This is a genomic window from Mameliella sp. LZ-28 (assembly GCF_012274245.1).
GTDB lineage: Bacteria > Pseudomonadota > Alphaproteobacteria > Rhodobacterales > Rhodobacteraceae > Antarctobacter > Antarctobacter albus.
The window spans coordinates 56,359-114,029 of sequence record NZ_JAANYX010000002.1 but is presented as its reverse complement, the minus strand read 5'-3'; the positions used below and the strand labels follow the sequence as shown (position 1 = coordinate 114,029).

The 57,671-nt window shown below is 61.7% G+C and carries 50 protein-coding genes (1 of these 50 running past the window's edge); 24 read left to right on the top strand and 26 right to left on the bottom strand.

Annotated features, from left to right (window positions below; translation table 11 throughout):
* From G9Q80_RS01595 to G9Q80_RS01575, 5 genes are all read right to left on the bottom strand, one after another.
* Positions 1 to 617, bottom strand: the 5' end (the start) of a protein-coding gene (locus G9Q80_RS01595) for an aminotransferase family protein (protein ID WP_088716344.1). 721 nt of this gene lie to the left of the window's left edge; only the first 617 of its 1,338 coding nucleotides appear in the window; the start codon lies at positions 615 to 617; the stop codon falls past the left edge of the window.
* Between the two features lie 4 nt (positions 618 to 621).
* Positions 622 to 1,695, bottom strand: coding sequence for an ABC transporter ATP-binding protein (locus G9Q80_RS01590; protein WP_088716343.1), 1,074 nt, complete (start codon positions 1,693 to 1,695; stop codon positions 622 to 624).
* A 69-nt stretch (positions 1,696 to 1,764) separates the two neighbouring features.
* Positions 1,765 to 2,913 (bottom strand): ABC transporter substrate-binding protein, encoded by a 1,149-nt coding sequence (locus G9Q80_RS01585; protein WP_198550021.1) that lies wholly within the window; start codon positions 2,911 to 2,913, stop codon positions 1,765 to 1,767.
* A gap of 39 nt (positions 2,914 to 2,952) precedes the next feature.
* Positions 2,953 to 3,744 (bottom strand): ABC transporter permease, encoded by a 792-nt coding sequence (locus tag G9Q80_RS01580; protein ID WP_069208101.1) that lies wholly within the window; start codon positions 3,742 to 3,744, stop codon positions 2,953 to 2,955.
* Positions 3,744 to 4,610: an ABC transporter permease gene (locus G9Q80_RS01575; RefSeq protein ID WP_043144641.1), complete on the bottom strand. Its 867-nt coding sequence runs from the start codon at positions 4,608 to 4,610 to the stop codon at positions 3,744 to 3,746. The genes G9Q80_RS01580 and G9Q80_RS01575 overlap by 1 nt, the downstream gene beginning before the upstream one ends.
* Before the next feature lie 94 nt (positions 4,611 to 4,704).
* Here G9Q80_RS01575 and G9Q80_RS01570 point away from each other — a divergent pair, with 94 nt between their 5' ends.
* The gene (locus tag G9Q80_RS01570) at positions 4,705 to 5,685 is read left to right on the top strand and encodes a LysR family transcriptional regulator (RefSeq protein WP_088716342.1); all 981 of its coding nucleotides are present in this window, start codon (positions 4,705 to 4,707) and stop codon (positions 5,683 to 5,685) included.
* Between the two features lie 4 nt (positions 5,686 to 5,689).
* Here the strand turns inward: G9Q80_RS01570 and G9Q80_RS01565 are convergent, their stop codons facing one another.
* The 4 genes from G9Q80_RS01565 to G9Q80_RS01550 form a co-directional block, all read right to left on the bottom strand.
* Positions 5,690 to 6,922, bottom strand: a complete 1,233-nt coding sequence (locus G9Q80_RS01565) for a glycosyltransferase family protein (protein ID WP_088716341.1) — start codon at positions 6,920 to 6,922, stop codon at positions 5,690 to 5,692.
* Positions 6,923 to 6,926: 4 nt separating this feature from the next.
* A complete protein-coding gene (locus G9Q80_RS01560; RefSeq protein WP_088716340.1) occupies positions 6,927 to 7,697 on the bottom strand; it encodes an HAD-IIB family hydrolase in 771 nt (256 codons plus the stop codon).
* 136 nt (positions 7,698 to 7,833) lie between these two features.
* On the bottom strand, positions 7,834 to 8,463 hold the full coding sequence (locus G9Q80_RS01555; protein WP_088716339.1) for a nucleoside/nucleotide kinase family protein: 630 nt from the start codon (positions 8,461 to 8,463) through the stop codon (positions 7,834 to 7,836).
* Between the two features lie 423 nt (positions 8,464 to 8,886).
* Positions 8,887 to 9,177, bottom strand: a complete 291-nt coding sequence (locus G9Q80_RS01550; protein WP_088716338.1) for a hypothetical protein — start codon at positions 9,175 to 9,177, stop codon at positions 8,887 to 8,889.
* A 488-nt stretch (positions 9,178 to 9,665) separates the two neighbouring features.
* Here G9Q80_RS01550 and G9Q80_RS01545 point away from each other — a divergent pair, with 488 nt between their 5' ends.
* Positions 9,666 to 10,517 carry an alpha/beta fold hydrolase gene (locus G9Q80_RS01545; protein ID WP_168246320.1) on the top strand — a complete coding sequence of 284 codons (852 nt, stop codon included), beginning with the start codon at positions 9,666 to 9,668 and terminating at the stop codon, positions 10,515 to 10,517.
* Between the two features lie 23 nt (positions 10,518 to 10,540).
* Positions 10,541 to 11,779, top strand: a complete 1,239-nt coding sequence (locus tag G9Q80_RS01540) for a DUF2254 domain-containing protein (protein WP_157903871.1) — start codon at positions 10,541 to 10,543, stop codon at positions 11,777 to 11,779.
* 5 nt (positions 11,780 to 11,784) lie between these two features.
* Here G9Q80_RS01540 and G9Q80_RS01535 read toward each other — a convergent pair whose 3' ends face one another.
* The 6 genes from G9Q80_RS01535 to G9Q80_RS01510 form a co-directional block, all read right to left on the bottom strand.
* Positions 11,785 to 12,801, bottom strand: coding sequence for an AI-2E family transporter (locus tag G9Q80_RS01535; protein ID WP_043144649.1), 1,017 nt, complete (start codon positions 12,799 to 12,801; stop codon positions 11,785 to 11,787).
* Between the two features lie 17 nt (positions 12,802 to 12,818).
* Positions 12,819 to 13,199 (bottom strand): hypothetical protein, encoded by a 381-nt coding sequence (locus G9Q80_RS01530; RefSeq protein WP_088716336.1) that lies wholly within the window; start codon positions 13,197 to 13,199, stop codon positions 12,819 to 12,821.
* On the bottom strand, positions 13,192 to 13,587 hold the full coding sequence (locus G9Q80_RS01525; RefSeq protein ID WP_088716335.1) for a phage holin family protein: 396 nt from the start codon (positions 13,585 to 13,587) through the stop codon (positions 13,192 to 13,194). The genes G9Q80_RS01530 and G9Q80_RS01525 overlap by 8 nt, the downstream gene beginning before the upstream one ends.
* Positions 13,574 to 13,933 (bottom strand): hypothetical protein, encoded by a 360-nt coding sequence (locus G9Q80_RS01520; protein WP_088716334.1) that lies wholly within the window; start codon positions 13,931 to 13,933, stop codon positions 13,574 to 13,576. The genes G9Q80_RS01525 and G9Q80_RS01520 overlap by 14 nt, the downstream gene beginning before the upstream one ends.
* A 146-nt stretch (positions 13,934 to 14,079) precedes the next feature.
* Positions 14,080 to 14,340: a DUF883 family protein gene (locus G9Q80_RS01515; RefSeq protein ID WP_043144654.1), complete on the bottom strand. Its 261-nt coding sequence runs from the start codon at positions 14,338 to 14,340 to the stop codon at positions 14,080 to 14,082.
* Positions 14,341 to 14,407: 67 nt separating this feature from the next.
* On the bottom strand, positions 14,408 to 14,569 hold the full coding sequence (locus G9Q80_RS01510) for a DUF1328 domain-containing protein (protein WP_043144655.1): 162 nt from the start codon (positions 14,567 to 14,569) through the stop codon (positions 14,408 to 14,410).
* Positions 14,570 to 14,774: 205 nt separating this feature from the next.
* Here G9Q80_RS01510 and G9Q80_RS01505 point away from each other — a divergent pair, with 205 nt between their 5' ends.
* From G9Q80_RS01505 to G9Q80_RS01485, 5 genes are all read left to right on the top strand, one after another.
* A complete protein-coding gene (locus G9Q80_RS01505) occupies positions 14,775 to 15,929 on the top strand; it encodes a sensor histidine kinase (protein ID WP_088716333.1) in 1,155 nt (384 codons plus the stop codon).
* A gap of 227 nt (positions 15,930 to 16,156) precedes the next feature.
* Positions 16,157 to 17,872, top strand: coding sequence for a sensor histidine kinase (locus G9Q80_RS01500; protein ID WP_088716332.1), 1,716 nt, complete (start codon positions 16,157 to 16,159; stop codon positions 17,870 to 17,872).
* A 12-nt stretch (positions 17,873 to 17,884) separates the two neighbouring features.
* Entirely contained in the window at positions 17,885 to 19,360 is a 1,476-nt protein-coding gene (locus G9Q80_RS01495) for a phospholipase D family protein (protein ID WP_088716331.1), read from the top strand.
* A 142-nt stretch (positions 19,361 to 19,502) separates the two neighbouring features.
* Positions 19,503 to 19,970, top strand: coding sequence for a baeRF12 domain-containing protein (locus G9Q80_RS01490; RefSeq protein ID WP_083242154.1), 468 nt, complete (start codon positions 19,503 to 19,505; stop codon positions 19,968 to 19,970).
* An 83-nt stretch (positions 19,971 to 20,053) separates the two neighbouring features.
* Complete coding sequence (locus tag G9Q80_RS01485; RefSeq protein ID WP_043144659.1) at positions 20,054 to 20,251, top strand: CsbD family protein; 198 nt, start codon at positions 20,054 to 20,056, stop codon at positions 20,249 to 20,251.
* Between the two features lie 69 nt (positions 20,252 to 20,320).
* Here the strand turns inward: G9Q80_RS01485 and G9Q80_RS01480 are convergent, their stop codons facing one another.
* Positions 20,321 to 21,022: a gamma-glutamyl-gamma-aminobutyrate hydrolase family protein gene (locus G9Q80_RS01480; RefSeq protein WP_088716330.1), complete on the bottom strand. Its 702-nt coding sequence runs from the start codon at positions 21,020 to 21,022 to the stop codon at positions 20,321 to 20,323.
* Entirely contained in the window at positions 21,019 to 21,915 is an 897-nt protein-coding gene (locus tag G9Q80_RS01475; protein WP_157903870.1) for an amidoligase family protein, read from the bottom strand. Before G9Q80_RS01475 ends, G9Q80_RS01480 begins: the two co-directional genes overlap by 4 nt.
* 262 nt (positions 21,916 to 22,177) lie before the next feature.
* Between G9Q80_RS01475 and G9Q80_RS01470 the strand changes: the two genes are divergently transcribed.
* The 3 genes from G9Q80_RS01470 (at position 22,178) to G9Q80_RS01460 (ending at position 23,446) form a co-directional block, all read left to right on the top strand.
* Entirely contained in the window at positions 22,178 to 22,444 is a 267-nt protein-coding gene (locus tag G9Q80_RS01470; protein ID WP_088716328.1) for a DUF7218 family protein, read from the top strand.
* 36 nt (positions 22,445 to 22,480) lie between these two features.
* Positions 22,481 to 22,669 carry a PLDc N-terminal domain-containing protein gene (locus G9Q80_RS01465; protein WP_074623194.1) on the top strand — a complete coding sequence of 63 codons (189 nt, stop codon included), beginning with the start codon at positions 22,481 to 22,483 and terminating at the stop codon, positions 22,667 to 22,669.
* A 279-nt stretch (positions 22,670 to 22,948) separates the two neighbouring features.
* Positions 22,949 to 23,446, top strand: a complete 498-nt coding sequence (locus G9Q80_RS01460) for a Dps family protein (protein ID WP_074623181.1) — start codon at positions 22,949 to 22,951, stop codon at positions 23,444 to 23,446.
* Positions 23,447 to 23,519: 73 nt separating this feature from the next.
* Here G9Q80_RS01460 and G9Q80_RS01455 read toward each other — a convergent pair whose 3' ends face one another.
* A complete protein-coding gene (locus G9Q80_RS01455) occupies positions 23,520 to 24,332 on the bottom strand; it encodes a response regulator (protein ID WP_043144663.1) in 813 nt (270 codons plus the stop codon).
* A gap of 90 nt (positions 24,333 to 24,422) precedes the next feature.
* On the opposite strand from G9Q80_RS01455, the gene G9Q80_RS01450 reads away from it, so the two are divergent.
* Both G9Q80_RS01450 and G9Q80_RS01445 read left to right on the top strand, forming a co-directional pair.
* Positions 24,423 to 24,605: a NepR family anti-sigma factor gene (locus tag G9Q80_RS01450; protein ID WP_043144664.1), complete on the top strand. Its 183-nt coding sequence runs from the start codon at positions 24,423 to 24,425 to the stop codon at positions 24,603 to 24,605.
* Positions 24,598 to 25,143: an RNA polymerase sigma factor gene (locus G9Q80_RS01445; RefSeq protein WP_043144666.1), complete on the top strand. Its 546-nt coding sequence runs from the start codon at positions 24,598 to 24,600 to the stop codon at positions 25,141 to 25,143. Before G9Q80_RS01450 ends, G9Q80_RS01445 begins: the two co-directional genes overlap by 8 nt.
* Positions 25,144 to 25,200: 57 nt before the next feature.
* Here the strand turns inward: G9Q80_RS01445 and G9Q80_RS01440 are convergent, their stop codons facing one another.
* From G9Q80_RS01440 to G9Q80_RS01425, 4 genes are read right to left on the bottom strand one after another with little or no spacing between them, the layout of a single operon-like run.
* Positions 25,201 to 26,130 (bottom strand): metal ABC transporter permease, encoded by a 930-nt coding sequence (locus G9Q80_RS01440; protein WP_172429146.1) that lies wholly within the window; start codon positions 26,128 to 26,130, stop codon positions 25,201 to 25,203.
* Positions 26,127 to 27,344 (bottom strand): metal ABC transporter permease, encoded by a 1,218-nt coding sequence (locus G9Q80_RS01435; RefSeq protein ID WP_074623182.1) that lies wholly within the window; start codon positions 27,342 to 27,344, stop codon positions 26,127 to 26,129. Before G9Q80_RS01435 ends, G9Q80_RS01440 begins: the two co-directional genes overlap by 4 nt.
* A complete protein-coding gene (locus tag G9Q80_RS01430; protein ID WP_088716327.1) occupies positions 27,341 to 28,156 on the bottom strand; it encodes a metal ABC transporter ATP-binding protein in 816 nt (271 codons plus the stop codon). The genes G9Q80_RS01435 and G9Q80_RS01430 overlap by 4 nt, the downstream gene beginning before the upstream one ends.
* Positions 28,153 to 29,106: a metal ABC transporter solute-binding protein, Zn/Mn family gene (locus G9Q80_RS01425; RefSeq protein WP_088716383.1), complete on the bottom strand. Its 954-nt coding sequence runs from the start codon at positions 29,104 to 29,106 to the stop codon at positions 28,153 to 28,155. Before G9Q80_RS01425 ends, G9Q80_RS01430 begins: the two co-directional genes overlap by 4 nt.
* Positions 29,107 to 29,370: 264 nt before the next feature.
* Between G9Q80_RS01425 and G9Q80_RS01420 the strand changes: the two genes are divergently transcribed.
* The 4 genes from G9Q80_RS01420 to G9Q80_RS01405 all read left to right on the top strand — a co-directional run bounded on the left by G9Q80_RS01420 (position 29,371) and on the right by G9Q80_RS01405 (position 33,969).
* Positions 29,371 to 30,255, top strand: a complete 885-nt coding sequence (locus G9Q80_RS01420) for a sulfotransferase (RefSeq protein WP_088716326.1) — start codon at positions 29,371 to 29,373, stop codon at positions 30,253 to 30,255.
* Between the two features lie 131 nt (positions 30,256 to 30,386).
* Positions 30,387 to 30,656: a hypothetical protein gene (locus G9Q80_RS01415; RefSeq protein ID WP_074623184.1), complete on the top strand. Its 270-nt coding sequence runs from the start codon at positions 30,387 to 30,389 to the stop codon at positions 30,654 to 30,656.
* 137 nt (positions 30,657 to 30,793) lie between these two features.
* Entirely contained in the window at positions 30,794 to 33,085 is a 2,292-nt protein-coding gene (locus G9Q80_RS01410) for an adenosylcobalamin-dependent ribonucleoside-diphosphate reductase (RefSeq protein WP_069208083.1), read from the top strand.
* Positions 33,086 to 33,432: 347 nt separating this feature from the next.
* On the top strand, positions 33,433 to 33,969 hold the full coding sequence (locus tag G9Q80_RS01405; protein ID WP_088716325.1) for a hypothetical protein: 537 nt from the start codon (positions 33,433 to 33,435) through the stop codon (positions 33,967 to 33,969).
* Between the two features lie 131 nt (positions 33,970 to 34,100).
* Here the strand turns inward: G9Q80_RS01405 and G9Q80_RS01400 are convergent, their stop codons facing one another.
* The 4 genes from G9Q80_RS01400 to G9Q80_RS01385 all read right to left on the bottom strand — a co-directional run bounded on the left by G9Q80_RS01400 (position 34,101) and on the right by G9Q80_RS01385 (position 46,721).
* Entirely contained in the window at positions 34,101 to 36,041 is a 1,941-nt protein-coding gene (locus tag G9Q80_RS01400; RefSeq protein ID WP_088716324.1) for a tetratricopeptide repeat protein, read from the bottom strand.
* A gap of 127 nt (positions 36,042 to 36,168) precedes the next feature.
* Positions 36,169 to 40,707 carry an NACHT domain-containing protein gene (locus G9Q80_RS01395; protein WP_133066446.1) on the bottom strand — a complete coding sequence of 1,513 codons (4,539 nt, stop codon included), beginning with the start codon at positions 40,705 to 40,707 and terminating at the stop codon, positions 36,169 to 36,171.
* Between the two features lie 87 nt (positions 40,708 to 40,794).
* Positions 40,795 to 45,789: a hypothetical protein gene (locus G9Q80_RS01390; protein WP_133066445.1), complete on the bottom strand. Its 4,995-nt coding sequence runs from the start codon at positions 45,787 to 45,789 to the stop codon at positions 40,795 to 40,797.
* A gap of 377 nt (positions 45,790 to 46,166) precedes the next feature.
* Complete coding sequence (locus G9Q80_RS01385; RefSeq protein WP_088716382.1) at positions 46,167 to 46,721, bottom strand: metallophosphoesterase; 555 nt, start codon at positions 46,719 to 46,721, stop codon at positions 46,167 to 46,169.
* A gap of 321 nt (positions 46,722 to 47,042) precedes the next feature.
* Here G9Q80_RS01385 and G9Q80_RS28650 point away from each other — a divergent pair, with 321 nt between their 5' ends.
* The 7 genes from G9Q80_RS28650 (at position 47,043) to G9Q80_RS01350 (ending at position 57,115) form a co-directional block, all read left to right on the top strand.
* Positions 47,043 to 47,279: a helix-turn-helix domain-containing protein gene (locus G9Q80_RS28650; RefSeq protein ID WP_088716321.1), complete on the top strand. Its 237-nt coding sequence runs from the start codon at positions 47,043 to 47,045 to the stop codon at positions 47,277 to 47,279.
* A gap of 225 nt (positions 47,280 to 47,504) precedes the next feature.
* Complete coding sequence (locus tag G9Q80_RS01375; protein ID WP_088716320.1) at positions 47,505 to 48,182, top strand: hypothetical protein; 678 nt, start codon at positions 47,505 to 47,507, stop codon at positions 48,180 to 48,182.
* A complete protein-coding gene (locus G9Q80_RS01370) occupies positions 48,179 to 50,332 on the top strand; it encodes a TnsB C-terminal domain-containing protein (protein WP_088716319.1) in 2,154 nt (717 codons plus the stop codon). Before G9Q80_RS01375 ends, G9Q80_RS01370 begins: the two co-directional genes overlap by 4 nt.
* Positions 50,329 to 51,306 carry a TniB family NTP-binding protein gene (locus tag G9Q80_RS01365; RefSeq protein WP_088716318.1) on the top strand — a complete coding sequence of 326 codons (978 nt, stop codon included), beginning with the start codon at positions 50,329 to 50,331 and terminating at the stop codon, positions 51,304 to 51,306. Before G9Q80_RS01370 ends, G9Q80_RS01365 begins: the two co-directional genes overlap by 4 nt.
* On the top strand, positions 51,303 to 53,183 hold the full coding sequence (locus G9Q80_RS01360; protein WP_088716317.1) for a TniQ family protein: 1,881 nt from the start codon (positions 51,303 to 51,305) through the stop codon (positions 53,181 to 53,183). The genes G9Q80_RS01365 and G9Q80_RS01360 overlap by 4 nt, the downstream gene beginning before the upstream one ends.
* A gap of 123 nt (positions 53,184 to 53,306) precedes the next feature.
* Positions 53,307 to 55,814 carry a DUF8426 domain-containing protein gene (locus tag G9Q80_RS01355; RefSeq protein ID WP_246870441.1) on the top strand — a complete coding sequence of 836 codons (2,508 nt, stop codon included), beginning with the start codon at positions 53,307 to 53,309 and terminating at the stop codon, positions 55,812 to 55,814.
* A complete protein-coding gene (locus G9Q80_RS01350; protein ID WP_088716316.1) occupies positions 55,811 to 57,115 on the top strand; it encodes an McrC family protein in 1,305 nt (434 codons plus the stop codon). Before G9Q80_RS01355 ends, G9Q80_RS01350 begins: the two co-directional genes overlap by 4 nt.
* The last annotated feature ends 556 nt before the right edge of the window (positions 57,116 to 57,671 follow it).

Here is a 57,671-nt window from a genome sequence, read left to right as displayed (position 1 = left end):
ATCGGCTCGACGATAAAGGCAAGCACGTTCTCCGGGCCTTCCTCCTCGATCCGCCGGGCCAGCATGTCGGCATAGTGCCGCCCTGTCACCGCATCGTCAGGGTCCAGCCCGTCGAGATAGGCGCGCGGCGCGGGCACCTTGGGCATGACCCGCATCATGGGTTCAAACGGCGCGGTCAGCGTCGTGTAGCCGGTGGTCGCCAGCGCCCCCAAAGTGCAACCGTGATAAGAGGGCGTGCGTGAAATGATCTTCCATCGCTCCCCCTGCCCCACGGCCAGCGCGTATTGCCGCGCCAGTTTCATGGCGCTTTCCACCGCCTCGGACCCGCCGGAGACAAAGAACACGCGGTCCAGCCCCTCGGGCATTTTCTCGGCCAGTTTCTCGGCCATGTTCTCCGAGGCCTCGGTTTCGAAATGCAGACGATAGCCGAAGGTCGATTTCTCCATCTGGCGCTGCATCGCGGCCAAGACATGCTCGTTGGAATGACCGATGTTGCAAACCATCGCGCCGGACGATCCATCAAGATAGCGGCGCCCGTTCTTGTCCCACATGTAGACGCCGCGTGCCTGGTCCAGCACCGGCTTGCGTCCGCGGCCCTGGTAGAAAAGCTTGCTCATCCCGTCACCCCGGCAATGCGGCGCAATCCACGGGACGGAACCCCGCCGTCACCGTGGTGCCCTCGGCAAAGGGGTGGCCGTCGATCATGTTGATCGCCTGGAACTGGCGGTCACCGGCGCGGATAAAATAGCGCACGGTCTGGCCCTGGTAGTCGACGGTTTCCACAACCGCCTCGGAGGTGACCATGCCGGTTGTGTCGGCCCCTTGCGGCATCAATTGCAGTTTCTCGGCCCGCAGCACCAGCTTGGCGGCGCCTTCGCTGACCTTCGGTGCCTTGTCGGCGGGTACAGGCACCTTGCCAAAGACGGGCACGTCCAGCGCCACCGTCTCGGCATCCTTGCCGCTGCACGTTCCCTCGATGATGTTGGAGGCGCCCAGGAAATTGGCGACGAACTCGCTGGCCGGGCGGTTATAGACCTCTTCCGGGGTGCCGACCTGTTCGACGCGGCCCGCGCTCATGACGACGATTTGGTCGGACATGGCCAGCGCCTCGGACTGGTCGTGGGTGACAAAGACGGTGGTGACGCCGATCTGGTCCTGGATGCGCTTCAACTCGACCCGCATGTCCTCGCGCAGGTTGGCATCCAGCGCCGAGAGCGGTTCGTCCAGCAGCAGCACGTCCGGTTCGATCACGATGGCGCGGGCCAGCGCGATGCGCTGTTGCTGCCCGCCGGACAGTGCCTTGGGATAGCGGTCGCCCACGTCGGGCAATTGCACCAGGTCCAGCGCCTGTTGCACGCGGCCCGGAATCTCAGAACTGGGCACGTTGCGGTATTTCAGGCCAAAGGCCACGTTGTCGGCGACGCTCTTGTGCGGAAACAGCGCGTAGTTCTGGAACACGATGCCCAGGTTGCGCTTGTGGATCGGCACGTTGTTCACGCTCTTGCCGCCGATGCGGATCTCGCCCTCGGTCGGGTCCAGCAGCCCGGCGATCATCCGCAGGTTGGTCGTCTTGCCACAACCGGACGGGCCGAGCAGCGTCAGGAAGGTGCCCTCGGGGATTTCCAGGTTGGTCGGATGCACGGCGGTGAACGTGCCGAACCGCTTGACGATATTGTCCAGGGTGACGGTACTCATGGGCAAGGTCCTGCGAGAGAGGGGCGCCCGCCCCGGCACGACGACCGGGACAGGCAGGGTGGATTGGGGTCAGTAGCCCTTCTGGACGCGACCGAAGGTTTTCGACCAGGCGGCCTCGTGACCGTTCCAGTAATCCGGGTCGGCGAAGGTCAGGCCCGACAGCGTGCCCGTGGGATCGAAGGCCGGCAAAGTCGGGATCTTCTCGCCCAGGTCGACCTTCTGTGGGTCCAGCGCGGGCGGATAGCTCTGCCCCTCGGCCACGGCGATCGAGGTCGCCGGGTCCAGCATGAAGTTCAGCAGCTCCTCGCAGGCCTCCAGCGGCGACCCCTTGATGACGAACATGCATTCCTGCCAGCCAAAACCGTTGGGCGGGTCCATGTAGCCGATGTCATGGCCCTGTTCCTGCAGCGCGTAGATGCGCCCGGACCAGCCCTCGGTGACGTGGATTTCCTCCTCGGCCAGAAGGCTCATCAGCTCGGCGCCCGAGCCCCAGTATTTCAGCGCCAGGTCGCGGTGGGCGCGCACGGCATCCCAGCAGGCCTCTTCGTCGGTGACACCGTTCGGATCCTGCCCGGTCTGCAGCGAGGCATACCACATCCGCGTGCGCCAGTCGGACCAGCCGCCGATCTTGCCCTTGTGGGCCTCGTCGATCAGGATCTTGGCGCCCTTTTCCTGCATCTCCTCGTCCGAGATGTACTTGCGGTTATAGGCCAACCCGGTGGTGCCGTAGTCATAGGGCACGCAACTGAGCGAGCCGTCGGTGATGTTGCGGAACACGTCCACCAGCTTGGGGATGACGTATTGCAGGTTGGGGATGCGCTCTTCGTTCAGCTTAGTGGTCAGGCCCAGCCCGTGATAGCGCGCGTAGTCGAAAACACCGGACAGGTGGGCGATGTTGTATTCGCCCGGCTGGCTGGCCTTGACCCGGCTGATGTATTCGTCGCCGCCGCCGAAGGTCCCATCGACAACCTCGATGCCGGTCTTGGCGGTGAAGGGATCGAAGGCATTGGCGCGCAGCGCCTCGGAGACCACGCCACCCCAGCCATCGAACCGGACCTGACTGACGCTTTGCGCAAATGCGCGATAGGGGGTCACCAGGCCATAGGCCGCGCCCGCCGCGCCGAGCAGGCCCAGAAAGCTGCGGCGATCCAAGTCGCCGTTCATGTAACGCTCGCGCAGGCGCTCGTAGCGTGTGGTGTCGTCGATCTTGCGTGTCATCTTCATCTCCTTGTCGGGTATGGGAATATGCAGGCGGTTCTAGGTGCCGCTCTTGCGGGCGAGTTGCCGTGCGATCGCCGCCCCGATCAGGGGCAGGCCGACCGTCATGACAATCATGACTGTGCCAAGGGCATTGATTTCCGGGCTGATGGAATTGCGCAGCATGGCAAAGATCTGGGTCGGCACGGTTTCCACCCCGCCGGGTTTCCAGAACAGCGTGCCGGTGATGTCGTCAAAGCTGATCGTGAAGGCAAAGAGCGCCCCGGCAAGCACCGCCGGCAGCATCAGCGGCAGGGTGATCTGGAAAAAGGTCTGGACCGGGCTGGCGCCAAGGCTCATCGCCGCCTCTTCGACGTCGCGCCGGATCGAGACCAGCCGGGCCTGCACCACAAGAATCACGAAGGGCAGCGTAAAGATCACATGGCCGAAGAGCAGCAGCGTGAAACTCTTGTGCAAACCGAGGAAGTTAAGGAACAGCAGCAACGCCACCGCCAGCACCACCTCGGGCACGAGGATCGGCGCGATCAACAGGGTCGAGATCGCGTTGGCGCCCGGCACCTTGTAGCGCACCAGCGCGAGACTGGCCAAAACGCCCAGCGTCGTCGAGATCACCGCCGTCAGCAGGCCCAGCACGATCGAGGTGCGAAAGGCGCGCATGATGGCGTCGTTGTTCCACAGTTCCACGAACCAGCGAAAGGAAAAGCCGGTCATCGGGAAGCTGCCGAACTGGCTGGCGTTGAAGCTCAGCAGCACGACCACGGCCACCGGCAGGAACATGAAGCCGTAGACAAGCAGGCTCCACAGGCGGATCAATTGCCATCCCCAGCGCATCAGCCCAGCCCCTTCATCAGTTGTGCCATGCCCAGATAGCGGTTGTAGATCATGACCAGCGCGCCCAGCACGACCAGCAGCATCAGGCTGAGCGCCGAGCCCAGCGGCCAGTTGAGTTGCGTGATGATCGCCTCAAAGACGAGGTTGGCGAACATGGCGTCACGCGGCCCGCCCAGCACCAGCGGCGTGATGTAGGTGCCCGCCCCCAGCACGAAGCACAGCAACCCGCCCGCCGCGAGACCGGGCAGCGACAGCGGCAGCGTGACCTGGATGAAGGACTGCCACTTGGTCGCGCCAAGCGAATTGGCGGCATCCTCAAGGTTGGTGTCGATGCCGTCGAGGCTGACAAAGACGTTCAGCACCATGAAAGGCAGCAAGAAATGCACCAGCCCGAGGATCACGGTTGTCTCGTTGTAGAGCATGTTCAGCGGCTCGCCGATGATGCCGACGCTCATCAGCAGTGTGTTCAGCGCGCCCGAGACGCCCAGGATATTGATCCAGCTCATCGTGCGGATAATGTAGCTGATCCAGAAGGGCAGCATCAGCAGCAGCAACAGGATGACCTTGTTGCCGCGTGAGCGGGCGATGAAATAGGCCGCCGGATAGCCCATCAGCGCACAGACGATGGTGGTGATGGCGGCGATGCGCAGGGTACTGAACAGGATGTCGCGGTAGAACCTGTCGGTCAGCGCCTCCTGCCAGTTGTCGAGGTAGAAGCCGACCTGGTCGGCGCCGGTGGCCGTGCGCAGCCAGAAGCTGTAGACCACGATGAAGATCAGCGGCACCAGCAGCAGCAGCGTGACCGCGCTGATGGCCGGGGCCAGCAGGATCCAGGGTTGGCGCGCCTCACGGGCTTCGACGGACATGCGTTTCCTCGTGTCTGGAGACTTGCGGAAACCATGCGAAGCGGACAATCATAGATCAAATAGATAAGCGGAATGATGACTATAGATAATGCCTATGACCCCCGGTGATCCCGCAAGAGACCCACGCTATGAACCAGAGCGTATCGCCCGCGAATTGGACTGGAACCTCTTGCGCGCGTTCGTGGTGCTGGCGGACAGCCATTCCATCACCGAAGCGGCACAGCGACTGCGGCTCAAGCAACCGTCAGTTTCCGCGGCACTTCAAAGGCTTGAGGACCGGATCGGGCGCAAGCTGGTGAACCGGTCCCCGGGGCATTTCCAGCTGACCGATGCGGGCCGCCTGCTGTATCGCGAGGCGGTGGAAATCAACGGCTCTGTCCTGCGCCTGTCGACGCTGGTGCGCGAGCTGACCGACGAGGTGCAGGGACATGTCAAGATCGAGGTGGCCAGCCATGTCGTCTGCCCGGTTTTTGATCAGACGCTGGCCGCGTTCCACCGATCCCACCCCCGCGCCAGCCTGTCGATCGAGGTCCGGTCCAGCGCCGAGGCTATCGCCGAGGTGCTGGCCAAGCGCGCGTCCTTCGCCATCTGCCTGGTGCGGGATCACAGCCCCAAGCTGGAATACCGGCGCCTCTACCGCGAGTATTTCGGCCTGTTCTGCGGGCCGGAACATGCGCTTTTCGGCCGTGACGACCTGTCCATCGGCGATCTTGCCGGGCTTGGGTCTGTCAGTTTCGAAACCGACCGGCTGCAGGACGTGCTGCGGCCCGTCACGCTGATGCGGGCCCAGGCCGACCTGGGCCAGCGGATCACCGGCGTCTCGACCAACCTCGAAGAGGTCCGGCGCATGATCATCGCCGGGCTGGGCATCGGCCCCCTGCCCGTCCATGTCGCGGCGCGGGACGTGCGGGACGGATTGCTATGGCAATTGCCCCCCTATACCGACCTGCCCGCCATCGACGTTCATGTCGTCTGGAACCCGAAGGCGGTCAAGAACCGGGCCGAGGACCTGCTGCTGGCCGCCCTGCTGGAGGCGATCGAGGCCACCCCGATGGAGGAACGCACCTACCGCTGACCGCTCAAAAGGTCATCGGCGCAAATTCCTCGTTGTCCGCCGCGACGGCCGCACGCAATTCCCCCACGATGCCCGGGTCGGCGGCGTTCACGCGGCTCCAGTTCGGGACAAAGGGTGTCTCGTTCGGTTTTTCGAGGAACACCTTGCCTGCCTCCACGATGTTGTTGGCAAACAGCTCGACCGTCAGTTCCTCGCGGTGGCGGTCGATGGTCAGCCCGTTCATCTTGGCATCGTTGTCGTAGAACTCGATCAGGTCCAGCGCCACGCGGTAATAGGTGGCTTTTAGCGCGCGGAAGACATTGGGCGTAAAGACGGTGCCGTCCGCCGCCAGCTTGCGGAAGACCGCCTTGCAGATGTCCATCGACATGCGGTTGAGACCCGTGGCCGCGTCCTCTTCGCTGACCTGCTGGTGCTTGTGGTCATAGGCATCCGCGATTTCCACCTGGCAGACGGAATGCCGGCCCAGGTTGCGCCAGACCTCTGACAACACGCCGATTTCCAGCCCCCAGTCCGAGGGAATGCGCAGGTCGGGCAAGAGCGAGGTGCGCAGGGCAAATTCGCCCGACAGCGGATAGCGGAAGGCGCGCAGGTAGTCGATGTAATCGCGGTCGCCGATCGTGCGTTTCAGCGCGATCAACAGCGGCGATACCAGCAGGCGCGTGACCCGCCCGTTCAGCTTGCCGTCGCCGATGCGCGGGTAATAGCCCTTGGACAGCTGGTAGCGGAAATTCGGGTTCACGACGGGGTAGACCAGCCGGTCCAGCAGGTCGCGCTTGTAGGTGACGATATCGCAGTCGTGCAGTGCCATGACAGAGGTATCGGCGCAGGAGATCAGGTAGCCCATGCAGGTCCACATGTTCTTGCCCTTGCCCTGTTCCTGCGGCGCCAGCCCCATCTCGGCCAGCTTGGCGTCCAGCTCGGACATGCGGGGACTGTCGTTCCAAAGGACAACATGATCCTGCGGCAGGCGGGAAAAGAAATCTCGGGCGCGACGGAATTGTTGTTCGGTGGCGCGGTCCAGCCCGATGATGATCCGGTGCAGGTAGGTGACCTTGCTCAACTCATCGAGGATCTTGCCCATCGCGGGTCCTTCGAGCTCGGAGTAGAGGCACGGCAGGACAAGCGTGATCTTTCGGGTCTGGGCGTAGGTCTCGATCTCGTAGATCAGCTCTTCCAGGGGGCGGCTGCGCAAGTTGTGAAACTGCGCGACATTGCCGTTCTGATGGAAATCAGACATGAGATCAGTCCTTTATGTCGTTCAGTATGGCCAGAACCGCCGTGTTCCAGCCTATGGGGCCGGGATCTGCGGTACGCCGGATGGTGCCTTGGCCCTCGCCCGGAAGGCGCGGGATGCCGGGGCCGTGATCGTTGCGCACGATGACGCCAAGATCAGCCGCCTGCAGCATGTCGGTGTCATTGGGCGCGTCCCCCAGCGCCAGCGTCCGTTCGGCCCCAAGCTCGGCGGCGATTTCGCGCAGCCCGTCAGCCTTGGTGCGCCCATGCGACAGCGTCAGAAATCGCCCACCGGACCGGCACGCGATGCCCCTGTCCGCGAGGGCCGCGAGAAAACGGGCTTGCGTGGCGTCGCTCCCCCGCCATAGCCCGGGTTCCGAGTGTTGCCGTTGGCGCGCCAGCGCAGCGGCCTCAGGGGCAAGGCCAGTGATTTCTGCCACTTCGGCGTCGCTCATGTCGCCAAAACCCCTGAACGGAGCGCGCAGATCCGGCGGCAAGCTGTCCAGAGCGGCCCGCAGGGCGGCATAGGGCGCGGCATCCCCTGTCGTGCTGCCGGGTCGATAGATCCCGGCCCCGTTCTCGACGATGGCGGGCCAGTCGCCCAGCGACAGGGCCTCGTGCAACACGGCGACCTCGGCGGCCGTCTTGGAGGTGGCAAGGATCAGCGGAATGCCCCGCGCAACCAGTGCGTCCAACGCGGGCTGCGCCGGGGCGAAAGAGTAATTCGCATGATCCAGAAGCGTTCCGTCCAGATCGCTGAAGACAACGAGTTTGCTCACACGGTCAACCGTTCATCCCACCCATGCCCGAACTATGGCCGTGCCGGAGGTCGCTGACCACAGTCGGCCTGCGCTGCTCACGCAGCGCGCCCAATATATGAGCAAATGACCGAAAAATGATCGAAACGTCCAAACTTCAGGCAGAGTCCGTCTGGCGCAATACAATGTCCACGGTCTCACGTTCAGCCATGACACGGCGGGCATTGGGGATGTCATTGACAAGCGCCTTGCGCTGCGCGGTTTCCTCATCGAACCCGAAGCCCAGCCATCGCGCCACAAGGCGACGCTCCAGCTCTGCCTCGGGCACCTCCAGGAACACCGACAGGTCCCAAATTGGCATCAGGTCGGACCAGGGCGGCTCTGCGAAACAGAGATAGTTGCCCTCGGCCACCACGATGCGCGTCTCCGGCCCGATTTCCTGCGCTCCGGCAATGGCGATCTCTCGCGCGCGGTCGAAGACGGGCAGGATGACCGAAGGGTCGGACGCGGCACGTGCCAGCGCGGCCTTCAACCCGTGGAAATCAAAGGTCTCGGGCGCGCCCTTGCGCGGCAACAGCCCGCGTGGTTCCAGCAGGCGGTCATCAAGGTGAAACCCGTCCATCGGCATCAGTACCGCCTCGGGGCCGATCCGATCGACCAGCGCTTCGGCAAGGGTGGACTTGCCCGACCCCGGCGGACCGGCCACGGCAATCATCAGGCGGCGCCCCTTTGGCGTGATCCCCGACAGGCGGTCGGTCACGTCGCGAAGATGCGTTTCCGGGATCATGGGTCAGACCTCCTGCGCCGGGGCGGCGACATGCAGATCGCAATCGAACGGGATCGCACGGCCGGACATTGTGCCCTGGTAGATCGCAAGTACATGTCCCAATCTCTGCTCCTCCAACGGTTGCGGCCCGGCTTGTCCGGTTGTCCCTGCCCCAGCTTGGCGCAGCATCCGGGGCCGGGGCAAGGCCCTTGCCCGGCTAGAAAAGATGCACCCTGCGGGAACCATTTGCCGCGCCGTGCATTTCCCTTGTGACAGGCACGTCATCTGCGGGCGCAGATCCCTCATCCCCCAACGCCCGCAATCATCGCCCCCGCCCGATTTCGGCGGGGGCGTTTTTTTGGATCATCGCATGACACCGAAAAAGCCGCGCGCCCGGGTGGGTGCGCGGCTTTTTTCGGTTTTTCAGTGGCGTGTCCGCCCCCGTCAGTCGCGCAGAGACGAATGCAGCGTCGGCGCGTCGCCATGCATGTCGACGTGACGCAAGGCGCCATTGTCCTGAAGGATCTCGTGGATGGCCATGACCTTGGCCACATGCGAGGCCTCGGGATGGTCGACGATCACCTGTAGCCGGGTCTGCTCGGTTGCGGGCACCTGTGACAGCTCGAACGCCTCGACGAAATTCCGCAGATCGGAGGCGAGCGCATCGCGGACCTGCGCCTCGGCGGTGCCGGCCATCAACGTGGCGGCGAGGGAAAAGGCAAGAATACGGAGCATTTGGCAGCCTCCTGTTCTTTGGTTCGTCGGGGTTCGGGCAAGACATGCCCTGCCGGCCAGGCCACCTCGGCCTGGTCGGTGGTCGAAATCTGCGGATCGGGGTGGTGTTCGCTTTAGCGCCGCATCTGCATGGACATGGGAAGACGCCGCCGCCCACAAAAGGGGGAAGAACCACGCGACAGGCCCCTTTGGCGTGCTGATGCCGTGATCGTGTTCATCGCGTTCCATCCTCCATTCGGCGGTTTGTCCGCCTCAACGGCGCCGCTGATTGCGACACCCCGGCGGAGGGTTCTTGTCGCTGCAGGCTTGTTCGCCCCAGGACGTGGACCTCCTTCCGCCGTCTTCGCAAACTCAACGCATTCACTGCGCCGAAAGTTCCGTGGGGCCCGTATATTTGCCCGGGACGCCCGCCCCGGGAACCGCGCAAGGGCGTGCAGCGTTGTCTCAAAGCCGGAGGCATGTCTCCGACAGATGACCGAAGGTTCCCGATGAACGCGATTTCCCTGCCCGATTGTCAGCCGCCGTCCCGCAACGCGCCCATGCGCGGCGGCGCCCCTCTGGTCTTTCTTCCCGGTCTCTTCATGACATGCGAGGCTTGGTTGCCGCTATGCCGCGACATGGGGTTGGGCAACCGGTTGTTCCTGGATCTGCCGGGCCATGGGCCGCAGGAGGATGCAGAAACGGTGACGCGGGACCTGGCCTCAGGCAAGTGGCTGGACCCCATCCTGGAGAGAATCGCGGCGTTTTCCGGCGGGCGGGCCGTGCATCTTGTCGGCCATTCCAGCGGCGGGCTGGTCAGCCTGCTGCTGGCACGCCGGGCGCCGGACCTTGTCCGCTCGCTCGTGCTGGTGGGGGCGCCTGTCACGGGACACCGCGACCTGCCGCGCGACATCGGCGCGGCGATCCTGTCGCATGACCTGGCCGGACGCTGGTCGCTACCGATGATGTGGCGCCTGGGCCTTGCCACGCGCGGCAGTTTCGAGCGCGCGCTGACCACGGTCCTGCCGCGCGAGGCGGCCGCAAGGGTACCGGACGAAATGCGCCTGGCCCTGCAGCACCGCAACCCCGAAGCGATCCGCCAATTCGGCAAATGGGTGCTGGAGCAGGATGCCACCGCGAACATGGCCGAGATCGCCCAGCCCTGCCTTGCCGTCATCGGACGTCAGGACACGGTCGTCCCGCCGCTTCACCAGCTGAAGCTGTTGCGCCACCTGCCACAGGCCCAGGCACAGCTTGTCCCCGGCGGACATCTGCCCTTCATCGAGCATCCCTGCACCTTTTCCCGTGCGCTGCGCGGCTGGCTGGCGCTTGACCATGCCCCCCGAATGGTGGCCTGCTGACCCGCATGGCAGGCAAACACACAATGAAACTGGTCCAGACGATGCTGACCCTGCGTCGGATCAGCCGCATTCTCTGGGTTCGGGTCGCGCTGCTGTCCGCGCTGTCGGTCCTGGCCGCGCTGTCCGCAGAGCTGCTGGGACCGTTGATCCCGGACGGCCCGCGCGACCGCTTTTCCGAAGACGCGACCATGCCCATCCTGACCATCCTGGCCAACGGGATGCTGGCGGTCGCAACCTTTTCGCTGGGGGTCATGGTCTCGACCCACCGCACGCTGGCTCAGCAGACCACGCCGCGCATTCACCGCCTGTTGATGGAAGACACCTCGACCCAGACGATGCTGGCGACCTTCATCGGCGCCTTCGTCTTTGCGCTGTCCTCGATCATCCTTTACCGGGCAGGTTACTATTCCGACAGCGCCTCGGTGATCGTCTTTGCCGTCACGGTTTTCGTGGTGGCAGCGATCGTGGTATCGCTGGTGCGCTGGATCGGGCAACTGTCGCGGATCGGCAGCCTGGAATACGCCTTGCTGCGCGCCGAACAGACCGCGCGCGAGATCCTCTACCAGCAACGGCGCCTGCCCCGCCTGGGGGGCTGCAAGCTGGAGGAGAGGCCCTCGGACGGTGTGGACATCGAGGCGCCTCGCTCTGGCTTTCTGCGGCGCATCGACATGGACGAGTTGCAGAAGCTGGCGGAAGCGCACGAGGCGGAGGTCTACCTTGACCACCTGCCCGGCGACATCGTCCTGCGCAGCCAGCGGCTGGGCCTGTTGCGCGGCTGTGACGAGGCCGAAAAATTCGCGGCCTGTTTCCTGCTGGCCACCGATCGGACCTATGAACAGGACCCGGCCTATGCGCTGCAGGCACTGAGAGAATCCGCCTCCAAGGCGCTGTCTCCCGGGATCAACGACCCCAAGACCGCCATCGACGTGATCGCGCGGCTGGAACGGCTGTTGTGGGACTGGGCCTTGAACACCTCCGACACCGAGGGCCCCCTATACGACAGGGTATTCCTGAGCGAACTGGGCGCCGGTGACCTGGTCGAGGCAGGTTTTCGCGACATCACGCGGGACGCGGCGGGGTTTGGCGACGTGCTGACCGCCGTGGCCGAGGCACTGGTGCGGCTGCGCGGGGCGATGCCGGAGGCCGGGCGCGAGGCCATCTCGGATCTGCTGGAGGACCTGCGCGCGCATGGCGAGGCGGGGCTGATGACCGCGCGGGAGCGCCAGCGACTGACCGACAGGCTGGCCGCGCTGGACGCCTGACCGCCCTATTCAGCCGGTTGCAGCTGCTCGGCGCCCGAGGTCCTGTTGAGCATCTCCGGGCTCATCAACACGCCGAACCACAGCATCACGGGCAGCGCCACGATGGCCCCGACCGGCCCCCAGAGCCAGAGGCCAAAGACAATGGCCACGAAGACACCCAGCGGGTTCATCGCCAGCCGTTGACCGACCACCCAGGGGGTGACGAAATTCGCCTCGGTGAAGTTGGCCAGCATGAACAGGGCGGGCGGCAGCAGGGACATGGCGCCGGTGAATTGCAGCAACCCGGCGATGGCCAGCCCGAAGATGATCAGCAGCGGCCCCAGGTACAGCATGTAGTTCAGGATCGCGGCCGCCAGGCCCCAGAGCATGGGATAATCCACCCCGATGGCCAGCATGATCAGCGCGGTCACGGTGCCCAGCCCCGCGTTGACCAGCGTCACGGCAGCGAAATAGCGGGCCACGGCGCGATCGGCCTTGCGCAGCTTCGGTTCCAGCGTGCCGACAGCGGAATAGAGTTCGTTGCGGGTCAGCACGAAAAAGAACAGCGTACCGACAAAGACAAAGAACTGCGCGCCAAAGTTGGGCGCCATCCACAAAGCGTCGCGCACGGTTGGCAAGGCGCTTTCGCTTGCCTCGGCGGCCGGCTTGGCGCCTTCGATCTCTTCGCTGATGGTCTCGATCCCGCGCAGCACGTCAGAAACCGAGGCGATCCAACGTGTCGCCGCCGCCTTGAGCCGGGGCAATTGTTCGATGAACATGTTGAGCAGCGGCTCGATCATCAGGATCAGAAGCGCGATCAGGCTGGTCGTGACTAGAAGCAACAGGATCGCAACCGCGACCCGCGGGATGCCCACGTCGGTCAGGCGTTCCGCGAGGGGCGAGACGACGATGCCCAGCACCACCGCAAAGACAATGGGCGCCAGCAGTTGCTGACCCAGTTGCAGGGCGCCGGTCAGCGCGATCACGGTAAGGATCAGCAACATCACGCGTTGCGCGCGCTCGCTGAGAACGGTGGTGAGCATGGTTCAGGTCTCGCTGGTCAGTCGTCGCCGTGACTGTCACGGCCCAGGTTGGGCAGCAGCGCGCCGGCCAGGGCGCCCGCACCAAGGATCAGCGCCCCGGCCGTCAACATCGGTGCGCGGCTCTTGGGGGCATCGTCCTTGACCGCGCCCGGGGTCCGCGCCCCCGCGCCCGTCGCGAACAAACCCATGCCAAGCCCTATCAGCGCCGCCGCTGTCGGGTTGCGGCCTGCCGCGCCGACGGCGCCGCGGCCCAACCGTCCGGCCTGTCCCATCGCGGCCCCGGTCAGGGGCGCGGCAATGGCGCTTTTGCTGGTGCTGCCGCCCAGCGCCTCAAGCGCGATTTTCAACCGGGCACGGTCTTCCGCCGCCCGCATTTCGAGTTTCTCGATCTCAGCCACGGCGGACCTCCTGCAAGGTTTCCAGATCGCGTTTGACGTTGTTGAGACTGCGCCGGGGCGTCAGGACGCGGGCATTGATGCGTTTGCGGGCGATCAGCACGCAGATCAGCGCAAGCACCAGCAGTCCGCCCCCCATCCCGCCTGCCGCCTCGACCAAGGTCAGGCCATGCGTTTCCAGCCAGGCGATGCCAGCCGTGGCGAGCGCGTTCAGCCCCGCGATGGTCAGCACCAACGCGAGGGCGTAAAACACCAGCCCCGTCCCGGCCCGCGACAGGTTTTCACCGATCTCGGCCCGTGCAAGGCGCATCTCGCTTTGCAGCAAGGAGGTCGCCTGGCGCAGCACTTCGGTCAGGATGCGCGGCGCATCGCGCAGGTCAGGACCGCTCATTGCGGTCCTCCAGCTGCATCCGCGTCAGCAGGTTGCGGTGATCCTGGGCAGGCGGATGAGGACCCCGCGCGCCGCTGTTTTGCGGCGCCCAGGCGTCGCGCACCTTGGTGTCGCGGGGCGGCACCAGTGTTCCACGCCGCTGCGCCCGGCGCCCTGCGGCGTAACCCGCCAGCGCGGTGGCCGCCAGGGCCAGCGTCGGGTGCCGGCGCGCCACCCCCAGCGCCTGCGAGATCAGGCCCGCAGGGCCGCCCGCTCCGGCGCGCAACGCCAAGGCGCCTGCGTCGCGCACGGCGTCCTTTTTTTCGGTGGAACGAGAAGGTTTGCGGTCTTGCGTCTTGCGGGTCATCGGAAGGTGCCCCCTGATTTGCGTCCGTTGCAAGAAGAACGGACGGGGGCGCGAAAGGTTCCGCATTTCGGTCGTCCGACTCCCCGCCGACAGGAAAAGGGCGCCGCATTTGCGACGCCCTTTTCAACGGCCAAGTTACTGGCAAGTTAGCCCTTCTTGCGCATGGCCAAACCCAGCAGGAGCCCGACGCCGACAGCACCGGCGACCGCAAGGACTGGGTTGTCCCGCACCATCTGGGTGGACTGGCGGGCGGCACGCTCGATCTCGTCCCGGCCCTCTTCGATGGCCCGGTCGATCGATGCCTGTGCCTCGTCCAGCCGCTCACCTGCGGCGCGGGCATAGGCGGCTCCGGCCTCTGCAGCTTCGGCGGCGCCGTTGCGATGGTGGTCTTGTGTGTTCTTGCTCATGTCGTCCGTCCTCTGTCAGTGCCTTTGCAATGTGCGCGGCCCGGAAACCTCCGGGCCGAGGCCCGGATCATCCTCGGACCACGCGCGCCACCAGCGACACGACAAAGAGAATGAGGAAGACGAAGAAGAGGATCTGCGCGATCCCGGCGGATGCGCCGGCGATGCCGCCAAAGCCGAGTGCGGCCGCGATGAGTGCGATGATGAGGAACGTCAGGGCCCAGCCAAGCATGGTAAGTCTCCTTGTGTTTTTCCCTATGCGCCGTCCGTGGCGCTCTGGCAAAAGAACGTGCCTTGCCGCGCAAAGGTTCCCGCCCCCGGGCCGAAGACGTGCCAACCGCCCGGGCCAAAGGGCAAAAAACCGCCTGAAAGGGGCTTTCCTTTGCCTTTGCAGGACTACTTACCCCAAGTGATGCATTGCTGATTGGACCTGTCCGATGAAAGATACCCCCGAGTTCAGGACAGAGGTTCAGGAAGTGACCCACCAAGACCGGCTTCGGGATCCGGAGCGCCTGCAGGCGCTGGAACGGACAGGGCTGATGGACAGCCCCGCCCCCGGAGCACACCAGAGAGCCGCGCGCATCGCCGCACGCCTGATGGATGTTCCCGTCAGCCTCGTGTCTTTCGTGGACGACGAGCGGCAGTTCTTTTCCGCCCAGACCGGGATCACCGGAGAGGCCGCAGAACAGCGCGGCACGCCGCTCAGCCATTCATTTTGCCAGTATGTCGTGTCGTCCGAAGAGCCGCTGGTCGTGCCGGACGCCGAAGCCGACAGCCTGGTCTGCGACAACAGCGCCGTTCAGGACCTGAACGTCCGGGCCTACCTGGGCGTGCCGATCCGATCGCCGGACGGGCATGTGCTGGGCTCTTTCTGCGTCATCGACGACAAGCCCCGCGACTGGACGTCCGATGACATCGCCAAGATGCGGGACATCGCGGACATGATCGAATCCGACCTGCGCCTGCGCGAGACGCTCGAGGAACGCGATATCGTCATGCAGGAGATGACGCACCGGGTGAAGAACCTCTTTACCGTCATCAACAGCATTCTGCGCATGGAGCGCAACGCGCATGAGACCGCCGACGAACTGGCCGAAAGCGTGGGTGCCCGGCTCAAGGCGCTGAGCGATGCGCATGAGATGATCGTGCCCGTCGTCAATGTCCGCCGAAGCGAAGGCGCGACCACGACGCTGGACGCGCTGACGCACAAGCTGCTGGCGCCGCATGGCTCGGAACATGAGACGCGGATCACGATCCAAGGCGAACACGTTCCTGTCGGCCCCAAGGCCGCGGTCTATCTGACGCTGGCGCTGCACGAGCTGGCGACCAATGCCGCCAAGTACGGCGGGCTGTCCACCGATGGCGGACAGCTGGCGGTGAAATGGAACCGCACCGACAGCGATGACGTCGTCATCATCTGGGAAGAAACCGGCCTTTCCTGGGACACAGAGGCCCGACCACGCTCGGGCTTCGGCTCGCGGCTCCTGTCGATCGCCGTCGAGGGGCAACTGGCTGGCGAAATGGCCACCCAGATCGAGGCCGGCATGTTCCGCCGCCGGCTGCAGATCCCCCTGACCAGCCTGCAGTCCTGACCCACCCGAAAATCTTGGGAACCAATTCGGGACATGCGGCATTTGTCCGGAGGGGACTGTGATTTCAGATGGGGTGACTGCATGAGCAGGCAGCGGCGATATCCGCATGAGCGGCGCGTGGGAACAGGGGCATACTGCCCCGGTCAAGGGAGACTTGTGCCCCCGGTCACGCACCGTGCCGCCCGGAAGCGTCCCGTTCATTCCCTAGCCTCGAAATTCGGCCCTCCATGCCCACGCGTCTGAAAAGCCTCTATCGACTGTCCCGCAGTCTGCCGGCGCGTATCGCCTGCCTGATGACCATTGCCATGTTGCCCGTAGGCCTAATCGCGGTCTATCAGACCCAGGCCGTGATCGAGAGCGCGCGGCAACAGAACCGCACCGCGCTGATGGCACAGCTGCGCGCCGAAGCTTCGCCCCAGGCGGAGACCCTCGAAAGCGCGCTGGCCGCGGCACAGGGGCTGGCCGTGCTGATCACCAAGCTGGGCGAGGAAGATTGCAGCGACATCCTGAAAGGCTTTGTCGAAAGCAATGACACCTATGTCTTTGCCGGGTTCATCGAGGCCTCGGGCTGGCTGACCTGCAGTTCGACCGCCGACCGGATGGACCTGTCCGAACGCCAACCCTTCAAGACCGCGATGGCGCGCGGCGGCGCAAGCGTGCAGGTCAATCTCGAGGGCGCCGTGACCGGGCGCAACATCGTGATGGTCACGCATCCGGTACGCGAAGGCGGCGAGATGGTCGGCTATGTCTCGCTGTCGATCCCCCATGCGGTCCTGAATGGTGCGCTTGAGGATCCCGACCACGACGGCGCTTTGCGTCTGGCGGCCCTGGACGCCGAGGGGGACATCCTGGCCGCTTCGCTGGGACGGGCCACAGCCCCCGAATACCTGCCCCGCGACATGCCCCTGCCCGAGATCGTCAAGGAACCGGGCCGAACCTTTCGTGCGGTCAGCGGCTCGGGTGAGACGCGTTTTTTCGCCGTCACGCAGATGGTGCCCGGCAAGGTCATGTTGCTGGGCAGCTGGCCTCTCTCTGCCGTGCCCGATGCGGACAGTCGCCTGCAAAGCGTGATCGCAAGTTCGCTGCCGGTGCTGATGTGGCTGGCCGGGGTCGGCGTCGCTCTGTTCGGCATCCAGCGGCTTGTGATCCGCCATGTCGCGCAGTTGCGCAACGCGATGCGCCGTTTTGCCCTGGGCGAGCGCGAGGAAACCACACTAGACCTGCGCGATCCGCCGGCGGAACTCGAGGAGGCCCAGCGCGCCTTCAACCGCATGGCCTTGTTGATCGCGGAGGGCGAACAGCGCCGCGAACAGGATCTCAAGGACAAGGAAGTGCTGCTGCGCGAGGTGCATCACCGGGTCAAGAACAACCTGCAGCTGATCGCCTCGATCATGAACATGCAGTCGCGTGACCTGGAAACCGACGAGGCCAAGCACGTCGTGTCCGAGCTTCAGCGCCGGGTGCGCGGCATGGCGGTGTTGCACCGTGCGCTCTACAATACGCCGACCAGCACCACGGTGGACGCCGCCGATCTGGTGCAGGCGGTGGTGCGCGACACGCAGGATCTGGTCGGCGCGCGCGGCAAGATCGAAATCGACACGGCGCTGGAGCATGTGGCCCTTTATCCCGACCAGGCCATCCCCCTGTCGCTGTTCGTGGCCGAGACACTGAACACCGCGATCCGCCAGACCTGCAACGCGGACCCGCGCGACCGGATCGGTGTCCAACTGTCTTCGGGCGGTAGTGACGAGGTCCGGCTGTGCATCGACAGTTCCCCCGCCGAACCGCTGCCCCCCGGGGCAGATGCGCCGCGCCCCGACGGCATGGCGCAAAAGATGATTGCCGCCTTTCTGCGGCAATTGGGCGGAAAGATGGAAACCACTTCGGATGACGGACGTTATCGCGTGACAGTGATGTTTCCGCGCGCCGCCTACGGCGCCTGACAGGGGGGCCGGATGGCCGGCGACTTCGAAGTGATGATCACGGCCGACGAGGCCTGGCCGGCGTTCGAACGTGCGGTTCTGTCCGCGCGCCGTCATGTCGTCGCCGGTTTCCGGATCTTCGACCTGTCGACCCGGCTGCGCAGCACCGAGGCGCGCGAGATCGGCCAGGACTGGTTCGACCTTCTCGCCCATGCCCTGCGGCGCGGCGTGCGGATCGATCTCACCGTCAGCGATTTTGACCCGGTCATGGCAACCGATCTGCACGAACTCAGCTGGCGCACCGTACGGCAGGGCGTGGCCCTGGCCGAGGCGACGGGCGCGGGCAAGGACCTGCTGAACATCCGCGCGCACCAGCACAGCGCGCGCGCCGGCATGTTGCCGCGCCTTGCTTTCCTGCCCGCGGTCCTGCGCCGCCGCTGGGAACGCCTGCGCGAGACGACCCCGGTTGAACGCCGGTTCGAGGCGGTCGGGCTGGAACGCAGCGTGATGCCGAACCTACACACGGTCTCCCATCACCAGAAAGTGGCCGTGATCGACGACGAATGGCTTTACGTCGGCGGGCTGGACCTGAACGAACGGCGCTACGACACGCCCGGTCACGATCGCCCGGCGCGGCATACCTGGTCTGACGTGCAGGTCATGTTGCGCGGCCCCGAGGCGGCGGCCGCACGCAGGCACCTCGAGAGTTTCCAGGCAGTAACCGAAGGCCGCGCGGCCCCGCCACCTTGCCCCGGGTTGAAACGGACATTGTCGGCGCCTCGGCGTCTGCAACTGCCCTATCTTTCGCCCCGCACGCTTGTGTCCGAAATCGAGGAAGCGCACCTGGAGGCCTTTCGCAAGGCGCGCTACCTGATCCATATTGAGACGCAGTTCATCCGCTCCAGCCGGATCGCCGAGGCGCTGGCAGAGGGCGCGACACGCAACCGCGACCTGAACGCCATCATCGTCATGCCGGGACTGCCCGAGGACGTGGCTTTCGATTCCTCCGAGAGCCTGGATGCCCGCTATGGGCTTGCCCTGCGCCAACAGGCGGTTGCCACCCTGCGTGAGAGTTTCGGGCATCGGCTGACCATCGCGACGCCGGTGCGCCCGGTGTTGGCCGCCCGCGACACCTGCGAGACGCTGGCCGGGTCTCCGCTGATCCATGTGCACAACAAGGTTCTGATCCGCGATGCGGCCTCTGTCCTGATCGGTTCTGCCAATCTGAACGGGCGGTCGATGCGCTGGGATACCGAACTGGCGGTCGAGATCACGCAGCCGGAGCGCGTGGAACGGGCGCGTGAGCGGTTGCTGTCGCACTGGTGGCATGAGCCGCTTGCCCCCGAGGCCATGTCGCCGGAAACGCTCTATCCCCTGTGGCAGGGAGAGATCCGGCGCAACGGTCTGCGCCGCCCCGAGAACCGGAGCGGGTTCCTTGTGCCCTTCGACGCCGAGGAAGGCGCCGACCTGGCCCAGGACCTGCCCGGCGTGACCGAGGACATCGTCTGAGCAGGGAACGCCAACGCAGGTTTGCGCGTTGACGTCTCGAAAGCGCGCAAAGCGGATGGCTCTGCGCGCTCGACAGTCGCGGCCCAAAGGCAGGCGACTGACCGCCCGATAGTCACCACGCTGAAAAGAGGAGGATCACGACATGATGCGAGCCAAGGGCGTGCCGCATGGCACCTGGGTGCTGATCGCCGATGGAGAAAAGGCGCTGTACCTCGTCAACAAGGGGGACAAGGCGCATCTGCATCTGGTGGTGCGGGATCGCGCGGAGCAGGAGAATCCAAAGGCGCAGGACTGGGCCGAAAACCGCCCGGGCCGGTTGAATGATGGTCCCGGCGAACATCGCTCCGCCGTGGATGACACCGATTGGCACCAACTGGAAAAAGAGCGTTTTGCCAAGACCATCAGCGCAGACCTCTACAAGGCCGCCCATGCCGGCAAGTTCGACCGGCTCATCATCGTCGCAAGCCGCCCGGTGCTCAGCGCCCTGCGCGAGGAAATGCACGAGGAAGTGGCCTCGAAACTGGTGCTGGACCTGCCCAAGGTGCTGACAAACCATCCGCTGGACGAAATCGAGACCGCGATCACCCGCGCCTTGGAAGAAGCGGCCTGAGACGGAACGGATCGGCATCCCGGACGTTTTACAATCAGAGGCCCGGAACGGATCCGGGCAGCGAAACGCAAAGGAGATATCCGATGGACAGGGATCGCCTGGAAGGAAAATGGACCGAGATCAAGGGCCGGCTGCGCGAAGCCTATGGCGTGCTTTCGGACGACGAACTTGAAGAGGCACGCGGCGACCGCGAACAGCTTGAAGGCAAGCTGCAGCAGCGTCTGGGCCAGACCAAGGACGAGGCCCGCAAGACGCTGGACCAGATCCTCGAAAAAGTCTGACGTACAGACAGATCAACACGAAACGGCCCGCCAGCTTGGCGGGCCTTCTTCTTTGAACTAGAGCCGGTTTCAGGCGGGTGACAGGATTTGCGCCCGGTCTTCTGCGTAGGCAGATGCGGCACGGCTCAACGCGCGAAAGATCGCCCGCTGGCGATGCGCATAGAACAGGTGTTCGGGATGCCACTGCACGCCCAACGCAAAGGGATCCCGACAGCGTTCGATGGCCTGAACCATGCCGTGCGTATCCCGCGCCGCGACGCGAAAGCCCCGGCCCAACCGGTCGACCGCCTGGGTATGCAGCGCGTTGACGTGCATCGGAGCCTCGCCCGACCAGGCCGCCAGTTGCGAGCCCGTTTCGACATGGACCTCGCGCCGGGGCAGGATGGTCTTGATCGGCTGGGCTTCGGGATAAAGAGACCAGGCGTCCTGGTGCAGCGTCCCCCCTGCCGCGACGTTGAGCATCTGAGCCCCGCGGCAGATACCTAGGACGGGGATGCCGCTGGCCAGTGCCTTGCGCGCGATGTCAAGTTCCATCGCGTCGCGGTCATGGTCTAGCCGTGCGACCACTTCTAGGCGGGCACCATAGAGATCGGGCGAGATGTCGTCGCCGCCACCGATGATCACGCCTTCTACGCGGCCCAGGTCGATGTCCGACCGGGTCGTCCAGCGCAAGGCACGCGCCCCGGCCAGCCAAAGGTTCAGCCGGACAAGCGGAAAGATACGCCACCCCGACCGTGTCGAGGTGGTCACTGCGATCAGCGGCCGGTTCACCTGAATAGCTCCTCGCCGTTGTTGCCGATCTGCCCTGCCACTTCTTCGACCCAGAGCCCGCCGTGCCCTGCCCCGCGCCGCCAGGCTTGGTACAAGGCGTCAAATCGAGCCTCGTCCGCCGCCAGGGCTTCAACCAACCACCATCGGTCCCATTCGTCCGTGATGCACCAGTCCGGCTCGTCCAGGCGGCAATCCGGCAAGCGAAAGTGAAAGGCCGGACGGGCGCCGCTGGCTTCTTTTCCGAACATCGCCGCAAACCCCTCGGGGTCATGGGCGTGCAGGATCGGCAAGAGGTCCAGCCCGTAATTCCGCCCGTTCAGGTGGCTGTGAACCAGGTGCCGGAGCACCGAGAGATCAAGATCGTCCGCCGCCACTAGCGCATCCGTGAATTGCAGGGGCCAGGGATCGACAAAGGGCAGGATGCGGCGCGACATGTCCAGCGGGCGCCATTCGCGCAACCAGGGTTCAAGCAGGCCATAGGCGATCACGGTCCGCAACATGTAGGGATCTTCGTAGCCGGTGATCTCGGGGTTGAAATGGATGCCGAACCCGGCAAACAGGCTGTCGGACGTGCCTTTGCCACCCGCCTTTTGCAGGGCCTTGGTCAGGTCCAGCACACGATCCATCTGCTCTGGTATCAGGGGGGGCGTGACCACCTCGACCGGGACGACGGCGCGGGCGGCGTCCAGCACGCCTTCGGGCAGGAACTGGTTTCCGGGCTTGGCATACCGCGTGTCCAGCTCGACGCAGATGGTTCCGAGTCCGCTGTCCTCGATCGTGAACAGATGCGGCCCCTGCCGCTTGACCAGGCCGCCCAGGGTCTGGGCCACGATCTGCGAGGTGTTGCCTTCATCAATTCCTGAAAATTCTATCTCTATCCCGCACCGGCGCATTTTGCCGGCAAGTGTTTTCTCTTTGGGCAGGGCACGAAACCCGCCGACACAATTTGTGTTTTCCATGCGTGCGTAACGCTCTTTCTCCCCTGCAGGTTCCCGAAAAAACCCGTCTTTCTTTGCTGTTTCCGGCCCGGAGCACACGGAACCGCGTGGGACGCCGGGCGTTTGGTCCTTGTACAGTCTCGCGCTTTTGGGCCGGGCGGCATGGGAAAATCCCCGGGCCGGTCTCACGCGGGGCAAGGATGCAGGAGGTAGCGCGATGGCGAAGGAGAAGGAGAACAACCCGTCGATCAAGGACGAGGAAACCTACCAGGTCCTGCGCGACAAGGGCTATGCCAAGTCGAAAGCGGCGGCGATCGCCAATGCGCAGGCGAATGACAACATGGCCCCGTCCCGCAAAGGCGGAAAAGCGCCCCCTTATGAAGAATGGAAGCGCGATGCGCTCTACGACCGGGCGCGCGAGCTGGATGTCGATGGGCGGTCGCAGATGACCAAGTCGGAGCTGATCGACGCACTGCGCGGCTGAAGGGCGGCGTGAAACCGAAAGGAGACTATCATGGGTATCGAAATTGCGGGTTTGGGCGGATTGATCCTGTTGGGCCTAGCGGTCTGGGCAATCGTCAACATCATCAATTCCAGCGCAAGCACCGGCGGCAAGGTCCTGTGGACGCTGTTCGTGCTGTTGCTGCCGCTGCTGGGGTTCATCGTCTGGCTGATCGCGGGCCCGCGTTCTACGCGCCGCCTGGCCTGACTGGCACGTTCCGGTCCAACCGATGCAAAGGCCCGCGCTACCCCAGTGCGGGCCTTTTCATGTATGACGTCAATCTGCGTAGGTCACGGCGCCTGGGCGTCGCTAGACGATGGTGGCGCCTTTGTCTTTCGATGTCGGTGCCAGATGGGGGCATGCTGCCTTCTCTGCTGCCTGTTCCCCGACGAAACGCGCCCGCCCCCTTTCGTCCCGCCGGGCTGGAACAGGAACCTTTCCGGGCACCGTTCGTTGTCTGATTAACCAATGAAACAGGAGGCTTAGATGACTGACTCGCTGAAAGTCGTTCCCACCGAAGATTCCGTTTCCACCGGGGTCCGCAACACCGAAACCCTGGCAAGCGGCCTGTCGGACGTTCTGGCCGATACCTACCGGCTGCTGTTCAAGACCCATGCCATTCACTGGAATGTTGAAGGGCCGCTGTTCTTTTCCGTGCACAACCTGACCGAGGAACAGTACCAGGATCTCTTTGCCGCTGCCGACGACCTGGCCGAGCGGATACGCGCGCTTGGACATCTTGCCCCGGCCCGCCTGGACGACATCACCAAAAGATCGCGGGTCGACGACCTGTCTGCAAAGGCGACAACCGCCGACATGATCGAGGACCTGGCCCACGATCACGAGAAACTGGCACATCGTCTGCATGCGCTGATCGCGCTGGCTGGTACGCATCGCGACCCTGTGACCGAAGACCTTGCAACCGCCCGCAGCGCATTTCATGAAAAGGCAGCCTGGATGCTGCGTGCCCTGGCAAAAAGCTGAAGCACAGGACCACGTAAACAAAAAGGCCCGCCGAAACCGGCGGGCCTTTTTCTTTGTCACATCAGTGATCAAGTCAGCGGATCAACGTCTCTGTCGAGGCAAAGAACAGCGCCTGGCTGACAGCGGATCGCACCTGGTTTTCTGTATAGGGCTTGGAGATCAGGAAGGCCGGCTCCGGCCCCTCGCCCGTCAGCAGCCGTTCCGGGAAGGCGGTTATGAAGATCACGGGACGGTCGCCGTCGCGGGCAATGATCTGGTTGACCGCGTCGATCCCGCTGGAATCGTCGGCCAGCTGGATGTCCGACAGGATCAGGTCCGGGGCCTCGCTGCTGGCGAGGTCCAGCGCCGCTGCCTCGGTGCGGGCAACGCCGGTGACACGGTGGCCCATGTCCATCACGATGCTTTCAAGATCCATTGCGATCACCGCCTCGTCCTCGATGATCATGATCTTGCCGGAAATCGCGTCACGCATTTCAAGGAAGGCCGTATCGACATACTGGCCCGCCTCTTCGGTAGAGACCTGCATGATCTGGGCGACCTCCTCGATCGGGAATTCCTCGATCGTGTGCAGCAAGAGCGCCTCGCGCGTGTTTTCCGTCAGGCGCGACAGGTGTTTCTGCGCCCGTGCCGCCAGCCCCGTTTCGCCGCCGTCCTCGACCGGCATGCCCGAGGACATCCAGATCGCGTGAAACACGCGGAACAGGGCGACCTTGGCAGTCAGGCCGGCATCGTACAGCTCGGGGTCGTTCAGGATGGCCTCAAGCGTTGCTGCGGCATATCGGTCGCCGCTGTCCTGGCGCCCGGTCAGCGCGCGGGCGTAGCGGCGCAGGTAGGGAAGGTTGCCGCCGATTGCGGTTGTCATGTCCGAGGATGACTGAGCCGTCATGCTTGTTGCTCCAAATATTAGTGCTACCTTTGGAACCGAACGCAGGCTGCAACGTTTTGGTTCCGTAATGAGGCGTTGCGAGATCCAAAGATGACAAAACACATGACGCGTAAACAACTCAATTCAAGAGTCGTCGACGAAATCGACAGGAACTTGAGACAGGCCTTCGATGACATGGCCCAGCAGCCCGTGCCCGATCGGTTCACCGATCTGCTGGCGCAATTGAAAGCCGCCGAGGATAAAAAGAACAGCGGGGGCCAGCAAGATGCGTGACCCCCGCGAGGAACTGACCGAGCACATCGGCTCGTTGCGCGCCTTTGCGCTGTCGCTGACCCGGAACTCTGCCACGGCGGACGACCTGGTGCAGGAGACGCTGGTCAAGGCATGGACGAATATCGACAGCTTTCAGCAAGGCACCAACATGCGGGCCTGGCTGTTCACGATCCTGCGCAACACGTTCTATTCGCTGCGGCGCAAGCGCAAGCGCGAGGTCGAGGATGCCGACGGCACGATGAGCGAAAGCCTTGCGACCAAACCCGATCACGACGGGCGTCTGAACCTGCGAGATTTCAAGGTGGCCTTCGATCAGTTGCCCGACACGCAGCGCGAGGCGCTGGTGCTGATCGGTGCGCAGGGCCTGGCCTACGAAGAAGCGGCAGAGGTCTGCGGCGTCGCCGTGGGCACGATCAAGAGCCGCGTGGGCCGCGCGCGCGCCCGGCTGGCCGAATTGATGGACCTGTCCGAGGAAGAAAGCCTCGAGATCACGGATTCCGTCACTCAAGGCGTCGTTGGGTCTCGCCCCGCCGCCTGATCCGTTTCGCCGCGTCACACCACTCGGCCCGCATTCTGCGGGCCGTTTTTTTTCCTTTCAGGCCTCGGCCCGCGCCCCCACGCGCGCGCGGTGCGGTCCAAAGGCGCAGGCCAGCGCAAGGATGACGCCCGAGACGGTCGCGATCATCCCCGCCGCGCTGACGGCATTGTCCCCGCCCAGCCAGAGCGGCCCGTAGCCCGCCAGAACGTATCCCAGCACGGCCGCGACAACCGCGAACAGCACCGACCACCAGACCTGCCGTTCCAGCCCGTTGGTCATCATCCGGGCCGCCGCCGGCGGGCAGATGAACATGGCGATCACGATGATCGACCCAACGGCATCAAACGCCGCGACCGCTGCCACCGCCGCCGTGATGACCAGGCCCATGCCGATCATGCCCACCGGCAGGCCCAACGCCTGGGCAAAGCCCTCGTCGAAGGTTGAAATCTTCAGCCAGCGCCAGAAGACCAGCGTCAGCAGGATAACCCCCGCACAGACCACGGCGATGCGCGGCAGCTCCTCGGGCACACCGGCCAGCGCCCAGGGATCAAAGAGCGAGGACCAGTCCGTCGCGCGCAGCCAGACCAGCGATTCAAGATTGCCCATCAGAGCATGTTCCACGTCCAGGTGGACGCTGGAGGTATCGCTCTGCTCCAAGAGCAAGACGCCCCCCGCAAAAAGCGTGGTAAAGGTCACACCCATCGCCGCGCCCGGTTCGATCCGACCGAGCCGCTTGATCGCCTCGATCAGCACAACAGCCACCACGGCGGCCCCGGCGGCACCCAGCAGCATCGGGATCGCGGCCACGACGCCGGTCAGCAGAAAGGCCACCACGATCCCCGGCAGGACGACATGGCTGATGGCATCGCCGATCAGCGCCTGCCGCCGCAGGATCAGGAAGTTTCCCGGCAAGGCACAGGCGACAGAGGCCAGCACGCCGATCAGCATGGGTGTCAGGGAGAACATGACGAATTCGCTGCCCATCACAGCCCCTCTCCTATGGCACGCGGGCCGCCGATGCGGCTGTCGAACTCGGCGATCTCATCGGGGGCAAAGACATCTTCGATCGGGGTCAACCCGTCATAGCGCCCGGTCAGCCCGGTGTCCTGATGGATTTCGCGGGCCACGTCCCAGCGGCGTTCGTCGCGGGCGATCTTGGCCGCCTGGGCGCGCCCGGTTTCCGTGGCAACGCCATCGGCACGGATCAGCCCCTCGCCCCGCAAGACACGCAGGGTCAGCTCGTCGTGGATCGGCTCCTGCCGCGCCAATGCCAAGAGGCCCTGCCGACGGTGCACCTTGCGCTGGAACCGGCGGTGCCGGAACACCGCCGCCGCCACGCCGCGTGCGGGGGCCAGGAAGAGCGACAGCAGGAACAGGCCCGCCGCGACGAGTACGATGATCGGCCCCGTCGGCAGATCGGGGGCCGAGGCGGACAGCGCCGCGCCCAGGTACCCCGACACAGCGCCAATGCCCCCCGCGTACCAGATCAGGGATTGGCTGCGCTCGGTCCAGAACCGCGCCGTGACCGGCGGGATGATCAGCATCGCCACGATCAGGATCAGCCCGACGATCTTGAGCCCGATCACCGTGACCGCCATGACCAGCGCCATCATCAGCCGGTCGATCCCCGGCACGTTGACGCCGCTCGCCGCCGCGTATTCCGCGTCAAAGGCCACCAGCGTCATCGGTCGCCGCATCACCCAGGTCGCCAGAACCGCCAATGAGCCACCCACGGCGATCACGATGGCGTCCTGGAACAGCATCCCGGCGGTCGAGCCGAGCAGAAAGCTCTCCAACCCTGCCTGGCGGCCGGAGCTCATTGTCTGGATCACGGTCAGGATTACGATCCCAAGCCCGAAAAAGACGGAGAGCACCGCGCCGATGGCCGCATCCTCGCTGAGCCGGGTGCGCCGGGTCATCCATTCCACCGCCAAGAGGCCGATCCCGGCGGTCACGGCAGACCCCGCCAGAAGACCCAGCAGGTTGCGCCCGTCGCCGCCCAGCCAGACCATCGCGATGAAGGCCAGCCCGACGCCGGGCAACGTGGCATGGGCCACTGCGTCGGACACCAGCGCGCGCTTGCGCAGGAAAAGAAAGGTTCCGGCGGCGCCGGCAGCAAAGCCCAGCAAAGCGGCGCCCACGGCCACCAGCGCCGCATTGTAGCCCGCTTGCAGCAGCAACGCCTCGATCAACGGGGTCACGCGCCCTCCACCAGGTTCAACTGGTCGATATGCGTGGCAGCAAGCCGCCCGCCGTAGGTGGCATTCAGCGTCTCGCCGTTGAAGGTTGTCCTGACCGGGCCTTCGGCGATGCGGCGCACGTTGATCATGAAGACATTGTCGAAATAGTCGCCCACCGTGGCCAGGTCATGGTGGACGCAGACCACCGCCTTGCCTTCGGCCTTGAGTGCTTTCAACACGTCGATGATCGCCCGTTCGGTCGCGGCATCCACCCCGGCAAAAGGTTCGTCCAGCAGGTAGAGGTCCGCGTCCTGCGCCAGCGCCCGGGCCAGGAAGACCCGTTGCTGCTGGCCGCCCGACAGCTGGCCGATCTGGCGGTCGGCAAAGCTGGCCATGCCGACCCGGTCGAGACAGGACAGCGCCCATGCCTTGAGAGCGCCGGTCAGCCGTCCCAGCAGGCCGACCTGCCGGTACAGGCCCATCATCACCACGTCGATCACCGTGGTCGGAAAATCCCAGTCGACGCTGGCGCGCTGGGGGACATAGGCGATGCGCCCGCGGACCGTCTCGATCGGCTGACCGAAGACGCTGACCTCGCCCGACAGCCGCGGGATCACGCCAAGCGCGGCCTTCAGCAAGGTCGACTTGCCCGCCCCGTTCGGACCGATGATCGCGGTCATCTCGCCCGCAGGGAAGGCCGCATCGACGGAAAACACCGCAGGTTTCTCACCGTAGGACACGGTCAGGCCCCGCAGGCTCAGGGCGGCGTCAGGGCGTGCCGGCGCCGCCGCCTGCCCGCCGGATGCGGCCAAGGTCACGGAAGGTTCGGTCATCCGTTCAACAGTCCTTTCATGCCATCGCGCGGGACGTCGCCGCCAAGGGCCCCGGCAATGGTTGTCGCGTTGTGATCAATCATGCCGACATAGGTGCCGACGTAGGTGCCCGGCTCTCCCATCGCGTCCGAGAAGAGCTCGCCGCCGATGACAACCTCGTGCCCCTTGGCGGCGGCACCTTCGATCAGGGCGCGGATGTTGCGATCAGAAACAGAGCTTTCGACAAAGACCGCGCCGATGCGGCGATCCACCAGGATATCCACCAGATCCGCGATCCGGCGCAGCCCGGCTTCGGACTCGGTCGAGATACCCTGGATGCCCATGACCTCGAACCCGTAGGCCTGGCCGAAATAGTTGAAGGCGTCATGCGCCGTGACCAGCACGCGGCTTTCCTCGGGCACGCTGGCGAGGATGCCGGCGGCATAGGTGGCCAGTTCGTCCAGTTCTGCCAGGTGCGCGGCGGCATTGGCGGCAAAGACCTCGGCGCTGTCGGGTCGCGCCGCGCTCAACGCATCGCGTACGTTTTCCACCACATGTGTCCAGAGATCAGGCACCATCCAGACGTGCGGGTCGAACTTGTCGTCGTAGTCGTCATGGGCCAGCAGCAGATCGCGCGGCAACCCCTCGGCCACGGCGGTCGTTGTGCCGCGTTCGCCCAGATCCTGAAGGAATTCCTCCATCTGCGCCTCGAGGTAGAGACCATGCCAGAGCACGACATCCGCGCGGGCCATCGCCACGATGTCGCTGCGGGTCTGGCGATAGCTGTGCGGATCGACACCCGGCCCCATCAGGCCACGGACCTCGACAAGATCGCCCCCCACCTGCCGTGCGGCATCGGCGATCATGCCCGTGGTCGCGACCACGGTTGTCACCCCCTGCGCGGCCAGGCCTTTGGCCGACAGGGCCAGCGGCAAGGTCGCCAGTCCGGCAAGAAGCTTTCGCTTGGTCAAAGTCACTGTGCACCTCCTCAAGACGACACCCCGGCGATACACCCGCCGAGGCGTTTCCACCTGCGAGATATAGTGCGACTAATTCGCAAGAGTCAATGAAAATGAGAATTAGTCGCAACTGGGGCCGCCAAGATCATTCCACGTCGCCAAGTCCGCCCATTTTTTCACCACGCCCGTCACCATCGGGCACGTCACCTCCGGGCTTGAGCGGTGTCCGGTAGCGTGTCAGCCTGACCTTCTGTTGCGAACCGGCAGGAGGGTCCTATGTCGACCGAGCTTTCGCACATCCGGCACTACCCCGAGCTGGACGGCAAGACGCTGCTGGTCTGCGTCGGCGCCATGAAATGCGCGACGAGCTGGTTGCACGCCTACATGGGCGGACTGGAGGGCGTGTCGCCCTCTCCGCTCAAGGAACTGCATTTCTTCAGCCGAGATTTCCCGGAACATGCCCTGAGTGACATGGACCTTCTGGCAGTCCGTCGTTTGACGTTGTTCCTGTCGCAAGAGGGACACCCGGCAGAGCACCTGGCCGCTTCGCCGATGCTCCAGGCCGCACTGGACCGGGTGCAGATGATCTATGACGACAACGCCTATTTCGGCCATATGGCCCGGATCAGCACCCCGCAGACACGGGTGATATGCGATGTCACCCCGGCCTATTCAGTGCTGGGGACGGCGGGTTTTGCCCATATGCAGGCCTTTTGCGCCACGCAGGACATCCGGCTGAAACTGCTGTTCGTCATGCGTGACCCCGTCGAACGGCTGTGGTCTCAACTGCGGCACATGCAGCAACAGGGCCTGACAGAGGACGCCACGCAGGCTTGGGCCGACGCCCTGGACGCGCCCGCGATCATGGCGCGCGGCGACTACCGGGCGACCGTCACGGCACTGGACGACTGTTTCGCGCCCGAGGATCTTCTGTACCTCTTCTACGAGGATCTCGCCGGGGGCGACGCCCTGCCCCGGCTATGTCGCTTTCTGGACACCCCCTGGCGGTCGCCCGGCCCCGGGCTACGCCGGAATGAAACCACCGTGGGAACCGCCCTGCCCCATGACGCGCAAAAGGCCCTGGCCGCGGCCCTGGCGCCCCAATACGCCTTCTGCCGCGCACGGTTCGGCGGAGACCTGCCGAAGCAATGGCAAGGTTAACCTGACTGTCCGCAACGCGACGGATGCGGGATACTGGCAGCCACACCGCTGACACCGGTGCAGGCCTGAGACTTCCTTGACCAGTAATCCCCGCCCCAAGGTTCGGGGCGTCCATCCAGGAGACCAGCCAAATGCCCGAAGACGGTATCATCATCGACGACATCGGCTTTCGTTTCTTCAGCCAGGACAACGGTCCCTTCATCGCCAATGACCGCGCGGTGCAGCAGACCTTTGACCAACTGGCGGACCGTATCGTCCAGGAAGCCGCGTTCGACCACCTGGGCGCAGCTCGCGAGGCAGTTCAAAGCGCCGCGCGCCGCAAATTCACCGAGGACCCGCGGGATCAACCGGATCTGCAGGACACCGAGGACTATGTCCCCGGAGACGAATTCTTTTTCTAAAAAACCATAACATGCGCCGGGGCAAACCACTTGCATTCGGCGCATGATCTGGGGGACATGGCGGCAAGCCTGTCAATCTGTTGTGGAAAACTCGGGTTGCAGCTACATTGTTCAGCCTGCCACCTGAGGGAATCGCCATGACCCGCTTTGCCGCCCCCATCGCCGAACAGATCTGGGACATGAAATACCGCCTGAAACAGGCGGACGGCACGCCGCTTGACCTCAGCGTCGAGGACAGCTGGCGCCGCATCGCCAGGGCGCTGGCCACGGTCGAAAAGGACCCCGCTCACTGGGAAGAGCGGTTCTATGAGGCGCTGGAAGACTTCAAGTACCTGCCTGCGGGACGGATCACCGCAGGCGCCGGCACCGACCGCAGCGTGACCCTGTTCAACTGTTTCGTCATGGGCACGATCCCCGACAACATGGGCGGCATTTTCGACCAGCTGCGCGAGGCGGCACTGACCATGCAGCAGGGCGGCGGGATCGGTTACGATTTCTCGACCATCCGGCCCAAGGGCGCACCCGTGGCAGGCGTGGCGGCGGATGCCTCGGGACCGCTGTCGTTCATGGACGTCTGGGACGCCATGTGTCGAACGATCATGTCCGCAGGTTCGCGCCGCGGTGCGATGATGGCGACCATGCGCTGCGATCACCCGGACATCGAGGATTTCATCGGAGCCAAGGCCGACAGCGCGCGCCTGCGCATGTTCAACCTTTCGGTCCTGGTCACGGATGCCTTCATGGAGGCGGTCAAGGCGGACGGCCCCTGGGAGCTGGTCTTTGACGGGGTGGTCTATCACACGCTCCCCGCGCGCGACCTGTGGAACCGGATCATGCGCGCCACCTATGATTATGCCGAGCCGGGCGTGATCTTCATCGACCGGATCAACCAAGCCAACAACCTCAGCTACTGCGAGACAATCGCCGCCACCAACCCCTGCGGAGAGCAGCCCCTGCCGCCCTATGGCGCCTGCCTGCTGGGGTCGGTCAACCTTGCCCGGCTGGTCAATGATCCCTTTACCGGCGACGCGCACCTCGACGAACAGGCACTGGACAAGCTGGTCGCCACCGCTGTCCGGATGATGGACAACGTGGTCGATGCCTCGCGCTTTCCGCTGGAGGAGCAGGCCCGCGAGGCCCTGAACAAGCGCCGCATAGGGCTGGGCGTGACCGGGCTGGCGGATGCCCTGCTGATGGTACGGCTGCGCTACGGTTCCGAGGAAGCGGCGCGGCAGACCGAACGCTGGTTGCACCGGATCGCCCGCGCCGCCTACCTGGCCTCCGTGCAATTGGCGAAGGAAAAAGGCGCCTTCCCGCTCTTTGATGCCGATGCGTACCTGGACAGCGGCACGATGCGGGGCATGGACGAGGACGTACGCGCCGCCATCCGCGAACACGGCATCCGCAATGCCCTGGTCACCTCGATTGCCCCCACCGGGACGATCTCGCTCTATGCCGGGAACGTCTCGTCGGGGATCGAGCCGGTCTTTGCCTATGCCTACACCCGCAAGGTCCTGCAAAAGGACGGGACCCGGACCGAGGAAGAAGTGGTCGACTATGCTGTGCAGATGTACCGTGAGACCTTCGGCACTGATGCCGCCCTGCCCGAGTATTTCGTGAATGCGCAGACGCTGGCGCCACTGGACCATGTCCGCATGCAGGCCTCGGCTCAGAAATGGGTCGACTCGTCGATCTCCAAGACCATCAACTGCCCCGAGGACATTTCCTTCGAGGACTTCAAGGACGTCTACCTGCAAGCCTACGAGACAGGCTGCAAGGGCTGCACAACCTATCGTCCGAACGACGTCACCGGATCGGTGCTGAGCGTTTCCGAGGTCGAGGACGTGGCCCCCGGCGAGGCGCCGGACCAGGTCCGGGGCGAAGGCGCCCAGGGCGCCGAGGTCGTCTACATGTCCGAACCCCTGGACCGCCCCCAGACCCTCGAGGGCGCGACCTACAAGCTCAAGTGGCCCGACAGCGAACATGCCATCTACCTGACGATCAACGACATCATCGTCGGCGGCCGCCGCCGCCCCTTCGAGGTCTTCATCAACTCCAAGAACATGGAGCATTTCGCCTGGACCGTGGCCCTGACGCGGATGATCTCAGCCGTGTTCCGGCGCGGTGGCGACGTGAGCTTTGTCGTCGAGGAACTGAAGGCCGTCTTCGACCCGCGCGGCGGCGCCTGGGTTCAGGGCAAGTACATCCCCTCGATCCTCGCGGCCATCGGCGGCGTCATCGAGCGCCACATGATCGCAACCGGCTTCCTGGAAGGCGAAGGCATGGGCCTGAAGAGCGACCCGACCGCCCAGGTGGTCAACCTCGACCAGCCTCGCGGTCCGGCCTGCCCCAACTGCGGGCAATACGACATGCGCATGGTTGAGGGTTGCATGACCTGCGCCTCCTGTGGGCATTCGAAGTGTGGGTGAACAGAGGTTCGTGCATGAGCCTGTGGTGTGGCGTGCCACGCGACATGACCTAACCGTCTCACAAGGTCATTTTGGCTGAGATGATCAAGAAACGGCCTCGGAGAGTACCCGAGGCCGTTTGCATGTCTGGCTGTGGCGACGGCTAGCGGTGTCTTGCGAGGGCGGCATGCCGAGGAGGACAGCCGAACTTCATTGCGCGTGGTGTGATCGTATGAGGGAAGGCAGGCGCAGTAAGTTGATGCGATTCCGGGTACATTCGTTCTAAATTCGCCAAGAGATTTCGGCCCATACCAGACGCTCATATCGGCCTCATTGCCGCAGGTCAGCTTGCCGGAAGCGGACATTGAATGCTACCTGTAGTGAAGCAAATAATGATGGTTAACGTCCAGCAGGAGGCGACGGTTTTGGCGGGTGTTGAGGTGAACTATTCAAAGACCAGTGAACACCCGGCAGGAGCCGACCGGCTCTTCAAGGTCATGATGCGCCTTGAATTTGGCCTCAAAGAGATCGGCTATTGTCAAACCGCAAGAAACCAGAACGCTGAGATTGATTGGGACAGGTTTGCCAATGAACGTCTTGGCGCACCGTTTTTTGATGCGATGAAGGCGGCAGGCAACGTGAACGTTCTACTCCAGACGCCGCCAAAGCGGCAAATCATCGACGGGCAAGGCTACCTGAATTGGGAGCAGGTAGGCGCAGTTTCAAACATCCAGGAGTTAATGGGCTCTCTTCGACGCGTCAGAAACAACCTCTTCCACGGAGGCAAGAGCGGTGACCCGGATAAAGATCGAAACGACGAATTGGTCTGCAACGCGCTCTCTTTAATAGATGCCATTTTACAGCATGACCATGATCTACGAACGATGTTCGAAGGAAACTATTGAGCTGCGTCGGAGGCCGGCCCAATCCGGCATTCATGTTACATTCCAATGCCGCAATACAGCTTCTCCAAAGCGGACATTGTCAGACCGCAGCGAACTGCGTTGTTCGCGCATGCGCTATTACCCGTTAGGCTTCAACGAGTTAACTCTAATATTGCGAGAACTTCTTCCACAAGTTCATGATTAGGGAATTTCTCGACGGCTCTTAGCCACACGTCCTCGGCTTCGACTATTTCCCCTTCGTTCCAAAGAACACCACCGAGGTTGAACATGGCTATGTCATACTCGGGGTCGAGTTCTATTGCCTTTTCATAGGCTGCGATCGCCTCGGAAGTACGTCCAGTGTTGCTGTTTGCCAAACCTAACTGGAACCAGCTCATTGCGTCGGGTTGAAGATGCTCCGCCTGCTCCAGGAGGATCGGGCGGCTTTCTTCAAAACGGCCGAGAAAATTGAGCGCTGTGCCTAAGCAATAACCATAGTGACCTCCAGCCATCTCGTACGCCTTGCGGAAACACAGCTCGGCTCCCTCCCAATTTCCTTCGTCTTGTGCCCAGTGACCGAGGCGATCCCATGGCAGTGCGGCATCTTCGGCATCGACAATCGCGATATGCTTATCGAATACTGATCGGAACTCAGAATACTCCCCAATATCGTGACCTTTAGCGCGTAGGTAGAAGCTGGTGAGCAGTCGCTCGGCTCGCGCACGCCCCAATTGTGGATGCGTCTCTATGCAGCGATCCCAAAATGCCAACGCAAGCAGCGCACTCTCGACAGAGGTACGCCCGAAAGCTGCAACCTGCCTAGCGCACCATGGCCATATCCAGGGCTCAGAATCTGCATTGCTCAGCAAGCCATTGATTTCGCGGAAAGCTGCACGGGTATCGTCAAGACTAAAAAGGACGTTTATTCGCCAGCCCGAAATCGCCGATGTTCGACCCAGTTGCCGATCAGTAAAGACAACGCGGTCGAAGTAACTCAGCGCCTCCTCGTATCTGCCATTACGATGATGATAATGGGCAAGTGCGTTATGTGCCTCCGGCAGGTTCGGGTTCAATCGCAATGCTTCGAGATAGTGTTCGGCGGCGATATCCTCGTCGCCGAGCCGCTCAAAGCTAGTGCCGAGGTTCTTGTAACACTGCGCGGCCATCTCCGATGAGCTACTGAAATCGGAATCTTCAAGCGCAGCAATGTATGATGCCTTGGCTTCTTGCTCCTGGTCGAGCGCCGAAAGCGCGTTACCGATAGTGTAATACAGGCTTCCGACTTGAAAGCGTCCTGTATCGAGCCTCGATCGGAAATGCGTTAAGGCTGCCTCGATCCGCTCCACGTCAGGGGATTGATACCCCATTCCCAAGTTTATCTCGGCCATGTAACAAAATCCCATCGCATCGTGATCCGCGCCGAGCACCGAGAGAAACTGCTCGAAAGCAGCGCTGAGAACACGATCCGCGCCGCTCTCATATAACCGTTTGGCTAGTTGCCGCGCGAGGTCTGGGTCCTCTGGCACGTGGAGCTCCGGCTTCGCTTCTCGCACCACGACAGGCATTGCTTCAATTGTCGCTGTCGTTTGTGCGATCCTGCGATCTCGTGCAATCCGCGACCCAGAAAGCGCAAGACTTGCTAATCGGCTCAAACGGTCAACCGTGAGCTCATCGGTGAATAATATCGTTAGGCTCTGTTGATCGGTCCAGTCCTTTCCGCTGTGCTCGTATCGGCGCAGAACCGCATCAACGAAGCTGACGCGAAGCGATTTCGACGGTGAATGATATCCGACATAAAAGCTGTAGGGCTGCGCAACCAGATAATTCAGATTGGCTCGATCAACCGGGATGCTAAACGAGCCATCCGCATTGAGAGCGCGTTCTGTTCCCTTCAGTTGGACATGCACCCGCACATTGGTCGCCTGCCCATTCAAGACCACCTCTATTTGGCAGTCGGTGCCATAGTCCTTCCGGTCAGAACCTTGGAACACAAAGTCTTCGCTATGCGAGATCAGAGCCTGGAAAGCAGCTTCAGCCTCTTCTTCCAAAGCATGGTTGCGATCGCGTTTGGGTAAATCGTCGAACGAGCTCATCTCATCTCTTCAAAGATACTTTCTGCTTCACAGCTACTAACTCAGAATCCTAATTGCATAGTGTCGGATAGATTAGGACAAGAACAAAGAACGCGAGAAGTGAGTAAGGCACTCACCCGGCACTATATCATCGATGAGAGAGGTACTCGGTGAGCTGCTCGTTGCTCGGGTCCTTATGCTCAAATCGGAGCTGGCCGGTAATCTCTTCACCACCGAAGCGGAAGATGCCCCAGTAGTCGAGCTGGCCACCCCAACCGCTTCTGTGCGGACGGCCGCCATGCGCGCTCTTCTCGCCGCGGAACATCCAGATCAACTCCAGCCCATCTCGTTCTAGAAGTGCGGCCAGAGCGGCACGGTCGACGAGTGCTGCACTATGGCCGACGGATTCGGCGGACGGATCCTTAAATTGGATGACGCCCTTTGCATCGCAAAAGGCGAGCGAGCGCCCCTCCGCAAGCCCAAGTTCAAGACCTCGGACGAGCCGGGGGCCGGGAAGAGAGAGGTTGAACGAGTCCTCAATTGAATAATTGTGACCAGATCGCTCGACATAGCGGTTGGCGATCGTCCCGAAGACCTCGATCTTCGGCGTGCCCAATTCCCAATCACCAAGCAACTGATCATAGGACGGGTGCCATGGATACTCGCCGAGATAAGCGCGCCACGGCAATTCTATCTCGGGTGGGTGGTCGCGCTCGCGCTCCGAGCTGGTCAGTAGCCTGACGAGGCGATCCGCATCCCCCCGCGCTACAAGAAGGGAATGCACCTTGTGCCAAGTCATTCGCAGAAAAACAGATTCGCCGTTATCGACCACCGACTGATTGCGAGTCGCACCCAAATCAAGCACCAGCCAGCGACGACCATCGGGATCGGTCACGTCCAACTGCTTGAGAACATCGGGTACATCGCGGCTCTCGTCGCGCATCCAAGCAATCCTCGCTTGAGGTGGATCCTCGCGCCACCGCGGCGCGTGCGGTGACCACCAGGTCGCTGGTTGTCTGCTACTATCCCGCTCGTTTGTGCGCGTGATCAAGATCGTGGGATCCATCTCTCGAGTGTTGACCTGCCAAGGACCGCGATAGGGCTGAGGCTGATCGCGAAAACCGCCGTCGACCGCGACTAGATCGGAGAGCCGGCCCGTCAGCTCATGATAGGCAATCCATTGATATTTCTTTCCAATCCGTTCGATGCTGTGCTCCATACGGCCTCGGCTCGGCATATGGCGTTCAAATTGGGCAAACCGTTCGGGCGTCCATCCGAGGTCGTGCGCGCGCCAAGCCACCCACCGCCGCGCGGTCTGGCTGTTGAATTCCGGATGCCGTAGCGATGCCTCAGCATCCCACATCCCCTCTTCGACCCAACCCTCAGCATAGATCTGATAATCCTCGTATTCCGCGTCGCTGAGCAGTAACCGGAAATCAGCCGCTGCTGCATCGCGTTCGGCTTGGACCTCCTTTCGAGTTGGCCCTCCATTTCCGTCGTCCGGAACATCCTCGGTATCTTCGAACCATCGGTTGAAATCGTAAGGCATGGCGCTCAATCGTCCGGAAATATCGGTCAAACGCTCCAGTGCTGCCTCGCGGTCACGCCGCCCAGCAATAGCCCGGACATACCACTCGTTGTACCGAGCCTCGTTCGAACGCCCGACCTCTTCGCGCGGCAGTTTTAGGAAGCAATGCGCGAGCGGATCGATCTCATAGCGCGCAAAGTCCCCGTCCTCGAATGCAGAACTCATAATGTCATCGCGCAGGAGTGAACCTGAATAATCCTGAACGAAGCCGGCCAATACCTCGTCGCTGACCGCTTCCAACGGTGGCCCTGCCGGATATGGTGGCCTTGCTCGATCGAGCGATACGCTAGTCGGTAAGACACCACGGTACGCTGCCAATTCGATGATACCCCGCGCATGGTCGCGGATCAGAGCATGAGCCGGAATAGGATCATTCGTGAACACTGCCAAATAGACAGCTTCGGCCAATGCTCCGAGTCCTTCGTTGCTGCCGTTACGGGTTGCCCCGCCATAGACGGCTGCCAAGACACGATCGACAACGTAGGCATCGCTGAGACCAGCAAATCGGTCGATGAGATAGGCGCCTAGCTCGCGCCGATTCACCAGCAACGCAGCCAGCGCTTTTGTTGCCATGTCGCGGACGATCCGGTGACTAAGGCTGGTGAGCCAAGCGAGCATGATCGCGGCCAGCCTAGCGCGCTCGCGTTCGATAGGATTGAGGCCATTGGCTAGCACCCATTGGATCAGCGTATCGATCGCATTGCCATCGTTGGCGGCGAGATAGGTCACACGCACAGACCACTGTTCGTCGCGCTCCGGCATCGACATCGGACGCAACCAATTATCGAGATAGTCCGCGTTGAAGGCGTTGCCGGGTTCGGTCGCAATCGCGATCAGCGTATCGAGCCAAGGGTCGCCGTCCAGATAGTCGGCGTGTTTATCGAGCAATTCCAGCGTGCGTTCACGGAAAGCGTCTTGGCGTCGCCACAGCAGGCTGGTCCGGAAACCCGGCAGTAGGTCGTAGAGCGCAATATCGTCCTCGATGAGATCGAGAAGCTCGAGACCGAAGCGTTCGGGCAACTGCACGGCGAAGGCTTCGGCAATGCCGGCAAAGCGATACGCGCTAGATCCGACCACGTACTCGCGAAGCGACCCACCCGGTGAAAAGGCGGGCGCCGGATCGCTACCGGTTATTGCTGCGTCTAGTAGCTTTTGGGCGATGCGATGGTCGCTCAAGCGCTCGAAAGTGAAGCGGACCAGCTCCACTGTCGTCGAGCCGTCGATGACCGGCTCCACGGTCAGGACTCCCTCATTCTCCAGCTGGAAGAAGAGGCTCTGCTCGGTCTGGTTTTGTGAAGGGTGCAGCTCTTCTAGCAATGCATGGACCTGAGCCATTGGGAGATAGCCGCTGCGCGCCTCCACCATCGCCTGGGTGATCCTTTCAAGCGCCGTCTCGACGATGCGGAGACGCGGGTACAGCCCCATCCGCGCCGTGATCGCATCCGCGACAGCTCCGAAATAGAAATCAAACACACCCGATACACCGGCAAGCCCTCGTGGCAGTTCCTGCTCGCCGCGGCGCTCAAGTGCATCGCAGCAGGTGCGCAGAAACAGGGGGTTTTCGAACTCGGGGGAGAAATTGGGCGCTGCCATGCGCACGATGCCGCGGGCATCGAGATAACGCTGTGCGGCCTGCGCGGCCCGACCAACGAAGCCGGGATGAGCGATACGAGGCAGCGCCGTCTCGTCGATCTCGCGGACGATGTAAGGCAGGAAGGTAGTGCGGCAGGAGAGGATTACCGCCACATGCGAGAAGCGGTCCGCCGTGGCGAGAAACGCTGCAAGACGATTGGCCCATAACGCAACTCCACCGCGTTCATTGATTGCATCGATCATGACGAGCGCGCGCGTGCCTGCTGCTTCGCCAGCGGCGTCCAGCGTGCCGAGAAGCTCATCAGGCGTCGTATTAGTCAGGCCGAGCTGATCGGCGACTTGCCGCCAGGGCTCGCCATCGACGAAGCTGCCGCCCAAGACCAAGACCGCAGGGAAACCTTGGCCGATGTGATGGTTCGCCACATCGGCGAGCAGATGAGACTTGCCAATCCCGGCTTCGCCCGTGACAAGCAGTCGATGCTCATTCGCTAGCCGACTGATTGGCCGCTTGATTTCGTCGGTTACTTTCCCGATCGCCTCGTGAAGCTGATCGACATAGAACTGGGCGTGGCGCGCCTCTTCGCGATCCCCGCCTTGCTGCGCGCGCAGATCCCAGACTGCTGCGGAGCAGGTTCTTAAGGTCTCGCTCGCAACATCTAGAGCTTCTATCCAAGCATCGAAGGGTACTGGGTCGGCCGGACCAATCGATGCTGTTCGGATCAATCCGATGATAGTCTGAAGTTCTGCATCAAGGCCCGCGGCGGGCGCAGCTGCCGACCCTCCAGAAAGCAATCTCGCGATACTGTCGGCCGCGCGATGCCGGGCCTCATCGATATCGTCGGCGCGCCGAGTCAAGCCCTCAACAAAGCTAGGGTCGCGAGCGATCGCGAGTAACCCTCGGCGGATTGGGAGTTCTATGTTGAGTTCGGGCGTATAGCGCGTGCCGAGCGCATGGCGAGTAATTGCAAAACGCGTTTGAAACCAGTCCGGCGTGAAATGCAGAAGGTCGAACCAGTAGTGCCGCCGTCCAGCGTATCTTGGCTCGTTCCGGGAAAGTCGTTCGATGAGCTGCGTTTCGTCCCACAGCTCAATTTCCACCTTACGTGGCGCGACCGCTTTGGTGCGGGCTTGCACCCAGCGATTCCAGCGATCCTTTTCGGAGATTCGATTCCCAACCCGTCCGTCTGAGAGATTGAATGGCAGACTGACGATGAAACGCGAAAGCTGAGGGTGACGCGCAATCGCTTGCTTGAAGGATTTCGTCAGCTGCGTAGCTTCGTTGCTCCCAAACTCGAAGAAATACTTGGCCTGCCAACCAGTCTCTCTTCCATCAGCTTCCACTCGATAGCATTCGAGCCCGGCATCGGCGCCTGCACCCTTGCGGTGAAATCGAACATTTTGAGCGGTTTCCAGGACTGCAAGCTGGCAGACCATTTCCTCAAAACCGCCATGCTGGCTTCCATGTTGCGGGCGAATGCTACGGAAATTGATCGTGGGAGAAGACATACTCACTCTGCACTTAAATTTCGGGTCGGGCGACTTCGGTGGGCGCAAATGTAGATCAAAAATCCTGCGTCTGGATGCCGACCCTTTCTAGCCATTCACTCGCCCCAAGAACTCCGCGTCAACGGTCACACCGGCCGTCATCAGAGCATCACAGACTTTGTTCCAAGCAGAGACGTTGGATAGCTGTTCCGCGCTCTGGCCGACCGAAAGGACACGCCGCCCGATGCCGAGCTCGTTCCAAAACCGATTATTGGCTGCCTTGGCCCATCGGTCGGCAGCTGCCGCGAGCGGCGCCTCAGCAGTCGATGGCTCCAAGCATTCGAGAATATGTAAATAAAAGTATGCAATAGTCGGGCACGATGGCGCTTCTCTAGTGATCTCCAGCAGCAGCGGAATGAAGGGCGTCAATTCGGGGTCGCCTAAACCCTTTGTGTAAGCTTGGCACTCACCGAACCCATAGCTCACCCGCATGAAGTAGGCGCTGATGAGTTCCTTCAAATGGATTTCCATACCGTCGCTCGTCGACCACAAATGACCGCGCCAATGCTGTGTCTGCTTAAGTCGTGGCCAAAGAGCCTCGCGCACAGACAGCAGATAGGCTCGATCTTCTGTATCGCCCTCGATTAAATGAAGGTCGCTCTGCACAATGAACGTAGCGGCAGCATCGATGAACGCTTCATCAGAAAAAGCTTTTAGGACATCGAATACCAATGCCTGGCGCGTATCCTCTTGCCAGTGTTGGGCATGCACAGCAGCGAAATGCATCAAACCTCGCGTCCAAACGCGTTCGATATCACCATCGTCTTCGCAGTCCTCGCCTGACGCGTTTGTCGCTAAGAGCCAGTCCCGATTGGCGCGCATGAGCGTTTGCGATATCGCCCCGGCACTTGTGCCGAGACGTTCAAGCGTTCGAAGCCACGCCGTTCCGGTTTTTTCGTCGAAATAGTAGTCTGGCCATTGCGGCTCGGGCGCAGCGCGCTTCTTCGAACCGTTCTTCCCACCAATCGTCAAAGTCCGTCTTGCACGCTTCGAACGCCGCCGAGGCGGCGTCGGCCACTCAGGCTCTGCGCCGTTCTCTCGCCATAGACTTTCTGCCTCAATCGCGGAGGACAAACGCAGTTTCAAGTCTGCGCATCGCTTGTCATAGGAGGCTTCGTCCTCATCGTAATTCGCACGGCGAGGAATCCAGCAGCCGAGAATTGCTAGACGACAGATCGAGATCAAGGCCTTCTCATCGATCCTGCCTGCTGCGGTTCGATGCCGCAGAAAGACTGGCGCGGCATTCATCGGGAATTCCACCACAGACCTCAAAAGCCGGTTTGTATCCGCCTCATCACCGCTAGCGGCGGCTAGATAGAGGAGGCCAGCGATCGCCAGTGATCTCTCGTCGTACATTACATCGTCGCGCGGCCACGTCCTTTCCTGGCCCTTGGACTGCAGTGCTTCGTCAAATATCGATGTGAGCTTAGACCGATATCGCGCTAGGTCTTCAGGTGTGCCAAAGCGTGCTACAAATGCTGCAGCCGCGATGCGCGCCAGCCAAGGATCGTTTGGGTCGTGCGACGTATCTTCGTTTTCGGCAGGCGTGGCGTTGGCAGTCTCATCCAAGATCGCTTCCGCATCTGCAACACTTGCACTGACGGGCTTTGTGTCGTCGTCCATTGCCATGCGGACTGCCAGCGACCGAGTGAAAGCTGAATGTTCCGCGCTCGCAGTGGCGGCACCTTCCTCCAGCCATCGTTTTTGTCCTGGCGGCCAATCGTAAGCCCATCCTTCGCGTTGCTCGCCCGACGCGTCTTTTTCCTTGACCTGCTTGTAGTTGCTCCGGGATGAGAGACGGAGAGCGTGGGACGCCATGAATTCAGGCGAGCCCCATTCGACCGCGTCTTGGGTCCACGGCCCAAGTCGTCTCACAGCGACATCGAGCCGCTGCTGCAGCACAGCAAGCTCTTGCTCAGAACCTCTGAAGACGAGCTGAGGTATGACGTCGTGCAGCGCAAGGCTTCTTGACACACGGTTCGCCAGATCTTCTTCGACAGATCGGTCGGATGCCGGGGCCGGCCGCCAGGCGCTGCCGAGCAGCCCCCCTCCGATCGAGTCAACCCTGTCGATATTGGCCCGCTCTGCGTCCAATGCCAGCGTTTCCGGTGATGCGAGAAGATCTCGTAGGATGCTTCCATTCAGCGAAGAATGAGACAAAACGAGATCGACAACAACAAGCCATAGCGCGCCGAGTATCGGTCCCTCACCAACTACATCTGCAATTACCGATTCAAGTGTATCGCCTTCGTCAAGCCTGCGATGGGACCAGTGCTCTAGAGCCTGAAGTGCCTTGGGCAGCATTGCCGATGGCGTACGTCCGCGCGACCAGCCATAGCTGAACGACGCCGCAATCCTGCGCGTCTCGCCCATGAATTCTACGGTAAAGTGCGGATCACCGTCTTCAGGCGCACACGCGCGCGCTGTCAGTACTCTGATGAAGGATGTGCCAGTGGCAGGTGCTGCCTGAAGAAGCTCCGTGAATACGCCCATGCCACATCGGCCAAGTACAAACGATCTGTCGACGCGCGACATTGCGTAGGAGCGTCGACCCCTTGCTCTCATGTCGTAGTCGTTCTCATCTTCGTCGTCTTCGGTCGCCCGCAAAAACGCCGCGGCGAATTCCGCGGGCGCAGAGCTCGCCAACCGCCCCGGAAACTCGAGGATCTGGCTCATTGCTGCTTCCGGACGCTTCGAGTTTTTGATTGCGTTCAAATAGCGGGCCGCAACCTCTGGCGACAGCGGCGCCCAGAGCGCAAGTTGCAGTCGAGCTGTTTCGAGAGCATCGCTGGTGACCGCATACTTTATCTCCGGGAGTGTGTCTCGATACCGAGGCAGAGGGCGGTCTGTCTGCTCGATATCCGCGACCAGAATATCGGCCAAGCGACCCAGCAAGACTGGCGCCACTGTCTTTTCTCCAAACGCTGCAAGAATGAGCCAGTTCTGAAAAAGATCTACGACCGCTGACAAAGCAATTGGCTTCAAACGATCGAAGCGCTGCAAACACCATAGGATGAGTCGCATCCACTCCGGACCTTTTGGAAGCGTCATGCCCTCAGGCATTTGAATCCCGTCTGGCAGAGCCTCGCTCAAGAGGGGCGCTGCGGACTGAGTGTGCGATGCGATGAAGCGTCTGACGAGTTGCGCTGCTCGCTCCCCCTTATCCGCCAAGAGAAAACGGTCGTATCGATCGAGCAAGTAGTCGGCATGTTCCGATCGGATAAGCGCCAGCAATACGAGACCCGTCCATCCTGGGGCAACGCCTTCTCCCTCTAGTCGCGCGAGCAGTTCCGGCCACGCCTCGTCCGAGCTGCTTTCGGCAAGCATTCGGCACGCAAGTTCAAACCCGCGGGCCATCCAGAAAGGTGGCGGCGCGGCAAAGGGCAGACCGTCCATCACGTCGGGATCATCCGATAAGACGCAGGCGGCCGACCAATCTGTAAACAAATCGTGCCGGAAGCGAACCCGGTCCGAACGGATTTCGACCAGCACTCCTTCCGCAATCAAACCCGCAACGGCCTGCGCGTCCTGTCCCGCGACATCGACTAGACCGGCGCCCTCGATAAGGCCTTGGCCGACCGCGTAGAGCACGCGCTTGCGCGTGCGGGTCTCGCCGCTCGTACGCTCACTCGTCCCCCCGCCGGAGGCCAGCCAGTCGTTTGCGAGTTCCGCCTCACTGATTGCTTTGGTAGTATCGAGCCGGGTTCTGATGAGCAGCCGCAACTTCAACAGGTTTCGGGCAAGCGGTTTCGCCGGATGATCCGGTCTTAGCAGGCTTGCGAGCTGCGGAGATGCTGCCGCAAGCGCTTCTGCCTCATCGTCATCGAGCCCGTCCAACGTCAGTCGTCCGCGACTAGACAGCTGCCCGAACGTCTCTTCGCCGATCCACGTAGCGGCTTCTTCCTCCCATCCAGGTCGTGCAGTGAACAGCACCGTCAGTCCCTGACATCGCAATCCTGCACGTAAGAGGTCGAGGACAGTCTTTCGTTGCGCGCTGTCACGAAACCGATCAAGACCATCAATACAAAGGTAACCACCGCCATCGCAGGCAAGATCGCTCAGAAACTCGTTTGCCTTCGCCTGTATATCGAACTGTGAGCGCATTGCGGACCAGCCGCCAGGCGGGGTCCGGTCTGGGGCCAGCACCAATATGCGAGAGACCGCTCCACGACTCTCGACAACATTTCTGAGCAGACCGGATTTACCAACGCCGCTAGGCCCCGAAATCTCAACCACGCCGTCCAGCGTCTCCGCCGCCTGAAGTAGCGCCTCCAATTCCCGCCGAGGCTTTTCCCGCGCGAGCCGACATTCATTCACCGTAAGGCCGATGTCCTCAAGCGCATGGCGGCTGAGTTCCTCGATATGGCGGCGCGCCGACGCTAGCGTTGGCGCTGCACCAATGCCGATACCGACAGCTCCTAACTTTTGGACCAGTTGACTCCGGTCCAGTTCGCCTCCTGTGGCATCAGCCCGAAGGACAAGTCCGAACAGCCCGTCATAGGGGTCGGGACCACCGTTGGCGGATGTCAACTGCCTTGCACGAAAGCGATCATGCTGCTCGGCTATCGAGTTCGGGCGGGCATAATCGAATGTCAGGACTGAGAATGATCGAAGGATCTCGTAGAGAGCATCGCCCCCGGTCTCGCCGCTCGTTTCGAGGTGAACTCTGAACGCAGCAACGAACGCACGCATGTCCTTATTGCTGCGACCAGGCGTCTCAAGGAGCTTCAGGAACGAAGCGGCATCGATCGTCTGCTGCGCAAGTTCTAATGCTTCCTGCGCGCCATTGTCGATCGCACCCGTGGTGCGCTCGATGGCAACCGCAAAGCGACGGTTCGGCTCGATCTTTCGCGCTCTGACGATTGCGTCTACGATCGATGCGAAATTGGCGTCGCTCTCGGTGAATGCCATCGATCGTTTGACCTGAACCTCAAGACAGCGATCTTCGCCTTCTGAAGTCTTGCCATGGACAATTACGTCGTCGAGCGGATGTTCTTGGCCACCGCGTTGAAATTCAATTCGATCAACAACTGCGCCCGGCATTCCAAAAGGCTCCGTGTTGGCTAGCAATGCCAACGCATAGTGGGTGCCTACTTGCGCTTCAAATTTGGGACCTGCTGGTCCAGTGGATCGTGGACTCGAATCTGAAATTCCGCTGCCTCCAGATCATGTTTTGTTCTGATTTCGAGTTATACCCTAGTAGCAAGTTATGCCGCAATAGACTGCACATCTCCAGGTCGTTCCCAACGACTGCCGTTGAATGTCTGCTTTTCCTGGTCTGTCGATACTCCAACGCATACGCAGCGAACTTCCGCTTCCCGCCCCTCGCGCCAAGCCTGGCAAACAGATGAGACAAGTTGTGCGAGCGACGGGTGCTGCCTGCCGCTGTACCATTGCGCCGCCTACCGGGCGCAGCGTTTTCAACTCAGTTCGTTCCCGTGCTCCACATCATGCCAGTGCTTGTTCACGGGCAGCTTTGCGGCCCGACCTATGATTTCGGAAACCCGCACGGGGCGGAAATCCCACTGGTCGACGCCAACGTTCACGCTGTTGCGGGAGCCAGGCCATTGGTCGTGAACATGGCCGAAGAGCTGCAATGCACCCCGCCGAGCGCCGTTCCATGTGATCATCGGGTAGTGGCACAGAACGAGGCTTTGATCGCCGTCCTTGATCTCTGCCATGTACTCGGTGCTGGCCCAGGGTAGCGAAATTACCGCTTCATCATCGTGGTTGCCGATGATCAGGTGCTTGCGCCCAGGGAGGCTGTGAAACCAGCTTTCGAACTGGGCCGTATCCTCGGCGCGTCCGAACGCGAAATCCCCCAGAATCCATAGGTCATCGTCATGACGGACGCAGGCCTGGAAGTTTGCGATCAACGCGGCGTTCATCTCGGCTGTCGAGGCAAACGGGCGCTTGCAGAAGTCGATGATGCGATGATGGCCGAAGTGCAGGTCGGCCGAATACCAGTTGGCCAAGTGCATGCCCTCCGCTTTCGTCTGAATCCGTCCCCGACATTGGCATGTGACTGCACAAAAGCCGAGGACCTCTTTTGGTGTGGTGCGGGGTTCCCGATGCCGTTTGAAACCTTCTTTCCACCGCCAATGTCCAATGTGAAATCGCCATATGACATTCCGAGGGTAATGTAGGTTAAGTGTCAGAACTGATTGAGACTTCTGTGGGAAAAGGCCCCATATTTTCCTTGCAAGCTGCTCTGGAGCCTTCCTAGAATCGGTTCAGGTCGGGAAAGCGAACCCGGCTTGATCAGAAACGTTCGTTCCCACTGAAGGCTGCAAGATATGGACGCAGACAAAATGCGTCAGCAGATCGTGAAACTGCATCTCGGGATGTCCGGGACGACGATCACGGAGCTTGCTGAGAGTATCGGATACAGTCGACCTGCGGTGTCGAACGTGTTGGCCGGTCGGAAGAGATCGCCGCAGATCGAAGCGGCAATCGCCGAGCGCACTGGGTTTCGCGCAGATGATCTGTGGCCCGCTGCCGGTGTAAGAAAAAAGGGAGGTCAGACGGGATGATCTAGAAAAGAGAAAAGCCCCGAGAGCGGACTCTCAAGGGCCTTCATGTCGATTGGTACCCGACAATGTGAAGGTCTCTCGATTCCCCTCAAAAGTCAAGTCTGGCGGCCGGGTCACCTGACCCGATCGGTCGTGCTCGGCCGTCTTCCATCATTCGACAAGAGGATCGTGAGCGGTTCACCGTGGTCAGTATGACCCACGGGCAATCCCGCACACTGAAAAAACATGGAAAAAGAAATCTTCGTGGCCCCCCGGGCCAGCCGTTCGACGCGGAACCTTTCGGAACGCTTGAAGGCGCGAACCTATGTAGAGACAGGCGCTTTCCGACCTTATGGCGGTGAGAGCCAGAAAGTGAAATTCGACAGCCTTGGTGAGTTCGACGCTTTTGTCACGATCACCGCCGCCTATCCTGTCGCTGACATGGTAGAGCAACCTCCAGCCATCGAGTACGTCGACGCAGAGGGGCGACCCAGACGCAAAATGATCGACCAGGTCTTTACCTTTGCTGACGGAACCACGTTTGCCACCGAGGTGAAACCTGCGGCACGCGCCATGGCCCAGAACCTTGAAGAGCAGCTGAGCTTTGTGGCGGCGGCCATGCCGCCAGAGTTCGCCGAGACTTTGGTTCTGATCACCGAGGAAAATTACGACCAGTGGGAAGCCCTGAATGCGCGCCGCCTCTTGGCGTACAGGCGTGAAGACGATCCGGAAGCCGCGTCTATCATTGCAGGCTTGGCGGCCGAGCTTGAGCTGCCGGTTAAAATCCGCGATCTGATCGCGCGGGCTGCCATCGGGGGGAGGGCATGGCCTGAGGTCTTCAAGGCGATCTATGCTGGCGTACTGCGGCCGCTTGAGGACGGCATCATCGACCTCGAGATGCTGGTCGAAGGAGGCTCGAAATGAACGAGATCATTCGTCTGGAGCCATACTCGCAAATCCGCCATGGCGGCATAGCCAGCTTGGTCGTTGACCAAGGGCCTTTGGGGGTTACCGTCACGCGCGAAGTTGACGGAAATGTTGCTTTTGATGAGCTGACCTACGATGAGATCAAAGATGGCCTGAGGACGGGTCATATCGTTGTACAGGACGGCTACCACAGCGAGGAGGCGGCGCGACAGCGAACCAAGTTCGGAGAGCAGGTCGTCTCCCAGTTGCCGCGCAAGCAACGCGGGAAGGTATTCTTCCGACAGACATGGTGCGATTTCTTTCTGGATGCCGAGGCGCGCGAAGAAATCGGACGGGATTGGAGGGACGTCGACGCTTGGATTCTCAAGGTCGCCCCGCAGATAGAGAAGCATATCCCTCAACCCGAAGGGCCTGCCCAGAAACGCAAGTACTGCGGCAAGAAACGCTCGCGAAACGAAATCGACCCGCCAAGCTCGTCGGCCCTATTGCGATGGGTGCGAAAGTACCAGGATGCAGGGCGTTCCGTTCTGGCGCTTATCGATAAGAGGCACTTGGCCGGTCGTACAAAGGTGAAATTCGGCCCAGAGAGTGCGGCACTGCTGCGGAAGTGCGCAGATCGTTATGCCAGCTTCAAACGGCCGTCCAAGAAAAGTGTCATTCGGCAGGCAAAGCGGGCGTTTCGGCTGGCCAATGCCTTTCGGGTAGACCGCGGCCTACCGGCTTTGGAAGTGCCGTCCGATAGTACCATCTACAGGGAGATCAACCGTCTCGAGCCCTATTACGTCATGTGCCAGCGCCAGGGGCTAGAGGCGGCCAACAGGCATTTTGCAATCATCGGAGAGGGCCTCAACGTCCTGCGTCCCGGAGAGCGGCTGGAGGTTGATGAGTGGAAGGTCGATCTGATCACCTTTTTCGCGGAAGCCGGCGTGTTCGGGCATCTGACCGAAGAACAGATCAAGGCGTTGCCGAAGGGGCGACGCTGGATCTACGTGGTGATCGATGTCCGAACGCGGCTGATCCTCTCGGTGAAGGTATGTGCTGCTCCCAACACTGAAGACGCGATTGCCGCGTTGGACCTTGCCACGCGCGACAAGTCTGAGTTGGCAAAGCTCTTCGGGTGCAAACTGCCCTATTGGCCGGGGACTGGGTTCGAGACCGTTGCCTCTGACCAAGGCGTTGCCTTTGCGAACTTCGACTTCCGAGCTGCTGTGACTGACCTGCGTGGTACGGTCATGTTTCCTCCCGCGGGCGTGCCCAAGTTGCGTGGGCATGTCGAACGGTGTTTCCGGACCTTCGGTGTGGACCTGATGCAGTGCCTGAGTGCGCGCACATATTCGAACATCGTCGAAAAGGGCGACTTCGAACCTGAAGACTATGCGGCGCTTGCCGACGACGAGCTGACACGGATCTTGGTGCGCTTTGTTGTCGACGTGTACAACAACAAGCCACATGGAGGCCTTGGTGGACAGACGCCGCTGAATTGTTGGCGGGAGCTGTGTTCGACGGTCGGAAAACCTCGGCAACCGGGGCGGTTCGAGCGGTTGGGTGCGTTCGGCCGGAAGTACACCCGGACGATTTCCGGGCGCGGTGTTCGATTTGCAGGTATCTTCTATACCTGCCAGGCGGTGGAGGACTACTTCCTCTCCAACCCTGATCTCGAAGTCGAAATTCGGGTAGATCATGAAGACTTGGGGCTGATTGAGGTTCACCTTGATGGTGTATGGGTCGTGGCGCGCACCCGCGCAAAGGGGTTCGACGGCCTGTCTCTGGATCTTTGGACAGAAGCCTGCACCAACCTGCGGCGGCGTTTCGAGGCAGAGGCGGAGCTGACGCAAGATGTCATTGATCAGGCTCTGGCCGATTTTTCGGAAGAGGATCGCGCAGCCTCACAACGGCTCGGTATTTCCGCTCTCGCGCCGACACGGGCCGACGTCGAGCGCAATCGGAAACAGCTTTGGCTTGGCCTGGATGTCGTTGCCGGACACTCTCCTGCTGTTTCCAGAAAGAAGCGTGGGCTGCTATCTGGCGTGATCCCCAAGGCCGAGAACGCGCTTCCGGCCCCCCTGACCGTTCTTCCATCGGAAGAGGACGTGGTCAGCACGCCTTCCTCCCAACGCCCGCGGTGGCGCATGGAGGAGGGTGAATGACCCGCATTTCACGTGAGGAGGTCAGCCACATCGTGGCTGACCTTGAAAGCCGCTTCATCGCTCACGACGCCTATCGTGACCTCCAAGATCAGATTGATGATATTTTCTACCGGCGTAAGGCGCACATGGTCGCCGGACGGATGCCCGCGGAACGTGGTATTGTTGTCATCGGGAACGCTGGGGCTGGCAAGACGGTCAGTACAACGCATGCGTTGGAGCAGCATCCCCAAATTTCGTATGGGTCGCCCCTGCGAGAAGCACTGACCGTTCGGCTTGAGACTGGTGCAACGATCAAAGGGGTCGGCGTCGATACTCTCGATGCCTTTGGATACGAGAGTAAGAGCGAGCGCAATGCGCATTCCATCTGGCAGCAGGTGATGCGCCAAGCGCGGGCGCATAAGACGTTGTTCTTTCACTTCGATGAGGCCCAGCACATCCTGAGATCCAAGTCGAAGCATGATCTGGACCAGGTTATGCTCGTGTGGAAATCCTGTCTGGAATACGCCACTTGGCCTGTCAGCCTGATCTTGAGTGGGACCTGCGAGCTCCTGGACCTGATCAATCGGGATGATCAGCTGAAGCGGCGGTTTGAGCCCGTGCATTTCGCTCCAATGACATACGCCGCGCATGGCCATGAGGTCGTCGGGGTGCTGGAAGCCTATCTCTCGGCAGCGAAGCTAGGGCGAGGGCAGTCTTTTCAGGCTGCGTCCTCCGTTCAGCGTCTGCTGCATGCTTCCCGGTACGAGTTCGGGCTGACGACGCGACTGATCATCGAGGCTATCAAGATCGCGTTGCTTGAGGGGAGTGCGTCGGTGGAACAAGCGCACTTTGCGGCCGCCTATCGCAAGCAGAAAGGCTGTGTGGACGCATTGAACCCCTTCATCGTGGGTAACTTTCGCGCCATCAACACCGGGCAGCTGTTGGGCGGCGCGGACCTCGAGGCGCCGCCAGTCAAGACGAGGGGCGCGGCATGAGCCGTCGCTTACCGATCCTGGTAGCGTTGGTGCCGGGGGAAACCCCGGCGTCCTTCGCGTCACGGCTGGCCTGGGCAAACGGCCTGTCTTTCGCATCGGAGTTTTGTGCTGATCAAGGTTTTGCGCTGCAATCTCTTGCCGATGGCGAGGAGCGCGCGCTGTCCTTCCTTGCTCAGCTTGGTGGTATCGACCGCGCCGAGCTCTTGCGAGGGCTCGTGACCAAGACCTCGACGGGTCAGTACCTGGTCGCCGGGCAACTTGTTGAGAAGCGGTGGATCACTCGTCGGCGGCTGAGGTTTTGCCCGCAATGTGTGGCCGAAGACGTAGCTGCGTCTGCGGTCGGTGGTGCCGCCCAAAGGTGCGTTTGGCACATCCCCTCGATCCGGGCGTGCCCTCAGCATGGATGCAGGCTCCACGAGGACGAAAGCTATTCGCATAGCCGTGGCCCACACGACTTTGCAGGCCGCATTCGCGATCTGGGACTTGAGCCTGAGAAACTGGAACAACTGGTCGTTCGTCAGGCGCCGACCGGTCTGGAAAGTTATCTGGCTCGCAGAATGGCAGGTGAACGCCAGGACCGCTGGCTAGATGATCTGGGCTTCGGTGCCGTAGCGCTCGGTGCCGAGATCCTGGGTATCGCAGACCTCTTCGGGGTGGGGGCGAAGCCGAAGTTCTTGTCGGAAGGCGACAAGAGCCAGGCAGGTGCGCGAGGCTTTGAAATTTTGTCGCGAGGTGAGCGCGGGCTGCGAGATTTGCTCGGTGCCATCCATCGTGACGCTGGATCGCCGGTCTCCCTGTCCCGCAGGCACTATGGCTGTCTGTTCAACTGGCTGGAGCAGTCACACGCGGATCAATATGAACCCCTAAGAGTCATCGCGCGGGATTTCATGGCGGAGACGTACCCCATCGGTGAAGGGGACATGCTCTTCGGCAAGCCTTGTGCCGGTCGGCGCGTCTACAGTGTCGCAGCTCTGCGTCGTGATCTGGGACTGGGATATCGTCAAACGTTGGAGCTGTTGCAGGCCAATGGCTTCCTGACTTCAGGTGAGGATGTCGGCAAGGCCGCGCTTCTTGATGCGCGGGCGCTCAAGCCGATCGTCGAGCGCTTCTCCGGGGCCATTTGCCAGGTTGCTGCGCAAAGAAGGGTCAATGCTCCCAGGGCTCAGTTCGATGCACTGGTGGCAGGCGGTCTCATCTCACCGATTGCCGGGTCGCCCGTTGGGCGTCCCTATTACGACGAAGGCCAGCTTGATGCATTCCTCTCCAGCATCAAACCTCGCGTCCAACTGGGCGAAGGAGACGGAGGTGCGGAGCGCCTGGTCGGGATTCAGACGACCTGCCGGAAAGCCGTCGCAGGCGCGGCTGACGTTGTTCGCTTGATCCAGAAGGGGGCGCTGAAAACTGTCGCCAAGTCATCTGAGGAAAGTGGCTACCTGTCTGTGCGGCTGGACCCACAAGAGGTTGCCAAGGCGTTGCGTCTGCTCAAGCCAGAAGGCTACCTTCGGTCCACGCTAGCACGCTATCTGGGGATCAATGAAGCTGCCGTGCGGTATTTGGTGGACGCGGGCTACCTGACGCAAGCTCGGGCACGGCACCCGCACTCTCGGAAATCGATCAAAGTGGTGACTTACGAGTCCGTCGATCGATTCATGGAGCAATATGTCCCCTGCAAACATCTTGCCGAATTCGAAGGGAAAGGAACGCGGAGGGTCGGTGACCAGCTCGAAGCAATCGGTTTGAAGCCAATTAAGTTGTCGGCAGCGGGTAGGGGGCGTGTGTTCCTGCGCGCCGACGTGCCCCGTGGTCCTGCAACACTGAGGCATCGTTCCCCGAATGCCCATCGAGATGTCGCTTGGCCGGAACCTGAGTGCAAATAACTCAGCAGAAGGCGTCTTCCATTTCCGATCCCAAATGTTGAAAGTCTGTTTATCAGATGTCTCTGTGTGCCGCTGCTCACCGGCTACGCTTGAAGCCGCAAGCCAAGCGAGCATCGCAGGTCATTGAAAGCAAGAATTCGACTATGGGATGAGTTGTTGAGAGAAATTGAATTCAAGACTTGGCTTGGCGAGCAAGGCCAGTCGCCTCAAGCAGCATCTTCCCGGGTTAGCAGTGCCAAGCGGGTTGAGAGGTATTTGGGAGATCTGGATGAACTCTTCTCCTCACAAGACAAGGAGCAAATCCTCGAGCAGTTTGCTTACAGCTCTGAGGATGAGCGTGAAAAACGGCCCAATCCGTCGCCCGTTCCAATCGATGGCGTGCTGAGAACTGGTCTGGCCAGCATACGGCAGGCTCTTCAGCTCTACCACGCTTTCTGGGAGGGCAAGCAGCCCGCGCCCGGCGAACTGGATACGGAGGCTGCTGCAGACCGCCTGTCGCGCGAGAAAATCGAAGCCGCTATGGACGCCTTTGATCTGCGTGAAAACTCTGAGTTCGAAGCCGCATTTTCCGCGTTCAAAGAGCCTACAAAGTATTGGGTCAGGTCAACCAAGTCGCGATCACAGAGAACCTATCCAACCAAACCAATTGTGGGCTTTCTGATTGGGAAGACCTCCAAGAATTTGAATGGCGGATGGAGCCAGTCGTCAGATGCGGCTGCCCAATTGCACAAGGCTGGATTCGTCATTGTCGACAAGGATGATCAGCCTCTACCGCTGCCTGACGAGTATGCGCACCTGATGCGCGGCGCGGAGCGTGCTAGGCTCGTTGCTCTCAACTACTTCATTGAGCCATCTCGGGAGGCTGGGCTGCCTAGCGTCACCATTCGAGCGGGCGATCTGCATGATCTGTGTGGTCTTGAGAGAAATTGGGCAAACGTCTGTCAGGCCCTGGAGGGAGAGAAATTCCGGTCTCTGGCCCGTGTATCCGCCCCGACAATCAAGGGGCCATCCAGAAGCGCGACAACAGAGTTCACTTTCGAGCTTGAGCCCCGGCTGGGCAGTCAAGGGAATGATATGCGATCTTCAGCAAGCACAGTGGCGCAAACGCTGATCCTCTACGGACCGCCAGGCACCGGGAAAACGTTCAGCACAATGGCCGAATCCGTCCGTCTGTGTGGAGAGCCGTTGCCAGAAGACCGTGACGATCTCATGGTCACTTACCAAGGTTTGTTGGCTGCGGGGCGGATCGAGTTTGTCACCTTCCATCAGTCCATGGCATATGAAGAGTTCGTCGAAGGGCGGCAGCCCATGACCGGGACGGATGAGGGTGGCGATACTTCAACGGCTGGGTTCAGGCTGGAAACCGTTCCGGGCATTTTCCGTCGCATTGCGAAACGGGCTGAGACCAGTCGGGGGCATTCGTCAGCAGAGGAGGCTGTGCGTCTTGGCGACCGCCAGGTTTTCAAGATGTCGATCGGCGAAGCGAACAATCCTGAAGATGCGCACCTTTTCGAGGAGGCTATTCAAGGCAATTACACCCTGCTGGGCTACGAAGATATAGACTGGTCTGGCGAAAAGTTTGCGAACCGCCAAGCTATTATGCAAGCTTGCAGGAATCTCGACGATCGCCATGCAAATATCGGGCCGAGAAATGGCGAGGTGCAGGCGCCCTTCACGTTCAGAAATGAGGTAAATGAAGGCGACATCGTCATCGTTTCCAAAGGTAACTTGCGTTTTCGAGCCATCGGAGTGTTTACGGGTGGGTATGAGTTTTCTCCTCGCACGGAAGGTGGCTATGCTCATCGTCGTGCCGTTCGTTGGCTCTGGAACGATCGAGATGGAGTTTCAGTAAACGAGATTTATGCCAAGAATTTTCAGCAGCAGCCGATTTACAAGCTCAATGTTGTCGAGCTAAATGTACCTGCCCTCGAGCGCTACATGAACAGCCAGCAAAGCGATGGCCCGTCGGAGCCCGAGCCCTTCGTCCTGATCATCGACGAAATCAACCGCGCGAATATTTCGAAGGTTTTTGGAGAGCTGATCACGCTGCTCGAGCCGGATAAGCGACTTGGCCAACCGAACGAGATCAAGGTGAGTCTGCCGTATTCCGGGGATGACTTTGGTGTTCCGTCGAACCTGCATATCGTTGGCACGATGAACACCGCAGACCGCTCTATTGCTCTGCTCGATACGGCACTCCGACGACGCTTCACCTTTCGTGAGCTCATGCCCGATGGGAAGCATCTTGACGATGCCGGGGCCCGCACCGGGATCGACTTGGCGCTCCTTCTAACGACGATCAACGAGCGGGTAGAGTATCTCTATGATCGCGATCACCAGATAGGGCATGCCTACTTTACCGGTTGCCAGACGCTAGCTGACGTGGACGAGGTGATGCGCCACAAGGTTATTCCTCTTCTGGCCGAATACTTCTTCGAAGATTGGGCCAAGATCGCTGCAGTCCTGGGGGATCTGGAGACGCATGAAGGGACCATCGACGGCGGTTTCCTCAAACGCTCGGTTTTGAAAGCACCGCCAGGGCTCGACAACGGCGAAGCAATGCCTCGCTTCCGATGGGCTGTCCGCAGCACTGCGGAGGGCTTTGATTACTCCAGATTGCTTGGGTCATGATCCGCCGCACGCTCCGTGAGTGGCAGCGCATCGGCTATGGTGATGACGAGGCGACCATCCCACAGGCAGAGGCCGATCGCATCGCCGCGGTCGCAGCGCGTTCCGCATTTGCCGGGGGCGGTGGAGAAGGTGTTCTTGAACACGGTCGCAAGGCTTTGCGTGCACGGGGGGTGGTGGGCGTAATCGCCGCGCCCGGGTGTCAGTTAGAGATCCTTCCCAAGATAGAAGGCCTTGGGGAGCATGACGCCACTGACGATGCGCTCCGCCGCCGACTGATACATATGTTGGCAGTCGTCCATGATTTGCGGATCGACACCGGTGCCATGACGCAGCTTGGTTGGCAAAAAGACACTGTCCTGGAACTGCTTATCCGACTTTTCTGCACGCGCCTTCTGGAGGCGGTGCGCATGGGGTTGCCGCGTCGATACTTGGAACATGCCGATGACCTTTCTGCGCTCCGTGGGCGGCTCGACATCACTCGGCAGTTTTCACGTCATGCGGTTTCACCGCAAAGGCTTGCCTGCAGTTATGATGAACTGTCGTTCGACATCCCGCTGAACCAAGTTATGCGCGCGGCTGTTTCCCGATTGCAGCGGCTGGCTCAGGCTGCCGACAATCAGCGGCTTTTGCGCGAAATTGAATTTGCGTATTCGGACGTGACCCGGGTTCCTGTCGACGCGCTGCGTTGGGATCAGATCACTTTGGATCGGACAAACCAGCGTTGGAACGAACTCCTATCGTTCGCTCGGTTGCTTCTCACCGACAGGCATCAACAGACGAGCGCAGGCGCCATCGACGGTCATGCGCTTTTGTTCGAAATGAATGCGCTGTTCGAGCAATACGTTGCCAAATTGCTGACCAAGGGCCTGTCAGGAGGCGGGTACCGTGTCTCAGCGCAAGGCGGCCACCGAGACTGCTTGTTCGAAGAGAGTACAGGGCGCTTTCGGACTAAGCCGGACCTCGTCATTCGCCGAGGCGATCGGACAGTGCTTGTCATCGACACCAAGTGGAAACGGATGTCACCTCGCATTGACGACCCGAAGCAGGGTGTCAGTCAGGCTGATGTGTACCAGTTGATGGCTTACAGCCAACTCTATCAGTGTCCGAACGTAATGCTGCTCTACCCACATCACGGCGATTTGCCGCCCGATCCAATCCGGACCTGCTATGCTATTGCGCATGCAGATGCGAATGAGAACCTGGTTGTCGCCACTCTAGACGTAACAGGCCCGTCTCGCGCGCATATAAAGGCCCTTGAGGCGTTGGTTCAAAGTGTCCTGTCAAAATCCGAGGCTGCGTAGCTCGCAGCGTTTCATCACTGCTTGAGTGCAATGTGTAGCTGCGGAGCTTGTGGCTCCGCAGCGCGGGACATTACGGCACAGTTGCGGTCATTCTTTCTGAATTTTTGGAGCAAATTGATGCGGCATCAAAACTCACACACATTGATTTCTAAGGTTAATTTTGCGGCCTGTGTGTAATGTTGCGTGGCACGCCACATGTGGCGTGCCACGGGACATGACCTAACCGACTCACAAGATCATTTTGGCTGAGATGACAAAGAAACGGCCTCGGGGAGTACCCGAGGCCGTTTGCATTTCTGGCTGTGGCGACGCCTAGTGGCACTCTGCGGGGGCAGTAGACCCTAGATGCTGTGATCATGCTCTCTGTTCGCAAGGTTCGACACTGTCTTCAGAGAGATGGTTCGCGGAAGCAGGTGGCCAAAGCGATCTTTGCGTATTTCTGCTGGGAATATTGGCTTTCCCGAGCGCGCCGATCCCCGCGTTGAGGCATCGTCGACCACTTGAGCAAGACCGCTTCGCTGCCTGAACGTGGGCTCCCGGGGTTCCGAAGCGACAT

Bases quoted from the DNA above. Each gene is read 5' to 3' on its own strand.
- G9Q80_RS01590 (WP_088716343.1), bottom strand. From the start codon at position 1,695: ATGAGTACCGTCACCCTGGACAATATCGTCAAGCGGTTCGGCACGTTC.
- G9Q80_RS01585 (WP_198550021.1), bottom strand. From the start codon at position 2,913: ATGACACGCAAGATCGACGACACCACACGCTACGAGCGCCTGCGCGAG.
- G9Q80_RS01580 (WP_069208101.1), bottom strand. From the start codon at position 3,744: ATGCGCTGGGGATGGCAATTGATCCGCCTGTGGAGCCTGCTTGTCTAC.
- G9Q80_RS01575 (WP_043144641.1), bottom strand. From the start codon at position 4,610: ATGTCCGTCGAAGCCCGTGAGGCGCGCCAACCCTGGATCCTGCTGGCC.
- G9Q80_RS01570 (WP_088716342.1), top strand. From the start codon at position 4,705: ATGACCCCCGGTGATCCCGCAAGAGACCCACGCTATGAACCAGAGCGT.
- G9Q80_RS01565 (WP_088716341.1), bottom strand. From the start codon at position 6,922: ATGTCTGATTTCCATCAGAACGGCAATGTCGCGCAGTTTCACAACTTG.
- G9Q80_RS01555 (WP_088716339.1), bottom strand. From the start codon at position 8,463: ATGATCCCGGAAACGCATCTTCGCGACGTGACCGACCGCCTGTCGGGG.
- G9Q80_RS01550 (WP_088716338.1), bottom strand. From the start codon at position 9,177: ATGCTCCGTATTCTTGCCTTTTCCCTCGCCGCCACGTTGATGGCCGGC.
- G9Q80_RS01545 (WP_168246320.1), top strand. From the start codon at position 9,666: ATGAACGCGATTTCCCTGCCCGATTGTCAGCCGCCGTCCCGCAACGCG.
- G9Q80_RS01540 (WP_157903871.1), top strand. From the start codon at position 10,541: ATGAAACTGGTCCAGACGATGCTGACCCTGCGTCGGATCAGCCGCATT.
- G9Q80_RS01535 (WP_043144649.1), bottom strand. From the start codon at position 12,801: ATGCTCACCACCGTTCTCAGCGAGCGCGCGCAACGCGTGATGTTGCTG.
- G9Q80_RS01525 (WP_088716335.1), bottom strand. From the start codon at position 13,587: ATGAGCGGTCCTGACCTGCGCGATGCGCCGCGCATCCTGACCGAAGTG.
- G9Q80_RS01520 (WP_088716334.1), bottom strand. From the start codon at position 13,933: ATGACCCGCAAGACGCAAGACCGCAAACCTTCTCGTTCCACCGAAAAA.
- G9Q80_RS01515 (WP_043144654.1), bottom strand. From the start codon at position 14,340: ATGAGCAAGAACACACAAGACCACCATCGCAACGGCGCCGCCGAAGCT.
- G9Q80_RS01510 (WP_043144655.1), bottom strand. From the start codon at position 14,569: ATGCTTGGCTGGGCCCTGACGTTCCTCATCATCGCACTCATCGCGGCC.
- G9Q80_RS01505 (WP_088716333.1), top strand. From the start codon at position 14,775: ATGAAAGATACCCCCGAGTTCAGGACAGAGGTTCAGGAAGTGACCCAC.
- G9Q80_RS01500 (WP_088716332.1), top strand. From the start codon at position 16,157: ATGCCCACGCGTCTGAAAAGCCTCTATCGACTGTCCCGCAGTCTGCCG.
- G9Q80_RS01495 (WP_088716331.1), top strand. From the start codon at position 17,885: ATGGCCGGCGACTTCGAAGTGATGATCACGGCCGACGAGGCCTGGCCG.
- G9Q80_RS01490 (WP_083242154.1), top strand. From the start codon at position 19,503: ATGATGCGAGCCAAGGGCGTGCCGCATGGCACCTGGGTGCTGATCGCC.
- G9Q80_RS01485 (WP_043144659.1), top strand. From the start codon at position 20,054: ATGGACAGGGATCGCCTGGAAGGAAAATGGACCGAGATCAAGGGCCGG.
- G9Q80_RS01475 (WP_157903870.1), bottom strand. From the start codon at position 21,915: ATGCGCCGGTGCGGGATAGAGATAGAATTTTCAGGAATTGATGAAGGC.
- G9Q80_RS01470 (WP_088716328.1), top strand. From the start codon at position 22,178: ATGGCGAAGGAGAAGGAGAACAACCCGTCGATCAAGGACGAGGAAACC.
- G9Q80_RS01460 (WP_074623181.1), top strand. From the start codon at position 22,949: ATGACTGACTCGCTGAAAGTCGTTCCCACCGAAGATTCCGTTTCCACC.
- G9Q80_RS01455 (WP_043144663.1), bottom strand. From the start codon at position 24,332: ATGACGGCTCAGTCATCCTCGGACATGACAACCGCAATCGGCGGCAAC.
- G9Q80_RS01450 (WP_043144664.1), top strand. From the start codon at position 24,423: ATGACAAAACACATGACGCGTAAACAACTCAATTCAAGAGTCGTCGAC.
- G9Q80_RS01445 (WP_043144666.1), top strand. From the start codon at position 24,598: ATGCGTGACCCCCGCGAGGAACTGACCGAGCACATCGGCTCGTTGCGC.
- G9Q80_RS01430 (WP_088716327.1), bottom strand. From the start codon at position 28,156: ATGACCGAACCTTCCGTGACCTTGGCCGCATCCGGCGGGCAGGCGGCG.
- G9Q80_RS01420 (WP_088716326.1), top strand. From the start codon at position 29,371: ATGTCGACCGAGCTTTCGCACATCCGGCACTACCCCGAGCTGGACGGC.
- G9Q80_RS01415 (WP_074623184.1), top strand. From the start codon at position 30,387: ATGCCCGAAGACGGTATCATCATCGACGACATCGGCTTTCGTTTCTTC.
- G9Q80_RS01410 (WP_069208083.1), top strand. From the start codon at position 30,794: ATGACCCGCTTTGCCGCCCCCATCGCCGAACAGATCTGGGACATGAAA.
- G9Q80_RS01405 (WP_088716325.1), top strand. From the start codon at position 33,433: ATGCTACCTGTAGTGAAGCAAATAATGATGGTTAACGTCCAGCAGGAG.
- G9Q80_RS01400 (WP_088716324.1), bottom strand. From the start codon at position 36,041: ATGAGCTCGTTCGACGATTTACCCAAACGCGATCGCAACCATGCTTTG.
- G9Q80_RS01395 (WP_133066446.1), bottom strand. From the start codon at position 40,707: ATGTCTTCTCCCACGATCAATTTCCGTAGCATTCGCCCGCAACATGGA.
- G9Q80_RS01390 (WP_133066445.1), bottom strand. From the start codon at position 45,789: ATGCCGGGCGCAGTTGTTGATCGAATTGAATTTCAACGCGGTGGCCAA.
- G9Q80_RS28650 (WP_088716321.1), top strand. From the start codon at position 47,043: ATGGACGCAGACAAAATGCGTCAGCAGATCGTGAAACTGCATCTCGGG.
- G9Q80_RS01375 (WP_088716320.1), top strand. From the start codon at position 47,505: ATGGAAAAAGAAATCTTCGTGGCCCCCCGGGCCAGCCGTTCGACGCGG.
- G9Q80_RS01370 (WP_088716319.1), top strand. From the start codon at position 48,179: ATGAACGAGATCATTCGTCTGGAGCCATACTCGCAAATCCGCCATGGC.
- G9Q80_RS01365 (WP_088716318.1), top strand. From the start codon at position 50,329: ATGACCCGCATTTCACGTGAGGAGGTCAGCCACATCGTGGCTGACCTT.
- G9Q80_RS01360 (WP_088716317.1), top strand. From the start codon at position 51,303: ATGAGCCGTCGCTTACCGATCCTGGTAGCGTTGGTGCCGGGGGAAACC.
- G9Q80_RS01350 (WP_088716316.1), top strand. From the start codon at position 55,811: ATGATCCGCCGCACGCTCCGTGAGTGGCAGCGCATCGGCTATGGTGAT.